The sequence below is a fragment of the Paenibacillus sonchi genome, from assembly GCF_016772475.1.
GTDB lineage: Bacteria > Bacillota > Bacilli > Paenibacillales > Paenibacillaceae > Paenibacillus_AQ > Paenibacillus_AQ sonchi.
In genome coordinates this window covers 3,112,659-3,170,329 of the sequence record NZ_CP068595.1, presented here as the reverse complement: position 1 = coordinate 3,170,329, position 57,671 = coordinate 3,112,659, and the positions used below count along the sequence as shown (strand labels likewise).

Below are 57,671 nucleotides of genomic sequence, written 5' to 3'. Positions count from 1 at the left end.
TGAATAGTATTAGTAGCCTTACTCTTCGATAGTAGGCGGTTCGCCAATCGTCGCTTCGGCGTCCAGCCGCCCGGAATCTTCGGTTAGCGCTTCTTCTTCCCCGGGTTCTACAATGCTTGCCCAATCCACAACCTCAGCCGGAATATCCTGTTCCGATAAGGCGTCACTCCAGTCATACCATCCCTTTTCCAATATCGCTCCTCCGCTTCGTTTCTGTGCTGCCGGGAATTCACGCAGTTTCCCCTTAACGCCCGGGCTTATTTTTTCCCAACCTGCGCAAAAAATGCATCAGGGTAGAAACAGCTCCGTCATCCCATACTAAGCGGAAAGAACTTTGGATCAGGAGGCGATCATCATGCATACCGTTTGGAAAGGGGCCATCAGCTTCGGGCTGGTCCATGTTCCGGTCAAAATGTTCTCCGCTACCGAGGACAAAGACATCTCGCTGCGCTACATCCACAAAGAATGCGGCAGCCCGCTGTCGTATGTGCGGAAATGTCCTGTCTGCGACAAGGAAGTGGCATGGGAGGAAATCGGCAAAGGCTACGAATATGATAAGGGTAAGTTTGTTCTCTTTGACAAAGAAGAACTGGAGCAGCTGACGGAGCAGAGCACCAAGAACATTGCGATTCTGGATTTTGTGGACCTGACGGAGATCGATCCGATTTATTTCCAAAAAACATATTATCTCTCCCCTGATCAGGCCGGGGCCAATGCTTACCGCCTGTTGATGGAAGCGATGCGCCAGACCGGCAAAATCGGCATCGCCAAAATTTCCATCCGTTCCAAAAGCAGCCTCGCCGCCATTCGGGTGCTGGCTGACTGCCTGGCCATTGAAACCATCTTTTACCCGGATGAGGTGCGGCCTGTGTCCCAGGTTCCAGGCCTGCCGGAGCCCGGCATCGTTAACGACAAGGAGCTGGATATGGCCAAGCTGCTGATCTCGCAGTTGTCCACACCGTTTGAGCCGGGCAAATACACCGATGACTACCGCCAGCGCATGCTTGATCTGATCACTCACAAAATTGCCGGTGAGGAATTTCATATCGCTCCTGCCCGCCAGGAGAGCAATGTAATTGACTTGATGGCTGCGCTTCAAGCCAGTATCGAAGCCGTGCAGCATATCCCTGCTGATCCCGGCCCATCTGCGGCTTCCGCCAAAACCAAAGGCGCGGCGTCCAGGAAGAAAACAGCCGCAGCCAAACCGGCCAAAACCGCTGACGGCGCAGCAGTCGTTAACGAGGCTACCGGACCGATTCCGGTCATTGCGCCCAAGCCGAAACGGCGCACAGCCAAGAGTAAGGAACCGGGGGCTTAATTTATGAAGCTGCAGCCCGTTGTTCCCTTCGAGCCTGTGCTGGCATCGCAGCTGCCTGAGGGCGATCAGTGGATTGCCCAAATTAAATGGGACGGCGTGCGCATGCTCTCTTACTGTGACGGGAGCGAAGCGGAACTGATTAACCGCCGCGGCAACCGGCGCACCCTGCAGTATCCCGAAATCGCTGACCCCAGAGCCTACTGCCGGGCCGGCTCGGTCATTTTGGATGGAGAAGTGATTGCGCTCAGCGGCGGCAAACCCTCCTTCCATGAAGTCATGCGCCGGGACAGCCTGAAGAATGCCGCGGCGATCAAGGCTGTGAGCCCGCAGGTTCCCGTGCTGTATATGGTATTTGACATTCTATACTGTAATGGCACATGGCTTCTGGACCAGCCGCTGTCCAGACGCCAGCAAATGTTAGGCGAAATGCTGCTACCGCATCCGCATGTGCAGGCGGTGCCCAGCTATACCAACCCGGCGGAGTTGTATGCCGCTGCGGTGCGCCAGGGACTGGAGGGCATTGTCTGCAAGGACAGCGGCAGTACCTATGCGCTTGGCGGCAAGGACAAGCGCTGGCTAAAGCGGAAGATCATCTTCGACGTAACGGCTGTGGCAGGCGGCGTCACCTTCCGGGACGGAACAGTCAATGCCGTGCTGCTCGGCCTCTACGATGACGAGGGCAAGCTGCATTATATCGGCCATGCCGGGGCTGGCCGGATGACCGTGCAGGACTGGCGTGACCTGACTGAGCAGGCGCACACTCTGGCTTCGGAGACTATGCCGTTTGCCGAACTGCCGGAGCGGAGCAAGGACGCATTCTGGATCAAGCCACAGCTTGTCTTCAAAGTTCATTATCTGGAATGGAATCCTTCAGGCACGCTGCGCCATCCCAGTATCCAAGCGAGAGTCGAACTGGCTCCGCAGCATTGCCTGCTGAGTCAGCGGGATGCCTCCTTCTTCAACTAAAAGCGTTCTCCCGATTGGCGGAAGAACGCTTTTGTCTGTTTATTTACGGGGTAATCAGGGTGGCGGCAACGGCTTCCAGATCTTCTTTGGCAAGGCTGCTGCCAACCGTCCACTTGTACTTCTTAAAGATTACTTTCTTGCGCGGATGGAATATCTCCGGTATGCAGATAATACCTTCAACCGCAGCTATCCAGAACAGAAAGGTGGTCCCCCTGATGCCGGCAGCCGTCAAAGGCTCCATCACCGTCGATGGGCAAGAGATTATCATCACCAATCCCGACAAGCCGTTATGGCCTGAAGTGGGCATTACCAAACGGATTTATCTGCAAAAGCTGGCCGCCCTCTCCCCCTATCTGCTGCGTTATTCCCGTGACCGGCTGTTGACCGTGATCCGCTATCCGCACGGCGTTCCCGGCATGTCCTTTTATCAGAAAAATGCGCCGGAGCCTTTGCCGGATTTTGTACGTACAGCAACTCACGACAACATTACCTATATTGTCCTGCAAGGGCTGCCGGAGCTGCTCTGGCTGGGAAATTTAGCCGCGCTGGAGTTTCACCCCTCACTGCATTATGTCGGCAGCAGTTTGCCCTGCGAATGGATGATTGACCTGGACCCGTCCCTTGAGGTCGAGCCGCGGATTATGGAAGCGGCGGCTGTTGTAGGGGAGGTACTGCAATCATTGGGGATTGCCTCAGTCCCCAAAACCTCCGGTGCAACCGGAGTGCAGATTATCGTTCCGATCCGGCCCGGAGTCACTTTCGATGGCCTGCGCCGGATCGGGCACTTTGTCGGCCGGTATGTAACTGAGAAACGCCCCGATCTGTTCACGCTGGAGCGGTTGAAGAAGAACCGGGGCGACAATATTTATTTTGATTACCTCCAGCATTACGGGGGCAAAACGCTCGCCGCTCCGTACACGCCCCGTGCCCGGCCGCTGGCTACAGTCTCCACTCCTCTTTTGTGGGAAGAGGTTCAGCACAATGTTTCGCCTGCCGATTTCCATCTGCTCAACATTGAGGAACGCCTGAGCATCATGGGCGATCTGATCTCCAAGGTGCCGCCGCAGCCGGTGGAAGCTCTGATCCCCAAGCTTCCTTGACCCGGAACAAGCAATAAGCCCGCAGATGCCTATCCGGGCTGCGGGCTTATCAGGCGTCCATGGTATGGACAGAAGGTATTATATATGAGAATACGGCGAAGCTGGATAAAGACGCCGATAAGGTTACTCTGATGTTCGTAAATATACCTTCCTTCGGTCAGTGCTCCCCTTGTTACGGGGGCTGCTAATGAATTGCTTTTTTCTTGAAACGGCCGCCCTTCACATCGTGGATATTGCCGATGGCAATAAATGCGTCGGAATCCCAATCCTCAACGATGGATTTAAGCTTCGCTTCTTCCAAACGGGTAATGACTACAAATATAACCTTCTTGTTATCTCCGGAGAAGCCGCCTTCCCCATCCAGATAAGTAACACCGCGTCCGAGACGCTCCGTCAGCGCTTCACCGATATCACGGAATTTATCGCTGATAATCCATACCGATTTCGATTGATCCAGACCCTCAAGCGTAACATCAATCACCTTAAAAGCAATATAGTACGCAATCAATGAGAACATCGCATTATTCCAGCCGAACACAAATCCTGCACCGGAAAGAATAAAAAGGTTGAAGAACATGACTACCTCACCTACGGAGAAGGGGAGCTTCTTCGAAACTAGAATCGCGACAATTTCTGTTCCATCCAGCGATCCTCCGTACCTCACCACAAGACCCACACCCACACCCAGAATAACGCCTCCAAATACTGCGGCCAGCAGCGGTTCGCCGGTCAGCGGGGCAACAGGATGCAGCAGCTGAGTGCCAATGGACATCAGGACTACAGCAAACAGAGTGGATAAGGCAAAGGTTTTACCAATCTGCTTATAGCCGATGACAAGGAACGGCAAGTTAAGCAGAGTCAATATAATCCCCAGGGGAATATGAAAAATATGGGATATCATAATGGAAATACCGGTAATTCCGCCGTCAATCAATTGATTGGGAACGAGGAAAATTTCCAGCGCTACAGACATCATCGCGGCTCCAAGCACCATCATTACGATCCGCTGGATCAGTCTGGCCCGCTTAAAGGCTTCTGATTTCTGAGGTTTTTTCTGCTCCTCATTCGAGAATATTTTCTGGCTTACAGTCATAGAACTCCCCCTATAAAAAGTATAATTAAATTCTTATACCTTTATTATATCATAAAAAAGGGACATTTACGGATGGAACATGTTAGAACCTTCGAAAACACAGGTTTATCTCACTTAATCTGTCATAAAAGCGGTGATAACAGCTGACAAAGACTTTCTATGAGCTTGACATGATTTCCTCTTCTCCGGAAGATTGCCGGCTCAATAAATTCGCTGTGCTGCAAATCCTGTTCAACACTGGCCGCCAGCCCGGCAATCACCTCCGGTCTAAATAGGACTGCTGTCAACTCAAAATTGGAGTAAAAGCTGCGCATATCCAGATTGGCACTGCCCACCGTCCCCAGCAGATCATCGATAATCATCACCTTGGCATGCATAAACCCTTTCTGATAGCGGTAAAATTTCACTCCGGCGTCCTGCAGATTTTCCAGGTATGACAGAGAAGCATAATACACCAGTCTGCTGTCCGGTATAGCCGGGATGATAATCCGCACATCCACACCGCTCAGCACTGCGTTTTTCAACGCCCGGCAGATCGTAGGATCGGGAATAAAATAAGGTGAGGTAATCCATATCCGCTGCTTGGCCGCCACAATTGATGCAAAATACATCTCCTGCGAGGCATCCAGCGCCCCGTCCGGTCCACTGGCAACCACCAGAACAGCCTCTTCCTCTGTGCATTCATGCGCCGGAAAAAACCGGGATGGTTCATCCCCTCACCCGTTGCCAGACGCCAGTCTTTCAGAAAAATATACTGCAGGCTGTAGACCGCATCCCCCTCCAGACGCAGATGGGTATCCCGCCAATATCCCAGCTTCGGATCTTTCCCCAGATAATCATCCCCTATGTTCAAGCCTCCGGTGAACCCTACACGCCCGTCGACCACAATGATTTTCCGGTGATTACGGAAGTTGAACCGGCGGTCCAGCAGGGAGATGAGCGGGGGCAGGAAGAAATGAACCTCCACTCCGGCATTTCTCAGCGTGCGGATAAATCTCCGGCCCAGCTTATGACTGCCGAGACCATCACAGAGCAGACGTACCCTCACCCCCTGGCGCGATTTGCGGATCATAACGTCCTGAAACCGTTCTCCGATCTCATCATCGCGGAAAATATAGAATTCCATATGGATGTTATCCCGTGCCGCTTCCATGGCATCCAGCATTGACTCGAAGGCTTCCCGCCCGTCGAACAGCACTTGGGACTTATTCCGGCCGGTGACCGGAATCTCGGACAGCCGGGAGAGCAGGTGCAGCAGTTCTTTGTAATCTGCAAAATGCGGATTTCCGCTATCTGCCGCATCTGCTACAAGCTTTATTTTACCGGACAGATGGGCGCGGATTTCCCGGAACAACGAAATACATCTTTTGTCCAGCTTGCGGCTCTGCCAGTAATCCCGGCCAAAAAAATAATAGAACAGCAGACCAAGCGGCGGACAGCAGAAAGCAATAAACAGCCAGGCCAAGGCTCTTTGCGGGCGGCGGAATTCAAGCAGAAGGATGACAGCAATCTGTAGAATAAAAAGACATAGAATTAACGCAAATATTTTCACTTCTTCACCCTCCCGGATATTTTTTATAGTAGGCCACCGCCCGTTGCATTCCGGCTTCCCCTTCGGAAAATCCATGCTTCCGCCTTTGAATTCAGGCCGATTCTAGTACAGCTTTTGCCTGAAGTCTCCTTCTTTATTCAAGCAAACCGTTGTCATGTTCCCTACAAAGATGGAATACATAGAGTAGTAGGACGATTCGGATAAGCCAGCGTAACAAAAGGCCTCAGTGAACACAAGGCGGCTGCACGAGCCGCAGGAAGGAGAAGCTATGAAGAAACAGCCCGATCATAACCGGATCACGCTGCTCGTTGTCCGCGAAGCCGGGCGTCCGGTAAGACAGCTTCAGCTATCCAAACCGCTCGCTCTGGTGCTGCCGGCCGCAGCGGCCCTTTCTCTCTCCAGTCTGGTCACCTCCATGCATTTTCATGCCTCCCGCTCCATATCCGAGCTGGAAGCGGAAGCTGCGGCACTGTCCCTGACCAATTTGCGGATGGAAATGAAGGTTGCCGATAAGGATAAAGCCCTATTGCAGCTCCGCAGTCAGGTAACCGAGCTATCGGAGGAAGCAGACCAGATCAAAGAGAAGCTGAAAAGTGTCAGCGAATTGGAGCAGCAGCTCCAGTCACTTATTGACAAAGACAGCAGTGCGGCCTCCGGCAGCAAGAAAGAAACCTCTGCCTCCAAGACCTCCGCCTCCGCAGGCAACCTGCATGAAGCCTCTGTGGCTACAGCTACAGCGGCACCATCCAGTCTGACAGGCTTACCCGGCAGTCCGCCTATTGCCGTCTCTCCCGCCTCTGCCTCTGCCGCTCCCGTGCTGTCTGCCGTGCAGTTCCGGCTGGAAGCGATGCCGGCTGCGCTTGACGGTACGGTCACTCCGCAGGTCGGCGGAGAATATATCGCGGTCTACCAGAATGATCCCCTGGCGCTGGTACGGGAGACGAAGGACGACTATGAGGAAATCCGCAGTATGCTGGATGAAATGATGAGCAGTATCACTTCAACCATTACAGAGGCCCAAAAGGCAAATACCGCCAAAGCCAACCTGCAGGCCAAACAGGCACGCGCCGAACAAGCCCGGCTGGCACCGGCGGTCCTATGGCCTACACAATCCAAGGTTATTACCTCCAGCTTCGGCTACCGTTCTGACCCTTTTAAGGGAGTATCGGCCTATCATTCCGGCATTGATATTGCCGGCAGCATCGGTGATCCTATTTATGCAGCAATGGACGGCGTGGTCACTGCCGCCGAGCAAATGGGCGCACGCGGCAAATATATTATTCTCCAGCATGACAACGGACTGGAGACCTGGTACATGCATTTGAACACAATGCTTGTTGCCCCGGGCACCAAGGTCAGCAAGGGCCAGAAGATCGCCCTGCTCGGCAATACCGGACGCAGCACAGGACCGCATCTTCATTTCCAGGTAGTCAAACAAAACAGGCCGGTCAATCCCTTGGGTTATGTACAGCCATAAGCCGGGAACTGGAATAAATTGAAGGAGGATGAGAGCATGTGGGGAAAAATAAACTGCAAATGCCAGCAAAGTCCACCGACTCCTTAATCGGGCACGGCGGAACTTTGGAGGGCAAATTGAACTGCGACACCAATTTACGGATCGAGGGCAATTTCAGCGGGGAAATCCACTGCCAGGGAACGGTTACTGTCGGTGAACAGGGAACTGTCCGTTCCAGTATCAGAGCACAGGATATCATTATTGCAGGCAAAGTCTACGGGGATGTGATTGCTGACCAGCGGCTGATGATGACAGACACCGGACAGCTGCATGGCAATATTCTGGCCGGCAGCTTAAGCATCATGGAGGGCAGTGTGCTCAACGGCTCCGTTGCCATGGCCGAAGAGCCCGCCACAGAAAAAGCAGGCGGACTTCAGAAAAAAGAGCAGGCGGACAAAGCCGGCAAACGCGGCTCCAAACAAGCAGAAACGGCTTAGCCGCGGGAACATGTCAATTGTTATATTGGCACAAAACGCCTTGAAGCAGGCTGATGCGGAATCAGCCCGGGCTACGCGGCAACGTCTCTTTTACGGAATACAATCCATGACACCAGCATGAATATCAGATAATAGACAGCGAGCACCACGAGAGCGAATCCCAGCGTGGACCCGCCTGGACCCTTGTCTGTCATCAAATAGCCATGCAGATCCATGTGGGTGAAGATCAGGTATTTGGCCCACTCGTAACGCTCAGGGCTGAAGATTACCGTGATAATATCCTTGGCGAACATAATGAACAGCGACAATCCGATGGCCAGCCCGCTTGCCCGGAACACACTGGAAACCATGAAGGCCAGCGCAGCGGTGATAAACAGCTCGGCATAGCTGCACAGGATGCCCAGGAACGTGTACTCTGCCGGACTCCAATCTGAGACGGAAGCTCCTCCAAGCCCGGAAGAAGACGAGAATATCAGCGCCGACACATATCCGAAAACGATCAGCACAGCAGTGCTCAGCAGGCTGAACAGGATCAGGGAAATATATTTGGACAGCAGTATTTTGGAACGGCTCCAAGGGCGGATCAGCAGCAGCTTAATCGTTCCCCAGGAAAATTCGCCCGCCACGGAGTCGGAAGCGATCACCACAGTAAAGATCGTATTCAGGAAGAAAGAAACACTCACGGTCGTCTGGAAGCTGTTCCACAGTTCTGTTGTGGAGGGATCGCTGCTGGTATAGTAGAACAATGCCGGAAACAGTGCGCTCATCACCGCCAGAATAATCAGCATAATCCATGTGCGTATACGACTGTAGATTTTGACGTTCTCATTATGTATGAGAGCCGCGAAATTACCCAATGCCTTCACCTCCGGTGATTTCCAGGAATTGATCCTCCAGTGAACGGGACAGCACCCGAATACCGTAGACCTTAATTCCGCCCGTTACCAGCTTCGCATTCAGCTCCGCGATCACTTCGCGGTCCGCTGCGACGGCAACTCCCCCATCCTTCAGCACCCCGGTCCCCATCAGGGCCAGCGCTGCTTCAGGATCACTAACCTCAAACAGCGTCTCGCCGCCAGGCAGTATTTCAGCCCCTACTGCTTTGAGCTGCTTCACGTCAATCAATTTGCCGTTCTGGATGATCGCCACCGAGTCACACATCAGCTCCATCTCGGACAACAGATGGCTGGAGACGAACACCGTAGTTCCCTCTTCCTGGCACAAACGGCGCAAATAATCACGCAGCTCGCGAATCCCCTGCGGATCAAGGCCGTTCGTCGGCTCATCCAGAATCAGGAGCTTCGGACGGTGCAGCAGCGCCTGGGCTACCCCCAGCCGCTGGCGCATTCCCAGCGAATAAGTTTTCACCTTGTCATGAATCCGCTGCCCCAGCCCGACCAGCTCTACAACCTCATGAATCCGCTTCTTATTCACACCGGGAACCATACGCGCGTATTGGCGCAGATTCTGGTATCCGGTCAGGAACTTGTACATCTCCGGATTCTCTACGATCGCTCCTATATTCGCCACAGCTTCTTCAAAATGATCTTTAATGCTGCGGCCGCAAATCAGAATATCCCCGCGGCTGATCGAGATCAGTCCGACCATCATGCGAATGGTGGTTGTTTTGCCGGCACCATTCGGCCCGAGGAATCCAAAGATTTGTCCGGGCGGGATATCAAGCGTCAAGTCGCTGACCAGCGTCTTGCTGCCGATTTTTTTGGTTACACCCATAAGACTCGCAACGGGCTTTACCACTTCTGCCGTGTTCGGCATGGTCTCACTTCCTTTCGTTGGTGTATATAAAATAATTGATAGTAGCGCAATTGAGGTGGTTGCCGTAACTGCGGTGAATGTTTGGACTTCCGGCCGCTGTTGTCTCCAGATGTTTTTGATTATATCGCTGTTAGCGGATAACATCCGGAGACAAAGGCGGTCGCTATCGCTCCTCCAGTTCCAAACTTCCCCTCCATTACTTACACCTCATTGTTGTTCATCAATCCATTTTATATGGGTTTTATTCTACCACAACTTCCCTTTTTCCTGAAAACCGGAAAAAAGTGCAGCAATAGTAAAAGGGACAACCTCCCTCCGGTTAAGGAGGGAATGTTGTCCCTTTAGATCAGCCAGCCAAGATAGCTGTTTGCATTACGGGGCGGTTAGCCGCCAACACGGGCAAGCTCGCGCATATTCGCTTCGAACGCAGCCATCAGGGCGGCTTCGCCGGTCAAGCCGGTCTGTTCCACCTTGCGGATCTGCTCCATCATCCGTTTGTAATCCTTCGGAATAACACGGACAAATTTCGGCAGGGCCTCATCCCATGCATCGAGGATGCGTTGTCCGGCATTGCTGCCGGTAAGCGCGGTATGACGCGTAATCAGACCCTGAAGCTCAGCAATTTCCTCTGGCTCCTCTACGCGCTCCAGAAGTACCATTTCCAGGTTGCAGCGCTTGATGAACGTATTGTCCAGATCGTATACGTAGGCGATGCCGCCCGACATGCCTGCCGCAAAGTTGCGTCCGGTCGCGCCAAGCACAACCACACGGCCGCCGGTCATGTATTCACAGCCATGGTCGCCTACACCTTCAACAACCACGTTTGCTCCGGAGTTGCGGACGGCGAAGCGTTCTCCGGCAATGCCGCTGATATATGCCTCACCACTGGTAGCCCCGTACAGCGCCGTGTTCCCGATGATGATATTGTCCTCAGCAGCAAAGGTCGCCTGGGCGGATGGCTTAATGATCAGCTTCCCGCCGGAAAGCCCTTTGCCGACATAGTCATTGGAGTCGCCTTCAACGGTGATGGTGATTCCCTTCGGCACAAATGCGCCCAGACTCTGTCCCGCCGAACCGGTGAAGTACAGACGGATTGTATCATCCGGGAGGCCAGCAGCACCGTATTTGCGTGTCAGCTCGCTGCCCAGGATCGTACCAACCGCACGGTTGACGTTCGTGATCGGCAGGGAAGCTTCAACCCCGGTGCCGGATTCCAGAGCCGGTACGGCCAGGTCCAGCAGCTTCGACACATCCAGTGTTTCCTCTAGGCCGTGATTCTGGCGCTTACTGTTGAAGCGCGTGCTTCCTTCCGGCATAGCCGGGGTGTGCAGCAGGCTGCTCAGGTCGACGCCTTTCTTCTTCCAATGACTGGAGGCCTTCACTGCATCCAGGCAATCGGTGCGGCCAACCATTTCTTCGATGGTGCGAAAACCAAGCTCCGCCATAATCTCGCGGAGATCCTGTGCCACAAAGGTCATGAAGTTCACGACATGCTGCGGATCACCGGTGAAGTTCTTGCGAAGCTCCGGATTCTGTGTGGCTACGCCAACCGGACAGGTATCCATTTGACATACCCGCATCATGATGCAGCCTACAGCTACAAGCGGAGCAGTGGCAAAACCGTATTCTTCAGCACCCAGCAGCACAGCGACAGCGAGGTCGCGTCCGCTGAGCATCTTGCCGTCTGTTTCGAGTACGACACGGTCGCGCAGATTGTTCAGCATCAATGTCTGATGGGTTTCGGCCAGACCCAGCTCCCAAGGCAGACCGGCATGGCGGATGGAGTTCATCGGCGATGCGCCGGTACCGCCATCGTAGCCGCTGATCAGGATAATATCGGCACGGCCTTTGGCTACCCCGGCGGCAATCGTTCCGACACCGACCTCAGACACGAGCTTAACATTAATGTTCGCACGGGGATTGGCATTCTTCAGATCGTAGATCAGCTCAGCCAGATCCTCAATGGAATAGATATCGTGATGCGGCGGCGGGAGATCAGACCTACACCCGCTGTGGAGCCGCGCACTTCGGCTACCCAAGGATATACCTTGCGGCCTGGAAGCTGTCCGCCTTCACCCGGCTTCGCGCCCTGCGCCATCTTGATTTGAATCTCGTCGGCGTTCACCAGATAATTCGAGGTCACCCCGAACCGTCCCGATGCAACCTGCTTGATTGCACTGCGGCGGGAATCGCCGTTGCTGTCCGGAGTAAAGCGGGCCGGATCTTCTCCGCCTTCACCGGTATTGCTCTTGCCCCCGATGCGGTTCATAGCAATCGCCAGCGTCTCATGCGCTTCCTTGCTGATCGAGCCGAAGGACATAGCGCCGGTCTTGAACCGTTTCATGATCGATTCTGCAGATTCAACCTCATCCAGCGGAACCGGTGCATTCACAGGCTTGAACTGGAGCATGGAACGCAGGGTCTGATGCTTCTCGCTTTCGCCTTGCACCAGTGCAGCATACTTCTTGTACAGCCCGTAATCGCCGCTTCGCACGGAATGCTGCAGCAGATGAATGGTCTGCGGGTTGAACAGATGCTCTTCCCCGTCGCTGCGCCACTGGTATTCACCGCCGGAATCGAGCACCTTGTCATTGCCGTCCTTGTCTGTGAAGGCCCGGTAATGATGCGCAAGCGACTCCGCTGCCACTTCTTCCAGGCCGATGCCGCCAATGCGGGAAGGCGTCCAGGTAAAGTAACGGTCCACGAATTCCGCATTCAGGCCTACAGCTTCAAAAATCTGTGCGCCGCGGTAGGATTGAATCGTCGAGATGCCCATTTTGGACAGTATTTTTACTACGCTTTTTGTCGCAGCTTTAATATAATTCTTCACAGCCTTCTCATGCGAGATTCCGCGCAGCAAGCCTTGGCCAATCATGTCGTCGAGACTCTCAAAAGCGAGATACGGGTTAACCGCACTTACCCCATAGCCAAGCAGCAGCGCATAATGATGTACTTCACGCGGTTCACCGGACTCCAGCAGGATGCTGACCTTGGTGCGCGTTCCCGAGCGGATCAGGTGGTGATGCAGGCTGGAAACGGCCAGCAGTGCGGGAATAGCAGCATTCTCACGGTCTACGCCGCGGTCGGACAGAATCAGAATGTTATGTCCTTTGGCCATTACGCGGTCAGCAGCTTCATTCATCCGCTCCAGAGCGATGCGCAGCCCTTCCGCTCCAAGCTCAGCCGGGAACAGAATCGGAATCGACATCGACTTGAACCCTGCACGGCGGACATGGCGGATTTTCGCAAAGTCCTCATTGGAGAGGATTGGTGAATCCAATGAAATCTGCCGGCAGCTTTCCGGTTCCGGCTTGAGCAGGTTGCGCTCAGGTCCGATGGTTGTAGCTGTGGAAGTAACCAGCTCTTCACGAATCGCATCGATCGGCGGATTGGTTACCTGGGCGAACATTTGTTTAAAATAGTTATAAAGACGCTGTGGCCGGTCCGACAGTACGGCCAATGGGGCATCATAGCCCATCGAGCCGACAGCCTCAGCACCGGTGGAAGCCATAGGCTCCAGAACCTTGCGCAGATCCTCAAAGGTATATCCGAAGGACTGCTGCAGCTGCTGCACATTGTCATGCTTCGGATTCGGCAGCTCCGGCGCATCAGGAAGCTCGTCGAGGCCGATCAGGTGCTCATCCAGCCACTGGCGGTATGGCTGCTCGGAAGCGATAGCGGCTTTGACCTCTTCGTCGGAAATGATCCGGCCTTCCTTCGTGTCCACCAGCAGCATGCGTCCTGGTCTCAAACGGTCTTTGTATAGTACGTCCTCAGCAGGGATATCAAGCACGCCTGCTTCCGAGGATAGAATAATCAGATCATCTTTGGTTACATAATAACGCGCCGGGCGCAGGCCGTTGCGGTCAAGGATCGCACCGATCTGAACGCCATCAGTGAAGCCCATTGCGGCCGGTCCATCCCACGGCTCCATCAGCGTGCTGTGGTATTCATAGAATGCCTTCTTCTTCTCGTCCATGCTGTCATGGTTGCTCCAAGGCTCAGGAACCATCATCATGGCCACATGCGGCAGGGAGCGTCCGCTGAGGTACAGGAACTCGAATGTGTTGTCGAACATGGCCGTATCGGAGCCGTCAGGATTCACTACCGGCTTGATCTTGCCCAGGTCTTCCCCGAACACTTCACTCTTGAACAGCGACTGGCGCGCATGCATCCAGTTCACGTTGCCGCGCAGAGTATTAATTTCGCCGTTGTGAATCATGAAACGGTAAGGATGCGCGCGTTCCCAGCTCGGGAACGTGTTGGTGCTGAACCGGGAGTGAACGAGGGCAATCGCCGATTCCAGCTTCTCATCCTGCAGATCCAGATAGAACTGTCCTACCTGTGCAGTAGTCAGCATGCCTTTGTATACGATCTTTCGACAGGACATGCTAGGCACATAGAAGGATTCACTCTCTTCTGCCCCGCCGTAGCGGATGGAGAGCTCGGCGCGTTTGCGGATGACATACAGCTTCCGTTCAAACGCCAGATCGTCCTTAATGCCTTCGGAGCGTCCGATAAATACCTGGCGCACATAAGGCTTGGCCGCCTTGGCCGTCTTGCCCAGCATCTCGTCAAAGGTAGGTACATCGCGGTAGCCGAGCACCTGCTGTCCTTCCTCAGCAATAATCCCGCTGAGGAGCGCTTCATGGCGGGCCCGGATCTCCTCGTTGTGAGACAAAAAGATCATTCCCACGCCATAATGCCCCGGCTCAGGCAGTTCAAAGCCAAGCTTGCTGGCTTCTCCGGCAAAGAAACGGTGCGGAATTTGCAGCATAATACCGGCTCCGTCACCTGAGTTTGGTTCTGCTCCCTGGCCTCCCCGATGCTCCATGTTGAAGAGCATAGTCAAAGCGTTACTTACAATATCGTGGGACGGCTTGCCTTTGATATGGGCGACAAACCCCATTCCGCAGGCATCCTTTTCGAATTGGGGATCGTACAGGCCCTGTTTGGCGGGCAGTTCAGTGTGTCTCATTGTACGCAACCTTTCTATTATAAAGTAGACGGATTTCAGGAAAAATTTTCAGTGGGAATTCTTAATAAATATTCAAGACAGATTGGTTATATCATTTTATCATCGACCTGACATGAGCGCAATTTAAACTTTTTTATGAGCTTGATTAACAAATGCTTTTGCGTTACAGCTTTAGTGAATAGAAGCGTAAAAAATCTTAGTTATGCATAAATATGCATCAACAACGAATAAGAACTTATTCGATGAAAACGCTGCATTCATTTTCCTGACACATTCATGGCACTTTTTAGCCTGTTTTGATCCTTGAATATACAGAAACATAAGGATAATTTATTTTCCCGCAGTATATAAATTATATTTTAAGAAAAACACTTCTATTAGTAGAGTCTGGGTGCTGATTCCCTAGTACATGAATCCTACGGCAACTCTTTAAGTGGAAAAAGGGACACTAATTTGCCGGAGTACCCATCCCTCGGGCAGATGAAGTGGAAAAAGGGACACTAATTCAGCTCATTTCACCATTGGACCAGAAATGTGGCCCGATTAGGTGTACTTTTTCCACTTCACTCTCAGGATTTCTTAATTTCCGTAAAAATAAGTTCCCTTTTTCCAACTAGTACCTGCGAAGAAGCCGGTAAAGATGGATCGCCCTATTCCTTTGCGATTGATCCGCAGCCGTTACGGACAGGAGAGCCGTTATGGATAGAAGATTCGGCTATTCCGCAGGACTACGGACTCAGATGCCTTTATTTGTCCCTCTCCCCTTGATTCCAGGCTCGATCGAACGATATAACGGCTCCTGAGTCCGTAACTGTAGATAAAGTAAGATTTTTAGCAAAATAAGGGCTCCTCTGTCCGCATCAGTCCGCGGATGGAGCCCTATCCTCCTGCATCGCGTATATTCCTGTGAGGCTTCCAAGATATCCACATTTTTTCACACTGTATTACAGTTAAAGGGGGAAGGCAGTTTCCCCAAAACATATAAATTCTTTGAACAAAAGAGCGCCCCGGAATGGAGCGCTCTTGTTTGTTTTTCTGTAGTTTGTTTTTCTGTAGTTTGTTTTTCCTGTAAACAGCTTGCTGTTATACAGTCAATACTTGTTCATTCTTCACGGCGACTTCACTATCCCGGTCACGGGTTATGAAGTAGGTGAAGGTAAAGGCCAGGAATACGACTCCGTAAATGGCCAGCAGGCCGGCGTCGCTCCACATTGCGCTGAAATCGCCGGTGGAAATTACAGCCTTGAAGCCTTTGACACTGTAGGTCATAGGCAGCAGCGGGTTGAAGAATTTCATCCAGGACGGAATCAGCTCAAGCGGGAAGGTTCCTGCGCTTGTGGTCAACTGGAAGATCAGTATAACAATAACAACGAACCGTCCAGGCTGATCCATCCAGGTAACAATGGCCTGGATCATCCACATAAAGGCGATGCTTGTAATGAAGGTAAAGGCAAAGAACAGCGGAACATTCTGTACATTCAGGCCCAGTCCATACAGAACAATAATGGCAGCCATCAAGGACTGGAGCACACTCATCATCGAGAAGGTAAGCGTGCGGCTGATGAAGCGGTTGAACCGGCTGGCGCCGATAACCTCAGAGTCGCGCATCGGAATGACCAGAGTGCAGATCAATGCGCCAACGAACAAACCTAGAGACAGGAAGTACGGGGCAAAGCCTGTGCCGTAGTTCGGCACCGCACTCACTTTTTGCTCTTCAATCTGTACCGGCTGGGCGAACATGGATACAAGCGCATCGCTTGAGTTCACTGAGCTGGTCTGCGCAGCGGCATCGCCGAGCTTCGTTGCCAGCTCGCCGGAGCCGCTCTTCAGGTCATCCAGTCCATCCTTAAGCTGTCCGGCTCCATCGCTGAGCTTCTTCGAGCCGTCTGCTACAGAGCTGAGGCCGCTGCTCAGCTGTCCGGCTCCGGCCAGCAGCTTCGTTGTTCCGGCTTCAAGCGTTTTGCTGCCGGCAGCCAGCTTGGCGCCGCCTGCTGCAGCTTCGTTCAGCTTCGCGCCGAACTGCTTCATGCCTGCGGCCAGCTTGCTGCCGCCGGTTTCCAGCGCTCCGGCTCCGGCCAGGAGCTGCTTTTGTCCATCCAGCAGCTGTGTGCTGCCGGCATTCAGTTGCTGCGCTCCGTCATGCAGCTGGGTCACACCGGCATCCAGCTGCTGCGAACCGGCGTGCAGTTGGTTTGCCCCTTGCACCAGCTGCTCCTGGCCGCTGTGCAGCGCAGTTGCGCCCTCAAGGAGCTGCTGCTGGCTCTGATCCAGCTGTGCGGTACCTTGGGCAACCGCGGCGCTTGCCGCCAGCAGCTTCTGCACATCCGGGCTTGCCGCCAGCTGCGGATTTGATTTGGCCAGCTGCTGCAGGCCATCCGCTACCGCTTTAGCGCCTGCGCTGGTCTTCGCGCTGCCATCCTTCGAAGCCTGAAGTCCGGCAGCCAGCTTCGCGCTGCCGTCCACGGAAGAGGTAAGTCCTGCGGCAAGCTTCGCACTGCCGTCGACAACAGACTGGGTACCGGCTTGAAGCTTAGCCGTTCCATCCACCGCAGACTTCGTGCCTGCTTGCAGCGCGGCTGCTCCGGCTGCCGTCTTCTGTAATCCGGCGTTCAGCTGTTTGCTGCCTGCTGCCGTCTGGGATACGCCGTCCTGGAGCTGCTTATGCGCTGCGGACAGCTGCTGAAGTCCGCCCGCAAGCGTGCTGCTGCCTGTATGTAATGCAGCAGCACCGGTGTTCAGATCCGCTACACCCTTTGTCAGCGGGGCTGCACCATCCAGCAGCTTGCCGGTACCTTCGGTCAGCACAACCAGATTATCTTTCAGCTTGAGCGCACCGTCATCCAGCTTGGAGGCACCGTCCGCAATCTTGGTGGCACCGTCTCCCGCTTCGCCAAGGCCGCTTCCGATATCTTTGATTTTGTCAAAAACAGAAGTGGTATAAGCTTCGGTAATTTTGGCGGATACTTTAGTCTTGATATCTTTTACAGCCGTACCGCCGATTTGACCGGCCAGGAAGTTGTAGCCTTCATTTGGCTCATAAATAATTTTGGCTGGCTTCGGATCTGCTTCCAGCAGGGTGGTGGCACTCTCGGAGAAATCTTCCGGAACCACAATAGCCATATAGTAGGTGTTATCCTTCAAACCGGACTCAGCCTGCGCCCGGGTTACAAAGTTCCATTTGAACCCGTCGGTCTTCTTCAGCTCTGTCACCAGGTCATTCCCTGCTGCAAGCTTCGTGCCTTCATAGTCGGCACCTTTATCTTCATTGACTACTGCGACAGGCAGCTCATTCATTTTGCCGTACGGGTCCCAGAATGCCTTCAGGAACAATCCGCTGTATAGCACCGGAATGAACAGGACGACAAACATAGGAATCAGCACCTTGGGTTTCTTGAGCGCTGCGCCCAGGTCCTTGGCAAATACGGATAAAGATTTCATTCTGGTTCTCTCCTTCTGATCATATGCTCTCTTTAAAATGCTATAAACTGTTTTAAGGATGCGGTTCTTTTGAAAACTTGCAGTAACACCGAATGACTGTTTTACCCAATTGGTCAATTGAGAGCAAATAAAAACTCCTACCGGAGTCGGTTGAAGCTGCCCGTTTCACAAGTGATGAAGCTACTCTGCAAGCCCCTCTGCCAGAAACAGATGAAAATAGGATTTGATCTGCTCCTTCGTTAAGGGGACATGTACACTGCTCAGTTCAGCTGTAAGCACAATATACAATCTGAACATCACCAGCGATACAATCTTGGGTTCACAGGGCTTGACTTCCCCCTGGGTTATCGCATGCTCCACCTCCCGCTCCAAGTATTCCAATACGACGTTCTCAATCTTGTCGAGTCCTTCATTAGCCTGTGGGGTTCCGAAATCACGGCTTTCCTGGGACAGCTTGATGAACAACTCATGTTCACTGCGGAATTCCAGCAGGGCATCCAGAACATGGTGCAGATTGTCAAAAAAAGACCGTTCCCGCTTGATTTCCCGCTCAGCGATCAACTTCATATCCATTATGACATCACGGAGAATCTCATCAAACAACTGTTCCTTGTTCGTAAAAAAGGTGTAGATGGTTCCTTTGCCGACATTGGCGATCTTAGCGACCTGGTCCATTGTAGTCGCCTTGTAGCCAAATAATGAAAAAGACTTGGTCGCTGCCTGGAGTACCTGCTGCCTTCGATCTACCACAGCCACCTGCGCACTTCCTCTCTTTCTGAATTTGTGCAGTCACCGCAATGTGACTGTTTTACCATTTCGGTCAATCGGTCAATACCCACTTTATCACTTTGTCTCCGCATTTGCAATACTTGGGCGCAATCTTTATTTTTTTATTTTTGCAGGGTTTTAACTTTCTATTTACGTCTTATTTGTATAATGTGAGAAAAGAAGCAATTTCCCTAGTATAATGTAAGAGAAGATTTATCCTACCCATGAAAGAAAGTAGCAGGTGAACTTATGCGAAAGAAAAGAGTACTGCTGTTTTCGGAAGGCTTCGGTACGGGCCATACAGGGGCAGCCTATGCTCTGGCCGAAGGATTAAAGCGGCTTAGCCCGGATGTGCAGTGCAGGGTGATTGAGCTTGGCAAATTCCTTAATCCTACGGTCGCTCCCTGGATTCTTTCAGCTTACCGCAAAACAGTCAGCAGCCAGCCGAAACTGGTCGGCATGATGTATAAGACCCAATATCATAAATCTCTGAACCGGTTGACCAAGCTGGCGCTTCACCGGATTTTTTATACACATGCCTCACAGGTCATTGAGCAGCTTAAGCCCGATCTGATTATTTGTACGCACCCTCTTCCAGCTGCGGTCATTTCCCGGTTGAAACGTCAGGGCCTGGATGTGCCTATGTATACGCTGATTACAGATTATGATGCACACGGAAGCTGGATTAATGACGAAGCGAACCGCTACCTGGTGTCCACTTCCCGGGTCAAGGCGATTCTCACCGGACGCGGCGTGTCCCCGGAGAAAGTAGCGGTTACCGGTATTCCCCTGCACCCCAAATTCTGGGAGCGTTCGAACAAAACACTGCTCCGCAAGGAACTGGGACTGGCCGATATCCCCACAGTACTGATTATGGGCGGCGGCTGGGGGCTCATGTTCGGGAAGGAAGTTATGAACTCGCTCACTGCGCGGATGGATGATATTCAACTGGTCTTCTGCATGGGCAGCAACGAAAAGCTCGTAGCCAAAATGCGGGCCAATCCGCTCCTGAATCATCCCAATGTAAAGATTCTGGGGTACACCAGCGAGATTAACAAGCTGATGGACGCCTCCGATCTGCTGATTACCAAACCCGGCGGAATGACTTGTACGGAAGGCCAGGCCAAGGGCATTCCGATGCTTTTTTACAGCGCCATTCCCGGCCAGGAGGAGAAGAATTGCCAATACTTCGTAGAACTGGGGCTGGCTGAAGAGCTGGATTCGGATGTGGTGGACAAATGGTTCTCACTGCTGCTGCGTGAATACGCAGGCCTGGAGGAGCTGCGCAGACGCCGGATCGCCCCGGACCGCCAGCAGCCAAGCCACTGCGCATCCACCGTACTGCAGCTGCTGGGCAAGCCAGGCGGAATGTCTCCGGAGCCTCGCGGCTCACTGGCGGCTGTAGCCGCAGCTGCCGCAGCCCAGCCGCGGAATGAAGAAGCGGTGTATATTACTCCTTAAGCGAAGAGACAACTTCTGCAGTCCAATCAAAAACGGTACCGGCCATCACAGGCCGGTACCGTTTTTGATTGGTAATACAGGCGGCTTAATTCCGCCTCCTTCTATACGCCTGCCTCATAGCCAGGTTAAGCTGCGCTTGACAGATACTTCTACAGAACCCTCCATAGGGTTTCTTCAAGGCCGCCGGGATGGCGGATATGCGCAGGTATAATGCTGCCACAAGCGCAGGTTTTTCCGTTATATAGGTGGCCGGCTTATGAAGCAGCCAGTCCATTTATTTATAAAAAGTATGATTGCCGATCGTTTTAGCATACTGTCTGGAGTGATGTACCGTAAGATCCTGGGCAAGCTTCAGCGACAGGAAGAAATACGTATCGTCCGTTACCGCTTTGATTCCGGAGAGTGCGGCGGTTACGGCTTTGATCGAGTCTGCGTTTGGCTTCACACGCTTAAGACGCCCGTTGGCCACAGGACTGAATTGACTCTTCTGATAGATCACATCATGTATGGTGTCGGGAAAATTGGCTGACCGCAGCCGGTTCAGAACAACGTTGGCGACTGCCACTTTGCCCTGGTACGGTTCGCCTTCTGCTTCTGCCATAACGATTTTTTGCAGCAGTAGCAGGTCTCCTTCGGATACCGCGTAGGTCCAGGTCGCTTGATCCCGCTGATCCTGGCTTAATAGCTTTGTCCGAGAGAAGAACAATTGTGTGGGGGGATGTTGCTGAATTGCCGTTTTTCTCGTAATTACGGTCTGGCTCCCCTTAGCCGCCGCCGTCTTGGCCGCTTGCTGCGCCACGGGCGGAGTTGACTTCACCACAACTGCCTTTTGCCGGAGAATATCAGTCTTGGCGGCTGCGCCTTGCGGCTTCAGTCTATCCAGACTGCTCCATTCTGCGGTTTGCCTGATCTTCTGGGTTTGGACCAGATAGGCGGCTGTGGTGTAGAGCATGGGTCCCGAGGAACTTTTGGTCCTCAGCGAAGCTGTCGAGGCTTGACTGGAGCTTGTCCGGTCAGATGCGTGAGCGTTCGGCTGCAACGGATTCATTTGTACTGTATCTTTGCCCTTGGCAGGACCTTCAAGGCCCATCAGGCTTATCGCAGAGAAACACACTAGAATAACGCCAACAAGCAGCGCAATACAGCGGTTTTGTTTGAAAATTACCATTATTTACCTCCTATTTTACGGCACACTCCTATTGTATGTAACCGAAAATGGAAGCTTTGAAAACTTTCTTGCCGATTTTCTATCAGAAAAATGTAAATTTTTCGATCATTTCATACATAGGAATGGCATGCATCCTGGTAGCATACACCACAAAACCGTCTACCGTCCAGTCCGCGATGTCAGTTTCTTCCTCTTCCAAGGCCTCCTCAGCCCGTAAAAGAGCAAGTTTTTCCAGACTGAAAGGCAGCTCATCCCGGTATTTGCGGGCCAAGGTAAGATGAGGTTTAAATTCTCTCGTTTCGGGTATAAAGCCAAGAGGACGGGTAACGGAAATCACACGCTTTTGAAGATCCTTCAGCTTTTGCGTTTCACCTGAAATCCCCGCCCAGAGCACCTTTGGCGACTCCGGACGCCCAAAAATCCCCCACTCCGAAAGCTGCAATTGAAAAGACGGGCAAGCTGCGGGAATCTCCTTCAAAGCTTCGAGCAGGCCGGGAATCGAACGTTTCGGGGTATCTCCGAGAAATTGCAGGGTAATGTGATAATCCTCAGAATGTGTCCATTTGGCAAAATTCAGTTTACCCGATAAAACTCTGCGTTCTTTTTCCAATTTTTCACACAGCACAAAAGGAAGCTTTAGCGCAATGAACAGCCGCTCCCTTTCGGCTTCAGACACCTTACGTTCCATTTCAATTTCACCTTTCAGGACAGATTTGTTATCCTTATTCTATACAGAATCAGCCAGCTCTATTAAATAGTATTACGGAGGGAATCCTATTGACGAAATCCATCGTTTGTTTGCAGAAACTATCACACCGGCAGCAGGACTTAATCCGTGACGCCGCCCCAGGCTATACACTGACCCTGGGTGACGGCAAGACGCCTGATCTTGCACAGCTCGCCGAAGCCGAAATTGTCATCGGCTGGGGCAAGGGGATTAGCGATACGCTGCTGAGCGCCGAATCTCCGCTGCGCTGGGTACAGACCTGGTCCGCTGGAGTGGAGAAGCTTCCTCTGGCAGCCATGGAGAACAAAGGAATTCTGTTAACCAACGCCAGCGGTGTGCACGCCGAACCGATTACGGCGGTAATCTTCGGCTTCATGCTGCTCTTCACCCGGAATCTGCATACAGCTGTGCGCAACCAGTTGAACCGCAAGTGGCACTCCGAAGGCAGCGAGAGCGAGCTGACCGGCAAAACCGCCGTCATTGCCGGTACCGGCTCCATCGGCAGCGAAACGGCCAGAATCGCCAAAGCCTTCCGGATGACAACCATAGGTGTAAGCCGCTCCGGCAAGCCGGCTGAAGGCTTCGATGAGGTCTATACCACTGACCGGCTTCAGGATGCTGTGAGCCAGGGGGATTTCCTGATCAACACCCTGCCGCTTACCGATGAGACGCGGCTTATGTTTGGCGCGGACATTTTTGCAGCCTGTAAGCAGAGCTCCTATTATATCAATATCGGCCGCGGGGCCACAACCGATACCCAAGCTCTGATGGATGCCTTGAACAGCGGACATTTGGCTGGTGCCGGGCTGGACGTGTTTGAGACGGAGCCGCTGCCGGGAGACCATCCGCTGTGGGGAATGGAGCAGGTCGTCATCACGCCGCACTGTGCGGGGGTCACTGACCGTTATGCCGACCGGGTAGTTGAGATTTTTACAGAAAATATGAAATCCTATTTGAAATCAGGAACTCCTTCACGTAATCTCGTAGACTACAGCCGCCAGTATTAAGCGGAGGAACGCTTGACCGCCAGTGCTTCAACAACGGCATTTCTGCCGTTGTTTCGGAGCAAACTGACCTAGAGCGGTTCAATAACGGCATTTCTGCCGTTACTTTAGAGCAAACTGACCTAGAGCGGTTCAATAACGGCATTTCTGCCGTTGTTTCGGAGCAAACTGACCGGCGGCGCTCCATCAACGGCATTTCTGCCGTTGTTTTCGTACAGATTCGTCTTGGGACGATCCAAACCATAACCACCTGTACTTCAAGTTTGCATGCTTATCGAAGATCATGAGCACACTTTTTCCATTCAGATATCCCATAAAACTCGGGACGCTCATTTTCAGTGGAATACTCACCAGCATATGAATATGATCGGGCATGAGGTACCCTTTGATAATCTCTACTCCTTTGCAGCCACAGAGCTGCTTAGGATATCTCGGATACTTTCTTTGTATTGATTGTAGATCACCTTTCTTCTATACTTTGGGGTGAATACGATAGGGTACTTGCACATCCATTTGGGTTGTGCCATGCCTTCTCTGGCTTGTGCCACAAAAACCACCTTCTCCTTTCGTTAGACATAGCAGCTTGAACACTCCTATTATAACGATCGCATCAGGTGGTTTTTGGCTATAAGCATCACTACACCACCCGCATAGCAGGTGGTTTTTTGTTTCGCACGCTTCGTGTACTCAGCTGGCTAATGCCAGAACAAAACAGCTACGCCGTCGTTGACAGGATAAAGTAACCGTTTTGGATTTCAGTTTAGCGCTGCCTGAAGGAACCCTGTATGGACCATCCGGCAATTCCAAGTGGAAAAAGGATCACTAATTTGCTCAATTATCCTATTCTCCACTTCAATCTCTCATTTGTAGATTTGGAGGAGAAATAAGTTCCCTTTCTCCAGCTAAATATTTGAACGGCCAGAAACTCGCATTCTATCCTGAAATAACGATGTCCGATTCTTACGACATTATTATGGAAGCCTCGAATTTTGCGAAGCCGAATTGAGTGACTTCTCCAAGATTTCATCGTCTTATGTGCCGCCATGGGGCGGCATGAATGTCTATTGCATTCTCTACAGCAGAATAACCCGTAAATCAGTCGAAAGGCTCCATCAATTGCACTCTGTACATTAGAATCCGCTGGAAAGGCTGTTTTGGGCTCGATATCCGAAAATCTGCTGCACTAAATACAGCAGAAGGCGGTTCAACACAGAACAATAAGAATTCTATTGCACGAAGTGCAGTCATGCAAAGAGTCCATTGTGGTTATTCCACGTGAAGACTACGGTTTACTAGTACAATCTCCATAGCCCTGCTTACCTGATAACTCTGCTTACCCGATAGCTCTGCTCACCTGATAACTCTGCTTACCCGATAGCCCTGCTTACCCGATAGCCCTGCTTACCCGATAGCACTGCCCACCTGCTTCTCCACCAGCGCCGGTCGGAAAAAGGCGGCCGAACCCGACTAATCTCCACCTCTTTGGGTGAATTCACTAAATTCACGTCGACTCATCCCCAACGTTGTACATATTCATATCTACAAAGAAGGGAAATCGTAATTTCCTAGACAACAAAAAACCCCCGTGCGGCCGCACGGGGTGTAATGTAGGCAAAAAGTTAAGAGGTAGTTTCAGTGTTTGAAAAACTTCAGGAATTGAAAAACAACAGCGCAAAAGCCTCGGTGATCAGACAAGCAGTTAACGAACGGGCGTGTAGCGGAGCACCACGACGCCGGAGCCAAAGGGTCTGGTCTCGGCCAGTTTCAGATTAAGTCGGTCACGAACTCCCCCAATAATTGGGGGCCACGTCCGGCAACGATTGGCTGTACCAGGAAGTGATACTCATCCACCAAGCCTAGCTGTGCCAGGGTGGAACCGAGGCCGGGACCGCCGTTAACGACTAGGTTCTTCCCTTCTGCCGTAAGCTGTGGCACCTCCTCGGAAACAGGCCCCTTCAACAAGAATGAGTTCTGCCACGACATGTGATCCAGCGTCCGCGAGAAGACGTACTTAGGTTTCTGATCGAGCTTGCGTGCGAAGTCGACCATGAATTGAGGTCCGTCGCCGCTGCTGGCAATGGCTGGCCAAGCACTTTCCATCAGCTGGTAGATTTTACGTCCGAAAAGCAGACCATCGGACGGGTCCATCAGGTCCACCGTATACTGGTGGAGCTCCTCATCCGCAATCACCTGCGTGTGGTCACAGCAACCGTCCAGTGTCACATTCATCATCAGGATTACATGTCCCATATGCAGCCTCCTTTTGTCTGCATTTTATCATCCACACGCAGGCCCGGTTTCTCATAGATTGCTAATGTGCACAGTCCGGGCCCTACCAAATACAACTTTATTTTTCAGTCTAGTCTAATACTTTATTTTGTTTTAACAGCTATTCCAAAATTACGTCGTCAATATATACTATAGCCGCACTGTCTGAAGAATAGATTTCCAAGCCTATGGCGCGAACCATAGTTTTATCGATCTTGACTTTTCCCGTCCAGTCAAAACCGTTCAGATCAAGCGGAATCCATTGATATTGATCGGTCAAAGTCACTTCCTCGGTATTGGCCCAATTCCAGTCCGCCCCGCTTTTCAGGAACACTTTGCCTTTGGCGGTTCCCGCAGTAACCCGGACATGGAGTTTCAGTGTGCTGCCGCTGCTCAGATCCTTATCGCCTACAAAATTCAGGTCAAAGACATTTGCGGCAGCTGCATCAAGCGGATAGTCCGCGCTCAGCACTCCCTTGCCGCCGTCAGTTGCCGGGCTTAATCCGCTTGCCCCCATAGTGTTCGCTCCGAATGTCCAGCCTTGCAGAGAACCTTCAAAATCAAACAGTGTCCCGGGAGCAGTACCCCCGCCGTCGCTTCCTCCCGGAACGGTTCCGGCACCGGGATCATTGACCGCCTTGATGTCGTCAAAGTACATCGAAGATGTGAGCTGCGTGCCGTCCGGCTTGGCATTGGTGTAGATCGAGAACTTTTGAACGTCCTTCAGATTGGTCTTGGTCAGCGTTCCTGTTGCGCCATTGGCCGGGACGAATTCACTAAACTTTGCAGTCACAAGTGCCGCCTGCTCAGTATTAGTGTCGGGATAGTACTCGTAAGTGCTCCCGCCTGCATTAATCTGTATTACCAGCTTCTGCCCCTTGGCATCCGGCTTATACCAGAACTGCAGTGCGTTGAAGCCGGACCAGTCTACATTAAGCGCCTTGGTCACGCCGGCATATCCGCTCGCGCCCAGTGTATAGGTATACTTCATGCCGTAGCTGCCGCCATGTTTGTTCGCATCAAGCGCCGTTTCCGTCGCATCGCCTCCCGCATGGACAAATTTCGTGTTCAATGCCTCGTCGCTGCCCAGATAGCTCTCGAAATCGTCGACCACAGCCGGGTCAGAGCCCGTTTCCACGTAAGTGCTGTATAATCCGATATTGTCGATATACACCGGAATGCTGCCGCTTGCCAGTCCGCTGCCCACAATGGATACTGCAATATCGTCGGCTGCCAGGAGAGCTGCCGCGTTAGTCATATCGATTGCCGGTGTAAGATGCACATACTCCACGCCGTCAATAGTTTCCTTCGGCAGATCGGCAAAAGAAATCTGAGTCGTTCCGATTCCATACTTGCCGTTCCAGTCCGGAGGCAGCTGCACGACAGCCTGCAGACTTGCATTTCCGTTCTCCGGCTGCGCAGTGACCGGCACCCATACATCAAGCTTCACGCGCGTCGCCTCTGTCAGGTAGACGCTGTCTATAACCGACTTCGCATTCTTAAGCTCCAGCTTCAGCTCCTGCCATGTATCGGCAGGGTTCATCCCGCTTGCATTGACTTTCAGCACGCCGCTGCCGTTGAACTGCCCCGGCTCGATGGAGTCCACTGCCGCTTGATAGCCGCCGTTGCTCTGGACGCCCTCAATGCCATTGTCGAACGTATAGGCTCCCAGCAGCACTTCGCTGATTTTTACAAAAACGGAGTTTGTCTGCTCTAATAATACAGTCCCGTCTTCACCGTATACCTTCACCGTTACCGCCGCAATTTTGCCGTTCAGCTTTGCATCCGGCGACCAGCCCGCCACATAAAATCCTGTTTCCGGGTCCAGCACGAGCGGCGTTTCCAGGGCCGATTCACCCACCGTGTACACCACTTTTGCCGGTGACCCGTTCAGGACGCGGACACGGATCAGGGTTGTGCCTTCCGTCACTGTAGCCTGATTGGCCGGAGAAGCGATATGCATGAAAGGCTGCTCCCCGGCAGTGTCAACAGCTTGTGTGTAAGCTCCGTTGATTTCTCCGCTGAACAGGGTATACGGATCGTCGAAGAAGGACTTAAAGTCAGCCATCATCTGATGCTCCTGCCCGGAAGCGAGCGGATAGGGAACATAAGAGTTCTCGCTTGGAGTAAAGTCGGCCCAGGTCAGCATGAAGGCCATTCTTTTGGCATCCGGATTGGATTTCAGTGCTGATGCAAGACGGGTGTAGAAGTCCGGAGTGGAGTTGCCCGCCACTTTCATGTTCTGATAACCAAATTCGGTCAGTGCCGCAATCTTGTGTTTTGCATCGGCAATCTTTGAGAGGGTTGCGGCTTCGGTTGCGACGCCGTCGAACCAGCTTTGCCCTTCCCCGTTGTAGTAACTGTCAAAGCCCAGAATATCTACATAATCATCGCCCGGATAGGTTTCAAGATACTGCTGCCCACTTGTACCAAATCCGCCGCCTGGAGAATACGCGTACAGGAAGTTGTGCACATTCTTAATATCCCGCAGGTATTCTACAGTGTACCGGAATAACTCTTTATACTGGTCTTCTGTTGTAAAAGCGCGCCCCCACCAGAACCAGCTGCCGCTCTGTTCATGGAACGGGCGGAATATAACCGGAATGGAACGGCCCCCTTCATCCTTCAGACTGTTCGCAAACAGCGCGATATTATCCAGAAAGGCGTTGAACTCGCCATGCTTGTCGCCGCCGGGCAGGATATGCGAGACGACAGAGCCCTTGAGATCATAGAAATCGCCGCCGGTCACAAAGTTAGGCATATGGGCGCTTAGTGTCAGCACACCGCCCGCTTCATAAGCATGTTTCATGCTGGCAGCGAGGTTATCAATACTGGCATACACATCTCCCGCCACACCTGGCTTTTCTTTGCCCTCCAGGCTGAGCGTATCCCAGCCGAACAGGGCCGGATGCGCACCGACGGCATTTTTCACATCGGATTCCGTCCCGTCACGCTTTGTAATCGATTGACCTTCGTCCGTTGCGTGCTGCTGCCCGAAAAGCGTGCCTCTGCCCCGGATATCGTCCAGATAGACGAACAGCGACCGCGTAGCAGACGACGCGTCAGCATCCGCGAGATTCACGACCCTCGGGGTCGGTTCAGTTCCTCCATTGCCACTGCTGGGAACAGGGGTCGCTGTTGGTTCTGTTCCTCCGTTACCGTTGCCGGGAGAAGGGGTAGCCGTCGGTTCCGTTCCTCCGCTGCCGCTGTCGGGCGCAGGTGTGGACGCCGGTTGGCTTGGAACCGGAGTGCTTCCAGCTGCAGTCCATGGCGATGCCGCTCCGCCTTTCACAATATAAGTTCCGGCCGCAAGAGGCTGGCCGTTCAGAACAACCGGTCCTGAACGGACATCCAGCCTGCTGATCGTACCCTTGCCCACAAAAGAGGTACCGGCGGCACCAGCACCGGTTACAACCTCGGAAATCACTGCATCCGCATCCGTTTCAATTATCGAAGCGCTTTCAATTTCCATCCGCTTTATAGCTGTAGCACCCTCGCCAGTAACCCGCACCTTACCTTCCGGGCGGTTGACAACAACGAGTGCAAGCTTGGCATCCTTCATATGAATGGAATGTTCCCCGCCTCCGGCAATATACACGTCACCCTGCACCGTTACCTTCTCTAGAGAGGCCTCGCCGCTGCCGATTCCAGGGGCCAAATACAAATTGCCCGATATTACGTTGTCTTTAAGAATAACTCCGGTATGGTTGACCAGTACGTTGCCCTGTACCGTTTCCCCGTCAGCAGTCCCGGCCGTGTGATAGTAGCGGCTGACCAGCCTGTCGATGATGCTGACTGTCTCCGCTCTGGTAACCGGACTGTCCGGGCGGAAGCTGCCATCCGGGTAACCCTGGAGCGTCCCCTGCAGCGCCTGGACGGCTTCCTTGGCATAGCTGCTGATAGCCGCATTGTCCGTGAATGAAGCCGAAGCCGCTCCCGCGCTTGGTTTAAGCGAAAAAACCGCTGCCAGCAAGGCGGCCGCATCCTGGCGGGTGACTTGTGTATCCGCTTTCGCTTTGTTGTCCGGGAAGCCTTTATAATAGCCGGCCTGCTTGGCAACCGACAGATCCTTGGCGTACCAGGCCCCGGCCGGCACATCTGCAAAAGACGTCTCCGCTGCAGCACTGAAGCCGAACAGTTTGTTCACCAGGCTGACCAGCTCCGCGCGTGTTACCTTGTTGCCGGGTCTGAACGAACCGTCAGGATAACCCTGAATCACTCCGTTCCCCTGCCACTTGGCAATGCTGTCCTTCGCCCAGTGCGTACCCAATCGATCATCTTGCCTGACGTAAGCAAGCGCAGGTGCCGCCGTCGAAACAAGCATGATGGTGGTCAGGAGCGTGGTGAGCCCTTTTTTGAACCGCTTCATCCAATCATCCTCCTCAGTAAGTGTAAGTGCTTTCAAATCCAAAGAAGCACAATAACTACATTGGCAATATTAGCATCATAACCGCAGATATACAATAACAAAAATATAATTATTATTAAATTTTTCATATTTCATTTATTGAACAGAATAAGCACTAACGCTGGATACTTGTATAAAACTCAGTAATCCCAAGAATCATCCTGTGCATTTTCTGTTAACAAAATTTCTTACCCCTTATGTACTATCCCTACAAATATAAATAACAAAACAATAACAAAATAGAGCAAATCAACACCAGAATTCCAAATTAAAGACCATAAATCATAAGACAGGACAATAAAAAGCCCTGCTACCGCTTGGCCTCTTCAAGATCGATCCGAAGCTGATGCGGGCAGGGGAGTCTTTATTCTTCAAGACCGATCCGCCAGCTGATGCGGACAGGAGAGCCTTTATTTTGCCGATTCAAGCGGTTCAGCAGGTTATGCGGACTGAGATGCCTCTATTTGTCCTTTCCCCCTTTATTCCAGGCTCAATCGAACGATTTAACGACTCCTGAGTCCGTACCCGCTGAAAAAACAAGATTTTTGGCAAAATAAAGTCCCCTCTGTCCGCTTCGGTCCGCTGATGGGAGCCCAATCCTCCTGCTTCGCTTGTATCCTCTGAGGCATCCAGGATCTCCGCCATTCCAGGCGCGGCTTACGATATCCTTCTAGTCCAGATCATATATTGAGCCGACCTTCAGGCCGTACAGCTCATTGTAAATTTTCTCGGCAAAAGCATCCGTCATCCCGGCGATATAATCAATCACCATATGCTCCCATGTCCAGATCGGCTTGACCTGCCGCTGATCCTTCTCAAAGCGCTGCAGCCAATCGCTGGGAATAATGGCCCGCGAGGTTTCCGGGTCGAGGAATGCCTCCCACAAACGGCGCAGAATCCACTCGCTGCGTTTCTGCAGCCGCTGCACCCGCAAATCACGGATCATCGTGACCCAGGCGAAGCTTTTGAGCACACTGACCGTCCGCAGCATATCCTCATCCTCCTGGCCGTCTTTAATGAAGGTAACTTTCTTCCAGTTCCCGTCCGCAATGACACCAAGGCTGGCCACAAAGGTGCTGACCCAATAAGCCTTAACCTCCCGGCGGGTGCGGGAATAATCGTTCTCGCAGGTAGGCATTTTCTCCATCCATACGCGCAGGAAGGAACTCAGCACCTCTTCAACCTTGATGTGTATGTCGGCTTTCTTCCATCCGGTCCAGAAAGCATCCTCCAGAGTGGTAATTTTCTCTACGATCAGCCGCTGGATATACGCATCATGCATGAAGTGCTCATGCACCTCGATTTTACCGGCCTTAATGCCGTCTTCCAGATCATGTGCGGAATACGCGATATCATCACAGAGATCCATCAGTTGGGCTTCCAGCGTTTTCTTCCCATCCGGTATCCCCCACTGGCTGCGGATGGCCGAAATGTAGTTCCATTCGTGCAGATACATCCCTTTTTTCAAAACCGTACCGGGAAACGGATACTTATTAATGCCCAGCAGCACCGCATCCGAGAGGTTCAGCCCGTCGATATTCTCGCGTTTCTCCAGGAACATGATCAGCCGGAAATTGTGGGCATTGCCTTCAAAATGCTCATACTTCCGCCTCATATTCTCGCGGATCGTCTGCTGCTGCACCGGGCCTGCGCCGGACTTCCGCACCGCCTCTGCCGTCTTCTTCACCACAAGCTGCTCCAGAATGCTGTCCAGCACTTCTTCTCCCTTGTGGCCGAACGGCGGGTGGCCGAAGTCATGGGCGATGGCTGCACATTCCACCACCTCCGGATCAATGACCAGCCCCGGATTCTCCGCTTGTCCCGTTTCAACCTCCGGGTAGGCGCGCAGCAGGCTTTTGGCCGCTTCACGGGCAATCTGCGCCACTTCCAATGAATGGGTCAGACGCGTCCGGTAATAATCGCCGGTGCCTGCGCCGAACACCTGGGATTTGCCTTGCAGCCGGCGAAAGGTCGGCGAATGGATCAGACGCGAATAATCGCGTTCATATGCGGCTCTCGAGGTTTCCAGTCGGGTGATCTCCGGATATTGCCGGTGTTCTCTTTTTTCAATAAGTGTCATATCCGCTGCCCCTATCCTTGATCTGTATTTAGTACTTCATTATAGTCATTTTCCCCGGAACTTTCACTCTAAAATAGAAATAAGCGGACACCTGCCAAAAATGAATATTTCATATAGCCGCTGACGCATTCTAAGCAGAGTAATCCAAATAACCTGTACCCCGATACAGCGCGGAATGGACCTGAAATCAATGAAATCCGTCTGGAGAACCGCTGCAGTTGCAGCAGCATTAGTATTTGGCATGGCAAGCCCCGCACTGGGCAGCCCCCATATCAAAGACCGCTATTATTACGAGCAAAGAGGCGAAATGATCTGGGAAGTGCCGACTGCCCAAAAGGTGATTGCGCTCACGTTCGACGACGGTCCCGATCCCTCTGAGACGGATCAGATTCTGGATGTGCTGCAGCAGTACAACGCCAAGTGCACCTTCTTCGCCATCGGCAAACGCATCGCCGCCTACCCCGAAGTAGCCCGGAGGGTGATCACGGAAGGACATGAACTGGCCAATCATACTTATAATCATGTCTATTTCAAAAAGCCGATCTCCGAACAGCAGATTCAAGAGGAGCTGGAGCTGACGGAGAAGGAAATTGTGAAAGTATCCGGCAGGCACAGCAGCCTGTTCAGACCGCCGGGAGGCATGTACGACGAGACCCTGGTCGATGTCTCCAACAGCATGGGACTCAAGCCTGTGCTATGGTCATGGCATCAGGATACACGCGACTGGAACCGCCCTGGCGTATACAGCATCTCCAGCCGTGTCATCCGGAATGCGCGGAACGGGGATATCGTGCTGTTCCATGACCATGTTCACGGCCAATCGCAAACCCGCGAGGCGCTCAAAATCATCCTGCCTGAGCTGCAGAAGCAGGGCTTCCGGTTCGTGACCGTTTCCGAATTGATCGGGCTCTCTGATGCGCAGCAGGCCAAGAATAGGAGAAACTTGGCTTTTTAGAGCGCTCTCCCGCTCTGCCTCCGGAGTTCTTTAATTGCGCAGCATCTTAAAATAGGTTAGTCTTGAGCTATCATAGCGTTATTTTGAGAACTGCCGCAGTTCATATCTTAGGAGGCTTTACCATGTCCGAGAATACTTCCTATACAACCGAAGAAATCGCCCGGTTATTAAAAATATCCAAACTTAAGGTATATGATCTGATTAAGAAAGGGGAACTGCCCTCCTACCGGGTAGGCAAGCAGATGCGCGTGGATCTTTCCGATCTGGAGGCCTACAAGCAGCATTCGCGCAGCGGCATCTCCGGGAGTATCGCGCCAGTCTCAGCGCCAGCAGAAAATCCCCTGTTCATCCCCCCATCCGCCCCGCATCCGCAGCATACGCAGCTGCCGGCCCAACCCGGCAAAGCCGCCACCGATAATGTGGTGATCACCGGTCAGGATATGTCGCTGGATTTACTGGCTACGCATCTGGAGCGAAGCGAGACTTCCTTCCGTCCGCTGCGGTCGTATGCCGGAAGTCTGGACAGCCTGATCGCGATGTACCACGGGGAATCCGACATTGTCAGCACCCATCTGCTGGACGGGGACAGCGGGGAGTACAACCTGCCCTATATCCGCAGACTGCTGGTTGGCTTTTCATATGTCGTAGTGCATATGCTGACGCGCAGTGCAGGCTTCTATGTGCAGAAGGGCAATCCGCAGGGAATCCGCAGCTGGTCCGACCTGAAGCAGAGCGGAATCCGGATAATCAACCGGGAACGCGGGGCGGGGGCACGGGTGCTGCTCGACGAGCAGTTGCGCCTGCATGGCATTCCTGCCTCACAAATCAGCGGGTATGCTGTCGAAGAGAACAGCCATTTGGCCATAGCCGGCAGAGTGGCCCGGGAGAAGCCGATGTGGGCATCGGCACAGAAAAAGCCGCCAAAATTATTGACGGCGTTGATTTCATCCCGCTCATTCAGGAACGGTACGATCTGGTGATGCTTAAGAAACCGGGGCACGAAACATTGATTAGGACAGTTCTTGATATTTTGCGCTCAGCAGCCTTTCAGAACGAGCTCAGCTCCATTCACGGCTATGACCTTAGCGAGACCGGCACGGTCATTTACGAGACTTGAGCTCTAACGCGGCCTAAGCCTCTTCCTGTGCCTTTTCTTCTCCGCTTACTCGGAATCCTCTTTTTTTGTTTTATAGCTGACCTTATAGCTTCCTTTCGCACCGGCTCCTACAACCTCCAGCTTGTAGGAGCCGGTTTGCTGTATCTCCACTTCTTCCTCGCCTTTCTTGTTCGTCTCCAGTTCCTTAAACAGCTTATGGTCAGGATCATACAGCTTCATCGACAGCTCGCCCTTCTCTACTTTGGAGGCATAGCTCAGATAAAGTGTATCTCCTTTTTTAAGCTTCAGCGTTTTCTTCTCGGTGCCGGACAGCAGCCAATAAGAAGCCTTCATTTGATGCGGTGTACTGGAACCGACGTACATCACTTGTTTCTCGCATCCCGCAAGCAGCAAAGATCCGACTATTAATGCCAGCAGAAGCCGTTTCCGCCATTGTTTATCCATCCCCGTTCACTCCCCAGCATGTATAATATGTCCGCAATGCGGGCATATTTGTGTGTGCATATCATTTGCAGCCGGAATCTTATGCCGCCGCCGGGCATAAAAATACAGCACAACCCCCATAAAATTAGGAATATAGAAGACAGCGGTCAACCACAGCCATGTGTTCATCTTTTTGCGCGAAGAATCCTTGTAAATGAACACTCCCAAAGTCACGTATAAACCCGTAAACAGCAGCACTGCCAGCGCCGTTATGGTAAACCAGACCCGGTCCTCGTTGAACATATCAGCCATATAAGGAATCATCCAGTAGCCTGCCACAGCCAGAAAAGTCAGCATGCCAGATGTAATGATCCAGAATACCAGCATGCCCAAGTATTTGAAGTTTCTCATTTCATCCCCCTTCCCCCTTTGCACACCTCTTCTCCACGTTCCGTTTAGCTTTGCGTACTTTCCGCTTCTCTGCCGGATATATACAGCACAACTACCCCTGCTGCAACAGCCGGAGCTGCACCACAGGAGAGCAGAAGCGTCAGCTTCCAGAGCAGGGGTATCGGGCCGCTCAGCAGACATCCCCACAACAGCAGCAGAACCAGTGCACTCAATACCGCCAGAGCCGCAGCCGTTTTGTTCATGTCCTCTTTCCTGCGAATCCGCCGCAAGGTTGCCGCCTGCAGTCCCGCTGGAGCCGGCATCAATTCGCTATAATACTCGCGCAGCAGCTTCTCCTGCTTATCTTCCCGTTCCGTTTCTTTCACCGGTACTCCTCCCTCCATGGCTCCACAGCCTTCTGCAGCAGCTTTTTGCCCTGATTCAGCCTCGATTTGACCGTCCCTATAGGAATATCCAGCATTTTTCCGATCTCCTCATAACTAAATTCCTCGTAATAGTAGAGCACCAGCGGGCCCAAATACCGCTTTGGCAGCTTGCGGAGTCCTTCTTCCAAGCGGGCATACCTTTCATTCCGCAGGATCTGCTCCTCCGTCAGCGGTGCCCCGTCCCGTAGCTCAAGAAGCGGAACACGGCAGGAGGCTTCTCCGGTAAGACGTTCATAGAGCTTTTTCCATTTCCGGTAGCTGTCCCGGTACATATTCAGGGTCACCTGAAACAGCCATGCCTTAATAGACCGCTCCGGATCGTAACGATCCAGCTTGCGGATTACCCGCACCCACACCTCCTGAAACAAATCCTCCGCTTCCAGGGCATTTAGGGTGAGGTGGCGGCAGAACCGGTACAAGTCATCCTTGTATCTCTCTACCAGTAGTTCGAGCATTTCCCGCCTGCCTGTCCGGTATCCTTCGATGAGCTGCTTATCAGTGACCATTTTCCTCTGCCCGCCCTTTCATATCACATTACGAAGGAAACCGGACCTTTGTTCGAAAATTCACAAAATCCGGCATGCATAGATAACACAGCAAAAAGCAGGACTCAGGTCTTCCAATGCCTGAGTCCTGCCCCTTATGCTGAAACGGATATATCCCAAATTAGTCCACAATCAGGAACGGCGGTTGACGAACATCAGCATGAGTGCAGAGATGCCGATAATTGAACACACCCACAGCCAGGCCAGCGTCATATTGCCGCCATCGACGGCCACGTAAATAGCGGTGGGGACGGTCTGCGTCCGGCCGGGAATATTGCCGGCCACCATAATAGTGGCTCCGAACTCCCCCAGCCCGCGGGCGAATCCGAGCACGTAACCGGCTGCCAGCGAACGGCCTGCCAGTGGAAGCGTTACATACGCAAGCACCTGAAGCTCGCTGGCCCCCTGTGCGCGTGCTGCATCCTCCAGATCCTTCTCCACACCTTCAAAGCCCGCCTTCACTGTGCGGTATACGAGGGGGAAAGCAACCACAACTGCAGCAATAACTGCCGCCCCCCAGGTGAACAGGATCGTATGCTCCGTAAATTGCTCGTACAGCTTCCCGATCCAGCTCCGCCGGCCCAGAATCACCAGCAGCACAAATCCGACCACGGTTGGCGGCAGTACCAGCGGGAGCAGCAGCACCGTTTCAACCAGGCTGTAGCCCGGAAACCTCCGGCCCGCCATCGCCTTGGCTGCCAGGGTCGCCAGCAGGAAAACAATGATGCTGGTTATGACTGAGATCTTGACCGAAAGCCAGACCGGGGCGAAAAAATCGGTCCAATTGATCTCCATCCCGGTTCACCCCGTTGATTTATTCAGCAAGCTTAAATCCATAGCTTGTAAAGATATCGCTTGCCGCCTTCGTTTGCACGTAGCTGTAAAAGGCTTTGGCCTCCGCCGTATGCTTGGAATCCTTCACAATCCCGACCGGATAATTGATTGCTTTGTGTACATGGGCACCCACAGTTAGCGCAATCTTTACTTTGCCGGAGGTAAGGGCATCTGTTTTGTAGACGAATCCGGCATCGGCATTCCCTGTTTCTACATAAGAGAGCACCTGGCGCACGTCCTTGGCAAATACCAGCTTGCTTTGCAGCTTATCCCATACCTTCTTCCCTGTCAATGACTGCTGCGCATATTGGCCGGCCGGAACCGATTCGGGCTGTCCGACAGCCACTTTCTTGAAGCCTTTATCCGTAAGCTGTGTAATGGCTGTAATGGAAGCTTTGGAGTCCGAAGGAACAACCAGCACCAGTTGATTCTTCAATAGCTCTTTATGGTCAGAAACAAGTCCTCCATTGACCAGAGCAGTCATTTGCTTGCCACCTGCCGAGAAGAACAGGTCAGCAGGTGCGCCTTGCTCAATCTGTTTCTGCAGAGTACCGGAAGCGCCGTAGTTGAAGACAAGATCAATATCAGGATGCTGCTTCTCATAGAGAACGGCAATCTTATCAAGACTGTCCTGCAGGCTCGCTGCGGCAGACACCATAATCTCCGTCTTGCTGGCCGCCTGCACCTGCTTCTCAGGCATTGCTGACAGACCCACTGCCAACAGCGCAGCCATGATAACCACTGCTAATTTCTTGAACATTCCCATTCCTCCCATTTATGTATCTTGTATATTCAGGTGATATTCTAGCATATCTTTTTTTGTTTTACTATACGTTTAGTTATGTTTGTTTATATTTAGTTATGTATAGTTAATATCCGATGTTAATATGCGATATGCTTAGATAAAAATGGGTGGCATGAATGTCTAATTTTCTATCTAACAAAAGAAAGTCCTTTAGGCATCACGCGAATGCCTAAAGGACTTTTCGGAACACCTTAATTCTTCATCCGTGGATCAAGCACATCCCGCAGGCCGTCTCCCATGAGGTTAAAACCCAGGACAGTCAGCATAATGGACAGCCCCGGGAACACCACTGTCCAAGGAGCCTTCTGAATAAACTGCCGTGAATCGGAGAGCATCTTGCCCCATTCCGGGTCCGGCGGCTGGGCACCGAGGCCAAGGAAGCCAAGTGCGGCTGCTTCAATTATGGCCGTGGCGATGCCGAGTGTACCCTGCACAATAATCGGCGTCAGGCTGTTCGGCAGGATATGGGTAAGCAGAATACGGGTGTTGGTCATCCCGATCGCTCTTGCCGCCGTAATGTACTCCTCCGACTTCAGGGAGAGCACCTTCGCCCGCACAAGCCGGCCGTACGTAGGGATGTTTACGATAGCAATGGCGTACAGCGCATTCTGCAGGGAGGGCCCCAGAATTGCCACGATAGCAATCGCCAGCAGAATACTCGGAAAAGCAAGCAGAATATCGAACAGGCGCGAAATCAGCATATCAATCCATTTGCCGTAGAATCCCGCCAGGATGCCGAGAAATGTACCTGCAATAATAGATCCAATGACGGCAAAGAAACCGACCCAGAGCGAGATGCGCGCTCCGTAAATGATACGGGTGAACATATCTCTTCCCAGATCATCCGTGCCGAACCAATGAGCCGCTGACGGCGCTTTCAGCCGGTTGACCAGCTCCTGCTCCTTGAATCCATAGGGGGCAATAAGCGGCGCCAGCAGAGCGATCAGCACAAAAAACACGATAATGCATAACCCGAGCATAGCCGTCTTGTTCCTGCGGAAGGCCTTCCACGCATCGAGCCAAGGTCCGGAAACCTTGTCGGCAGGTACACTCGGGGGCGTTACATGAATTGATGCCTGTCCCATAGGTTCACCCCTCACTTGTAATTGATGCGCGGATCGATAGCGGCGTAGAGCAGATCCACAAGCAGATTGATCACAACAAAAATAAAGGCAATGACCAGAATCCCCGTCTGAATCACCGGGTAGTCACGGGAACTGATCGCTTCATATATATATCTTCCTACGCCCGGCCAAGCAAAGATTGTCTCAGTCAGCACGGCTCCGCCAAGAAGAGCGCCTGTCTGCAAGCCCACTACCGTCAGCACAGGAATCAGCGCGTTCTTGAGCGCATGTTTGTACACGACCAGGAATTGCGGCATGCCTTTGGCTTTTGCCGTACGGATATAGTCGGAATTCATAACCTCCAGCATGCTGGAACGGGTCATCCGGGCAATAATCGCCATCGGGATGGTTCCGAGCGCGATGCTTGGCAGGATTAAATGCTTGATAACCGTCCACAATTGCCCCCACTGTCCAGCAATAATCGTATCAATCACATAGAGATTGGTAATGCTCTCCACCGGATTGCGCTGGTCCATCCTCCCTATGGATGGAAGCCAATGCAGCTTCAGCGCGAACAGCAGCTGCTCCATCAGCCCCAGCCAGAAGATCGGCATGGAGACGCCAACAAGAGCAATAATCATCGCCGTATAGTCGAACCATGAATTTTGCCGCCAAGCGCTCAGAATCCCCGCATTGACACCTACAAACGCTGCAAACAGCATAGCGGCGGCCGTCAGCTCCAGAGTCGCGGCAAGGTAAGGCATTATTTCTTTGGCAATCGGCGTTTTGGTGCGGATTGAGGTTCCCAGATCTCCTTGCAGCAAATCCCCCATATAATTGAAATACTGCTGCAGCCATGGCTTGTCCAGTCCAAGCTGCTCCCGCAGCGCCTGCTTGGACTGCTCTGTAGCTTTTTGGCCCAGAATCGTCTCCGCCGGATCACCCGGTATCGCATGAATAATGGAAAAAACAATCATTGTCATCCCGATCAGCACAGGGACCAATACCATGATGCGTTTTAATAGGTAGGAGTTCAAATTCAGCTCACCTACTGTTCGAAGTAAATTTCGCTATAATATTCCGTACCTGTCGGACCTGGAACATACCCTTTCAGGTTTGCTTTTGCAGCCAGCAGCGGAGTGGTGTGCACCAGTGGAATCCAAGGCGCGTCCGCTTTGATAATTTCCTGGGCTTGCTTGTACAGACCGGAACGCTTGGCCTGATCCGTTTCCTTCTGGGCATTGATCAGGAGGGTATGCAGTTCTTCATTTACGTAGAAGCTGCGGTTGTTTCCCGGAATAGCATCCTTATCCAGGAGGGTGTAGAGGAAGTTATCCGGATCTCCATTGTCGCCCGTCCAGCCGAGCATGTAGATATCATCTTTTTCTCCGGCTTTGGTATCATCGAGGTAAGTCGCCCATTCCGGCGATTCAATAACGGTTTTTACGCCGATTTTTTCCCAATCCGCTTGGATGGCTTCAGCAACCTTCTTGCCGTCAGGCATGTAAGGACGGGATACAGGCATGGCATACAGGGTTACCGGGTCGGGGAGGCCCTCGGGATATCCGGCTTCGGCCAGAAGTGCCTTGGCTTTATCCAGATCGTATTCATAATCCTTCACAGCATCGTTGTAGCCCCACAGTGATGGAGGCATCGGGTTTACAGCGGCAGTGGCCTGTCCCGAGAAGAAGGCATCGATAATAGCTTGTTTATTGACAGCATAGTTCAGCGCCTGTCTTACTTTTACATTGTCAAAAGGTTTCTGTTTGAAGTTGAACCCGAGGTAAGACACATTGAACGGCGGACGTTCAATCTTCTGCAGTCCAGTGTTGCCTTCAAGCGTGGACAGATCATCCGGGCTCAGATCCTCCATCAGATCAATCTCGCCGTTCTGCAAGGCGTTGAAGCGTGCCGAGTTATCCGGAATAGAGCGAACGATGATTTTGTTCAGCTTAGGAAGTCCTTCTTTCCAGTAGTTAGGATTCCTGTCCAGTGTAATGGAATCGTTGCGCTTCCATTCCTTGAACACATAAGGTCCGGTGCCCACAGGCTCATTCTTGAAGTTCTCCTTCTTTTCCTTAATGGCAGCAGGACTGGCAATCCCAAAGGAGGTCATCGCAATATTCTGCAGGAATGGCGCCTGCGGCTGGTTCAAAGTAAATTGTACGGTTGTGGCATCCACAGCCTTCACTTCCTTGATCACACGGCTGCCCTCCGGACCGAACATGGAATCATAATAATCAAAGGAGTCCCCTTCAAATTTGAATTCACTTGCCGGATCGCTCCAGCGGGTGAAGTTGAACACTACCGCTTCGGCGTTGAAATCCGTTCCATCATGGAACTTCACACCCGGATGCAGCTTGAAGGTATAGGTCAAACCGTCAGCAGAAACTTCCCAGCTGTCAGCAAGTGAAGCTTGTACTTCGGAGGTACCGGGTTTGTACTCCAGCAGAGAGTCGAACACTTGATGGCCAATCTTAAGCGATTCACCGTCGGTCACAATGGCCGGGTCCAGCGAGGCCGAGTCGCCGCCGCGTCCCAGGATCAAGGTATCCTGCTGTGCCGCCGCTTCAGGTGAGCTTTCCGGTGCGGCGGTTGCCGCTGCATTCGAACCCGTTGCTTCTGTACCGGCATTGTTGTTGTTGTCACCTCCGCAGCCGCTTAAGGTCAAAACGGCCCCCAGCGTTACTGCCAGTGCAAGACTGCTCCATTTCTTCATCTTTAGAAAAACTCCCTTCTTTCGTTAAAGTGTTAAAACTTCTATATGGAGTCGCGCCAAAGCGCTGCCATATACCAAGGCCATTGATTGCCTGCAGAATTAGTCTCATTGCATACTAAGCCAGATGGGTACGGTTCTCTTCGTCATACAAATGACATGCGGTTAGATGTCCGGCTCCGGTTTCCAGCAGCGGAGGTCTTGTACTGCGGCAGACATCCATCACCCGGGGGCAGCGGGTATTAAAAGCACAGCCTACCGGCGCATTCGCCGGACTCGGCACTTCCCCCTGCAGAATGACCCGCTCCTTGCGGATATCCGGATCAGGTTCAGGAACCGCTGACAGCAGCGCTTGAGTATAAGGATGGTGCGGCTGGTCATACAGCTTGTTCTTACCGGTAATCTCCACAATTCGCCCAAGGTACATCACGGCAACACGGTCGCAGATATGCTTCACTACACTAAGGTCATGGGCTATGAATATGTAAGTTAGTCCGAATTCTTTTTGTAAATCCTGCATCAGATTAATGACCTGGGACTGGATAGACACATCAAGGGCAGACACAGGCTCATCAGCGATAATCAGCTTCGGCTGGAGCGCCAGCGCTCTGGCAATCCCGATCCGCTGGCGCTGGCCGCCGGAGAATTGATGCGGGTACCGCTGAAGATGCGCCTTGGCCAGTCCCACTACATCGGCCAGCCGTTCAACAGCCGCCCGCCGCTCCTTCGCATTGCCTGCGCCATGCACAATCATCGGCTCTTCCAGGATACGCTGCACGGTATTCCGCGGGTCGAGGGAAGAGAACGGGTCCTGGAAAACAATCTGCATCTCCCGCCGTTGCCTGCGCATGTCCTCCATAGACAGCTTCGTGATATCCCGGCCTTCAAACCAGACTTCCCCCGCCGTAGGCTCGATCAGACGAAGCAATGAACGGCCGGTCGTTGATTTGCCGCAGCCGCTCTCTCCAACAAGCCCAAAGGTTTCACCCTTCCTGACTGAAAAGGATATGTCATCAACCGCTTTGATATAAGCTTGAGTTTTGTTGAAAAAACCTTTGTTAACCGGATAATATTTTTTGAGGTTCCTGACCTCCAGCAGGCTATCATTCATACCGCATCCTCCTGTTGACTATCATGCAGCCAGCATCTGCAGCTATGGTTATCCTCCTGCAGCTTCAGCTGCGGAAGGGATTGCCGGCAGAGCTCCATCACATGGGAGCAGCGCGGCGCGAACCGGCAGCCCTGCAATTGTGTGCTCAGGGCCGGCACACTGCCGGGAATAGAATACAGCCGCTCCCTGGTTTCACCCATTCTCGGCACCGACTGGATCAGCCCCCGGGTGTAAGGATGCAGCGGATTCTTGAAAATATCGCGCACACTGCCCTCCTCCACCACCTTGCCCGCATACATTACGGCAACCCGCTGGCACATTTCCGCCACCACCCCAAGATCATGGGTGATCAGCATAACGGCAGTTCCCTGCTCTTCGTTCAGCTTGCGGATCAGGTCAAGAATCTGCGCCTGGATCGTAACATCGAGCGCCGTTGTCGGCTCATCGGCAATGAGCAGCTCGGGGCTGCAGGAGACCGACATCGCAATCATCACCCGCTGCCGCATGCCTCCCGACAATTGATGCGGATACTCATCGATGATGGCCTCCGGCCGGGGAATGCCGACCTTGCGGAGCATGTCCACCGCATGGGTCCGGGCATCCTTCTTGGACAGGCCACGGTGCAGCCGGACGGTTTCTATGATTTGCTGGCCGACAGTAAACAGCGGATTCAGGGAAGTCATCGGCTCCTGAAAAATCATCGACACGGCATCGCCGCGGATGTTGCGCATTTCTTTTTCTTTCAGCGGTACGATATCCTGGCCTTTCAGCAAAATACGCCCGCTCACGATCTTGCCCGGCGGATTAGGAACGAGCTTCAGAATGGATAGCGAAGTGACGCTTTTGCCGCAGCCCGATTCGCCCACCACACCCAGAACTTCTCCCGGATTGATGTATAAATCCACTCCGTCCACTGCTGGCACTTCGCCGCGTTCAGTAAAAAAATGGGTGTGCAATTCCTCAACTTTCAGAATAGGCTGGACCACAATGAACCCTCTCTTCTATTAGAAATTGAACAAAGGTCAAATGAAAGAATAGTGAACTGCCTCATAAGAAGAAATAAAGAATAACTAATACCTTACATAAAGCGATAGAAAAAAGGGGATAAGTCTACATTATTGTTATTTAATGTATAACACTACTATATAAATCCTGGATAGACAAGATGTTTTTGTACACAAAACTAACACCAGTGTTTATATAGGAATAATTCAGTCAATAATAAAAGAAAAAACTGTGCTATTTATATAGCGACAGCCATTTCTCCAGCTGATGTCTCAACATCTCCCGGTAATATAGCGGCTCCATAATTTCAGCCTCTTCTTCAAAATTCAGAATCCAGCGGACAAAGCCGATGTCCTGTTCTATGGCTACTTTAAAATGCAGACACCTGGTCTGGAGGTCCACCTTGCTGGGTTTCACGAACATATCCTCGTATTTGATCCGGTCTATTATCTGCTCCGAAAACCTGATCTTGAACTCTACCTGCAGACTATCCCGGTCGAGCGACCACTTCTGCTCCATAAAGGCCTGCAAATCAAATTGCTCTTTGGAAAACCAAAGATTCGTCGGCTTCACATTCGAGAACCCATGAAGATGAAAAGTCCGGATAATCCCGAAACGATGACAAAATCCGATTAGATGATAACGATTCTCTAAGGGAACAAGGCAGTATGGATCAATCTGGATGTCTCTTTCAGCATAGGCATTCTCGCTGTAGTCGGCCAGAATGCTGTTTTGCTTCATAATGGCGTTCAATACCTCGGTCAAAAAGAGCGGCGGGTCATCCTGGTACCCGCTCCTTTCCATCCATAGCTGTCCAGCTTCTCTTTTGGCAGTTTCCATCGTTTCTTCCCTTTCCGCCTTCTGCTTGTAGGCTGCGGCCATTACTTTCTCATAGGCGCTCTCAAAGCCGGGAGGCAGTATGTTTTTGATGTCATTCATAATGCCCCGCAGCTGTGAAAATGCGGCCGATTCTTCTTCCGACCAATCCAGAGGATATAATGCAAAATTACCGATAAAGGCGTATCCTTTCCCATGTCCCAAATGGATGATAGGGATGTGCATGGCGCTTAGCGCATCCATATCCCGGTATATCGTTCTCTCGCTGTTGCCGCAGCGTTCCGCCAGTTCGCGGGCCAAAATTCCCGGTTTGGCTTGCACTAGCGTAATAATGCGCATTAGCCGGATTAATCGGTCTGTCATATTCAGTTCCCCTTGAGTTTATGGTAAAATAGACCCATTATTTTAAATAAATTAGTTATATATATCTATAACCATTGATGTAATAACCCAAATTAATAAAGATAATAGAACTATTTTACTACATTACCACACTTATAAATCGTTGATTGTTAACTAATCCCCGCAAAAGATTATGAATGAATATGCTTATGTATGTACTGGCAGGGTCGCGTACAATGCCCGCAGCCCCCCTATCTTGTTGCTGTCCTCCGCCAGACTTGACTCTTTGCGTCAAGCTGTTTATACACTGTTTCCGCTTCTTTCACAAGCTGCATATCTCCGGATCTGGCGGCCAGCAGCAGTAAATCGTCTGCCTGCCGGCGAAGATGCTCGAACTCCGTCTGGATGTTGCCTTTGGTGCGCTGCACCGCCACTTCTTCCAGCAGTTTTTCTGTCTTCAAGAGTTCCAGGTGTTTCTCGACATGGAAGCAGCACCGCTCGGACAGGACATCTGTATGATGTGTATATTCCAGGCTGAGCTTTTTGAGAGGCAGCTCCCGGATCCGTTCTACCGGAGGCTGTTTATACTGCCATTGCAGCCAGAGGGCTTCATGAATGCCTGCCGGTTTGGCCGCCATCGTGAATTCCAAAGCGATGTATTTCCGTGTTTTGGAATATAGTTTGCCAAGCTTAAGCAGGATAGAACGCCCCTCCCCGGCTTCTGCGTTGCAGCCATGACATCTGTTGAAGGTTACATGTGCTTCCAGCCAGACTCTAAGTTCAATCTCACGGGCCACCACCTTCCGGGTCCGCTTGCGGGATTCCTCAGGATTGGAGATTCCCTTCCACTCGATAAGCAGAACTACATTCTGCGCACCGGCTGCAAAAATCCGTTCCTGGCTCCACGTAAATGTGGGCTGAAAACTTGCTTGCATATTTCCACCTCTTTCTTTTTCTGGGTCTTCTATTAATGTACCAATATTGGCGGACAACTCCTTGTCATGGAATATATGTTCGGTCCTATAATATCGACAAAAAAAGAGGCACTCCCCTTTAAAAGGGGAACGCCTCTTTGCGAATGAACATTCTTTTGTCGAAACATGGCGATAAATACTCATTTTAGTAACTTGCAGAACTGCGTCTGCCCCGCTCTTCCTTGAAGAAAAATCCCAGCGCCCATTTTGCACACAACAGCGAGAATACCAAAAACAAAAGCGCCCAGACAATCGCAGGCAGCGGAGTAAGCCGTGCCAGATTCGCGGCATCTCCTGCACGTCCCGGGGTAACCGCCGCAGCCGAGACCAGAAACAGCGAACTCATGACAGATTCCTCAAGGGTGAGGAAGGCCAGAAATAAATAATAATATTTGCCGGCCTTTGGCCAGACGAACAGCATGACGACATTCAGCAGGATGAACCCGCCCAGCCACAGCATTCCGAAACCGCCCCGCACATACAGGACAAGCATCACCAATGCCACACCGGATGCCAGCAGCAGCCCCCATCTATACCACCCCCTGTTATACAAATAAAACAGCAGAAGTGAGAATAATGACGCCAGCGTATAACCCGCCAGTGAAACCAGAACCGCCTTCCCGCCCGCTTCTATAGCCGAGTAGGTTACTCCGCTATGATCTGCATACAATTCAATGCGCAGCACACTTCCCGAGAGCAGCAGTGTGACAAGCGCATGGCCAAATTCATGGAACATCGTATCCAGATTGCGGAACAGGGAGGAAAATGGAATCAGCCGGGTCAGTAAAGCGGAACCTGCAAGAAACAGCAGGGTTTTGAGCCATTTGTTCATAGCGTGCAGCCCCTTTCCGTACAAAGTATACGTGAATTCAGCCAGGAACGGTAGCAAAAAGAAACCTTGATGGCCTGAATCCGGAATTACCTGTAGATATGGTTATCCTCCTGGACTGCAGGGTAAAAACTTGTAAACTCTTGCCGGGGACAAAATATCGCCCAAACCGTCAAATTGCGCCACTTCCGCGGCACCAGATGCCGAGCCAAGCCAGTTCTGCTATGTTAAAATAAAAAGGAAGCCCAGTCTATACCAGGTGGTGATTACAGAAATGAAGCCAAAAGTAAAACATCCTTATGCAAAGCTGTTATGTTCAGTAATGCTGCTCCTGGGATTGTCAGCCATATTTCCCGCTCCTGCGGCAAAGGCTAATTATTTCAGTGACTTATATAATGGATTGCAGAATTTCTCGGAGCTTCCCGGCGAGGTCAACCAGTTGCAGGAGAGCTACAGGCAGACTACGGAGGAGCTGCAGCAGACCAAGGAACAGCTTGGGCAAACCCTGCAGCAGATGGCTGATTATCAGGCCCAGAACGCGGCCCTGCAGGAGCAGAACCGCCAGCTCAGCCAAGTGGTGGATGAACTGAAAAATGACCGTACAGCGAGGGAGAACTACTATAACCGGATTAAAATCACCGTCATTACCGGACTTGCACTGATACTCGGTTACTTCGTGCTGATCCGGCTGCTGCGGCTGGGCATGCGCCACAGATCCAGAAAAAGCGACCGCCTGCGTTAATGTGTACATGAGGGAGTGTAAACTATGAACATCGATGTCCAGGATGAAGGTGACAGCGGCAGCGGACAAGCCGTGGCCTTCACTGTTGACGTGAACGAAGAAATTCATGTGCTGCATCCGCAGCAAATTATCGCCTATCAGGGCCCTTCTTCAGGCCGCGCGGACAGGCTGATGGATGTCAAGGGAATGTACCGCAAACGGAAGCTGATCCGCTCGGATATGACCGGCCCTTGCCGCTTCGTTGCCGCCCTGCCTCCCGGCTACAGGGTCAAAACCTTCCAGCTGGACGGGAAAAGCGATCTGCTCTATGACTTCAGGCATCTGTTCTTCTACAGCAAAGGAATTACTATGCAGACCAGGGTCCTGAGCATGAAGAATATGCTTGTTACACGCGATGTGATCAAGGTTAAGTTCTCGGGGCCGGGCAGCATCGGCATTCTGACCGAGGGAACCGTATGTGAAGCCGAGCTGCACCCCTTTGATCCGCTGTATGTGGACGCTGGCAGTATCATTGCTTACCCCGAAAACGCCAAGCTGGAGCTGACCGTCTACGGCAATCACTTAGCCAGCCAGCATATGAGCTATCACTGGAAAATGACCGGCCACGGGCCGGTAATGTTTCAGGCCGGACGCCAGAGCCGCCGCTTCGAACGCGATAATAATGAGGACGGCATTATCAAGCGTTTTCTGCGTGAAGCCTTGCCCTTTGGCGGGGTCTTCATCAAGTAACCCCGATATCGGTTATTCGATTGTAAAAGAGCGCCGCGCGAATCTCTTCGCGCGGCGCTCTTTGTTGATGCTGCAGCTTGGATTTAAGCCAAGAATGCGTTCAGCATCCAGGCGGATTTCTCCACGCTGGTTCTTATTCCAGTCAGCAGGTCGGCAGTAGGCTGGTCGCCCAGTTCTTCCGCAGCCGAGATCGTGCTCTTCAATTCCCCGGTCACAACAGCAAAGTCCTTAACCAGCTGGGCTACCATTTCCTGTGCGGTTTCTCCTCCAGAAGCTTCTTTAAGATCGGAGAGAGCCAGATATTGTGTCATCGTTGAAGCCGGTTGGCCTCCGATGGCCAGAAGGCGCTCAGCCAGATCATCCACATATGTGGCAGCTTCTGTATACAGCTCTTCAAATTTAGCGTGGAGCGTGAAGAATTGCGGCCCGCTCACATACCAGTGGTAATGATGCAGCTTCACTCCCAGCAGCGTCCAATTTGCGGTCTGACGGTTTAAGGCAGTGTGCAGTTCAGTATGACTCTTGATTTGTGTACTCATTCGAATAACCTCCTATGGCTTATTTATTTGTTATTTGTATTTAGACTCATTCTAAATCTATATACAATTTAACATATTGCTTAGAGTATTGCAAGCTATCCTGAAATAACGGTGTCCGATTCATATGACATGGAACTGCTGCAAATTCTAGCACACTCCCCTTTCTGCACCTATTATTTCTATCACATTTAGCCAAATGCTGCCGAATTGACATAAATTACTCCATTGCGGCAGATAAGATTACATTATCGGCAGATTGGATTCTGCCACCTTTCCTTTACCGCTGCGGAAGAAGGCCCGCATCTCGTCACGCTTTGATTTTGGACTGAGCACATATACTGTGTCTCCCGGTTCGATGACTGTGTTCCCATGCGGGGTCACAATACTTTTATTACGGATGATGGCGGTGAAGAGAATATCCTCGGGAAGCCCTATCTGCGCGATTTGCATCCCGGCTATAGGCATATGCCTGTCAATGGCAATATGATTGAATTCAGAATCCGTCTTGCCGAGCGCCACCAGCTCCATAAGCGAAGGCTGGGCATCGTCTTTTCCGACAAGCCTTAACCGGGAGGCCAGCGGAGAAATGGTTGTCCCCTGAATGACCGCCGAGGTCAATACCACAAAAAATACAACATTAAAGAATAACCGCCCTTGCGGAAGTCCCGCCAGCAGCGGATAAGTCGCGAGTACAATCGGTACCGCGCCGCGCAGGCCCGCCCAGGAGATCAATGTTTTCTCCCGGAATGAGAATCTGGCAAACAGCAGGCTCAGGAATACTCCCGCCGGCCTTGCAATCAGCATAAGAATAACGGACAGCAGAAGGCCCTCCCAGGCAATGTCCGCCAGTTCATTCGGAAACACAAGCAGCCCCAGCAGTGTGAACATGGCAATTTGCATCATCCATGCGAAGCCGTGGTTAAAATTCATGATCGTCCGGTGATACATCAGCTCGGAATTTCCCAAAGTCAGGCCTATGACATATACCGCCAGCAGGCCGCTGCTATGGACCATGGCTGCAAGTCCATAGGCCAGCACGGCGAACCCAATCGCCATGACCGGATAGAGCCCGGTAGAATCGAGATTAATCCGGTTGATCAGATAAACGGCAAGCTTACCGACCGCTACTCCCATCACCAGTCCTATCCCCATCTCCCATACAAAAGACAGCAGGAGGCTCCAGATGGCGGTATCAGGATGCTGAATCCATTCAATCAGCGATACGGTCAGAAACACTGCCATGGGGTCGTTGCTGCCTGACTCCGCCTCAAGCGTAGACGTCAGGCGCTTGTCAATATTTTTGCCGCCGAGGACAGAGAATACCGCCGCCGCATCAGTGGAGCCCACAATGGCTCCGAACAACAGACTTTCCGCCCATGGCACATCCAGCACAAACCTTGCGAAAACTCCTACAATCGCTGTTGTAAGCAGCACGCCCACCGTCGCCAAAGAAAGTGCAGGGGCCATGATCGGCCGAATGTCCTTGATGCTGGTCTGCATCCCGCCCTCAAACAAAATGACAATCAGCGCAAAAATACCGGCAACCTGCGTGAGCGAGGCATTGTTGAAATACACAAAGCGGCTAAGCACCATTCCCGCGGCGATGAACAGCACTAGTGCGGGCATGCCAAAGCGCGTGGAGAATTTGGTAGAGAGCACACCGGCCAGCAGCAGCGCTGCCAGCAATAAAATAATATTGTCCGCAAGATGAGTCATATCTGAGGTACCGCCTTTCTTGTAAGTCACGCTCTTCACACCAGGCTGGTCTGATATGTACGTTATTACCCCATACCCGCTAGTCCCAAAGCAACGCTTGCCCTTATTTCAGCTTTCCCAATTCACAGTAAAAAACCCCAGTGGTCCATAAATCCACGGAGGTTATTCGGATGGGCTTATTCTCTTGAATAGACTTGCATTTCATGAATGGACCAGTAATTCCCTCCCGAGCCGGTCTGCACAATCCGGAGATACCTTGTTTTGACTGCGGGGAATTCGATTTTGGTCTTTTCAAACCTTCCTTTACCGGAAGCGATCTTGGTCCAGCTTGTTGCATCATCCGAAATATACAGCTCATATCCCCGGGGATAATCATAAGAAGATAAGGTATAGTCCAAATCTATCGCTTCCACCGAGTGCACACCCGCCAGATCAATCTGGATATATTCCCCAGAGGCCTGGTGTTTGCCGGTATCCCAGCGCGTCCGCCTGTCTCCGTCAATGGCATTTGCCGGACTTGAAGCCTGAGTGTTCACATTGGATGACACCTTCCACTCCGAACGGTCTAGGGGAACCAGTCCGGTAGCTGTGATCTGCGTTTTCTCCGACACTACACTTGAACCTGCTGTACGAACTGCATATGTGTACAATGTGCCCTCCTGCAGCCTGCCGTCCGTATATTCCGTTTGCTTGATGCCGGTGGCAATTACCTTCAAATCACTGCCGGAGCCGTCGGCCCGGAGCACTTCATAGCTTGCTCCGGGGGCCTCCAGCCAGTTCAGTTTAACAGAGGGTCCTTTGACTGCTGCTGCCTTTAAACCTTGGGGTGCAACATCCGCTACCTCGGAGGAGGGCTCCAGAATATACTGTACAGCCTCACCGGGAGCGAGTGTTTCGTTGAATTCAAGCGTCGGTCCAGCACTTTTACCCGAGACATAGCTGCGGGCTTCTTCATACGTATCCCCGCTGCCGAAACGTTCGCCCTCATACACTGTTTTCTTGGGCATCTTCACTTTTACAGTGACGGTTTGCGGTGTTTCCTCAAAGTTGACGAAGTTTACCAATACTTTGTTCGAGGTGGCTCCGGTTCCGGCCAAAGGCTCCAGAGTGGAGGTATCGACTGCACGGACATACACCAGCTTGTCGGCCAGAGCATCCTTATTGGTAATTTCGTAGCTTAACGGAGCGCCGTGCGTGGCATAAGCCAGATCCAGCCGTCTCATGATGCTGACACGTGAATCTTCGCCTTTCTTGGTATAATAAATCTCCGTTTTTACCGGATCATGGTCTTCCAGATTAAAGCCATACTTGAACAGACTGAAGTTTTTGAAAAAAGCGGCATGCTGGACAAACATATCCGCATAGCCGATATGCGCACGCATAATCCGGTCGAACACCGCGGCCGTCCGTTCGGAGGCCCCGTATTGGTAAGCATCCACATGAGCGTCGGAGGTCCCGAATTCGGTCGTCAGCATTTTTTTGCCAAGCCCGTCTGCGGCTCCGCCGAAGGTTTTCAGATTCTCGGTAAAGCTGCCTCCGTTGCTGAAAATATAAGAATCGCCGTAGGAATGCCCATTGGTCAGATCGGTCACTTCCTCCAGTTCGTCCCGCTGCTTCGGATCACGTTCCCAGCCGTCCGGGTCGCCGCACTGGCGCACCCTGCCCTTCTGATTGCCGCAGGAATCATCGCTGTAATCCGGCCAATAGGCCCAGCCTGGAGCCACGGTCTGCAGATGGGGGGCGATTGTCTTGCCTTTCTTGTTCAGCCAGTCGGCAATCGCCAGATTAACCGCCTTGGAGCGGTTAAACAGCCCCGGCTCATTGTCCACTTCATAATATTGGAAGTACGGGCTGTACTTCTCGAAATAATCCGTCAGCTTCTTCTCTGCTGTTTCCGGCAGTGAGCCGTCTTCATTAAGTTTGATATCGCCAGTGTACAGATACAAGGCTACAGCCTGCATATTGTAATCCTTCAGCACCTTGTAGTATTCTTCCATGTTCGAACAGGAGCGTCCGACATCGCTGGCACAGCTGGTACGCATAATATTGCCGCTGTACGCTACGCCGAGCCACTTCATGATATAGGGCAGATGCGTAACCGCACCTTCGTCAAAATAAAACTGCTTATTGTTGACCATAGTCCCGGTCAGTGTATAGCTGCCGTGAATCGGCTCCTTGATCGGCGTCTTGAGTGCCTCCAGACTAAGATTATCCCAGGTCCACCAGTTGTATTTATCCTCCATATCTGAGGAATACATTCCGCGTGTAGTCCGGAGCTTCAGTTCATTAATGCCGGCAACCAGCTGTTCTTTGGGAATATACAGCTCATAGGTTTTACGGAAATTGTATTTGCTGTCCGTTCCGGCGATACCGGCGATCTGTATAATTCCCGATAGCTGACGGTTGGAAAAGACGCTCATCTGCGGAACGGATTTGTAAGCATCAAGGATGCTTACGCGAAATAAGACCCCGTTCTCCGGGATCTCATCCAATTTATACTTAATCCGCAGTTCAGGGTTGGTATCGCCTCTGAGCCCAGAAGGAATGGATTGGAGTGCTGAAGCTTTCAAAGCCGGAGAAGCAATATTAATCGCTTCGTTTCCATCAGAGGTGCCGGTCTCTGCAAATTCCGCATCGGACCCGTCATGCCGTCCGAGCTGCCAGAGGGTCGTGCCCTCCGGCAGCTCGGGTCCCGCATCATTGGCGGCGGACAGTTCAGACATATCTACCTCCACTTTGCCTTTATTGGTCCCGTCCTCTCCGAAGACAGAGATGGATAACAGAAACAAGATGGCAAGTGCTGCGAATTTTAGTAAAAGATGAAGTGGTTTGCGTGTTTTTTTCTTAGTCCTAGCTCTCATTCCCATGTCCTCGCTTTCTTCCGGGGTGTGTGCCCAGGCTCTGTAAGCCTGATTTTGCTTCATTCATTAAGGAAGGGTAAGGGCGTTCTGGGGGATGGGCCCAGGCTTCTGGCTCGGACTCTTCCACATCAAGCGGATGCTTGCATCTCCGCGGTTCTCGTAATATTCTACTTTCAGGTTATACGAGGTTCCTGCTGTGAGCTTAATGCTCCCCACGCGGCTGACACCGCTTTGCTTCTTCCAGCTGTCGATAATCAGCTTGTCGCCGATCCATACACGGACGCCATCATCCGAGGAAGCGGTGAACGTATATTCCTCACTGTAGACCGCCTTCATTTTCCCGGTCCAGCGCACGGAGAAGGAATCCTTGTTCACACCTGCCGCCGGAGAATCTCCATGCCAGTTAAAGTCAATCTTCTTGTCATTACGGGTGAGCACAGGGTCTCCTGAGAGTTCGGCATTGTTGAAATACTGTCCTTTCAAGCCATTCTTCGGAATGATGCCTGATCCATTGTTCGTTTTGGCATTAAGCGCCTGAACGTAATCCTGTCTGGATACCGTATGCTGATTGGTCATAAAACTCCGGATTTTCTGGAGGTTGTTATTTTCGGTCAGCATTTTCCCCCATGTCATCGTATATACCCATTTACTTTGGGTTTGAGACAATATAGCAGGGTCTGGCAGTTCTCCGCTCTCTCCTATGCCAATAGGCTTTCCATTAGCCAATTCAAGCAGGCCTTCATAATAAGACTGCTTGTAATCATTATTGTAGATATCAGCTGCCAGTACATCCACCTTAGCCGCCCCAGGATAATAGGCACTGTAAGGCTCTGCCCACTTATTCGGAGCATTCGGATTCCATACCCACAGCAGATTATTCAATTTATGCTGGTTCACCAGCCGGTCGTACGTAATATCCCAAAGTCTGGAGAAGTTATCCTTCTGCCCCCACCAGAACCAGTTTCCGTTCATCTCGTGATACGGACGCCACAGCACAGGAACTCCTGCATCCCGCAGCTCCCCCAAATAGACGGCAATCTCGTCAAGTGAAGCAAGCAGGCTTTTGTATTGCGGCGTACCCGGTGTAACATAGGCATCGAACTTCTCCTGGCTCAGGCTCATATGCACGTTGGCCCACTCCGGAGTGGTTCCGGGCAGGTTCTGATGAAACGTCATCGCCACGATGCCTCCACCCTCATGCCATTTAATCGCGCTGGCCACAACAGCCTGGCGCTGCCGGGCAATAGTTCCTTTCGACTGGTTGTTAATCGCTCCAAGCTCATAGCCGTGCAGCACCGCGTAATCCCCTGCGGCATTCTTCAGCTTGTTGTTGAATTCGTCCGGGCTCTCCAGATAGTCATGCTGGCCGGAGATTATGCCCTTTCCTCCGAGATCAACCAGATAATCCAGCAGATCGGCAGCTTCCTGTGAAGCCGATGGATTCACCGGTGTGACCGCCTCCGGGGGAATGACCACATTCCGTTCAATAGAAAGACTGCGCGCCTCACTCCAGGGCAGCAAGGAAAGGATAAACATAATAGGCAGGATCGTAATAAAAAGCCGGTACTTGCGGTAAGTGTTCAATGTAATCTCCTCTCTCCAGCCGTAGGTGGCTTCCAATCCGCACACGGGTGAACTTAAAGTTCGACCAGTATGCAGCATAGAAGGACTATAGCTTAGTAGCCCTGCCGATAAGCAGGGCTATTGGACTTTTAGGATTAATATTGTAACGTCTTAACGAGTATCGGCGTTCGGGATGAATTCAGCAGTATTTCTTTAGGAAGCGGAAGGAAGGAAAAGGGCGCTGGCAGGAACCGTCTCTTTGACTTGGCTTGGACTTTCCCACATCAGCCGCGCTCTTGCATCCCCTTGGTTCTCGTAATACTCCACTTTGATATCATATAATTGCCCGGCTTGCAGGCTTATGCTTCCTGTGCGTTCGGTTCCGCTCTGCTTCATCCAGCTGTCAATCACAAGAGTGCCATTGACCCAAACGCGGACACCATCATCTGATGTTGTATAGATCTGATAGGTTTCGCTATACAGCGGTTTGATCTTGCCGCTCCACCGTACCGAGAAGAAATCGGTGCCGATTGCAGCATCCGGCGAACCCAGCCGCCAGTTGAAATCGAGCACAGCATCGGTGCGTACAACTGCCGGAGCACCAGACAGCTGCATGTTGCTGAAATATTCACCCTGCAGTCCGTTATCAGCAGGCGCTGCTGCTGGTGCCGCTGCTGGCGCTGGAGCCGACGCCGGTTCCGGCATCGGTGCCAGTGCAGGTTCCGGCGTTGCTGCCGGAGTCGCTACCGGCGTTGGCGCCGGAGTCGCTACCGGCGTTACTGCCGGGGTTGCTACCGGCGTTGCTGCCGGGGTTGGCGCCGGGGTTGCTGCCGGCGTTGGTGCCGGGGTTGCTACCGGTGTTGGTGCCGGGGTTGCTACCGGTGTTGGTGCAGCTGCCAGCAATGCTTGACTTGTGCTGGCTGAGGTCTTGACGTACAAAGCGCTTGTTGGAACTGTAGCTTTGGTCTGGCTGGTGCTCTGCCACATCAGACGAATGTTGGCATCGCCTGCATTTTCGTAATACTCGACTTTGATATCGTAGAGCTGCCCTGCCTTCAAGGTGATATTTCCGGTACGTTCAGTTCCGCTCTGCTTAGTCCAACTGTCGATTACAGCTGTACCGTCAATCCAGACGCGGATACCATCGTCTGAAGTCGTGGAAATCGTGTAAGTCTCGCTGTACGACGGTTTGATCAGCCCGGTCCAGCGGACCGAGAAATAATCCACACCCAGTGAAGATACCGGAGCGCTCAGGCGCCAGTTGAAGTTAACCGCAGCGTCGTTACGCACGAGTACAGGTGTACCCGATAGCGTCATATTCTTGAAATATTCTCCCTGAAGACCATTTAGACCGGGAAGAACCACCATACCATCATCCGGAGATAGTACCGGTGTGGCTATAGGCTTTGCCGTTGGTGCCGGTGTCGGCGTGGCCGTTGGTGCCGGCGTGGCCGTCGGCACTGGTGTCGGTGTAGCCGTCGGCACCGGTGTTGGCGTAGCCGTCGGAGTAGCTGGAGCCGCAGGTGACTCCACCAGCCCGGCTTTGTATTGATCCAGTGTGACGGTGTAACTGTCATTCATAAAGTTTTTGATGGTAGTGGTGCTGTTGTTTTCATAGAGCATCTTTCCCCAGTTCATCATATAGACCCATTGTCTCTGGGAGAGCTGCAGCTTGGCGGTGCTTGGCATTTCGCCATTTTCACCAATGGCAATGGGTTTGCCGTCCGCGAGGCTCAGCAGGCTATCATGATATCTGTTCATATAATCATTGTTATATATATCTGCTGCGAGAACGTCTACCTTGTCTGCTCCCGGATAGGTCAGTTCATAAGGATCGGACGAGGCATTTGGAGCATTGGGGTTCCACACCCACAGCAGGTTGTTTAATTGATGAACGTTTACGAAACGGTCATACATAATATTCCAAAGTTCCGCAAAATTATTTTTCTTCCCCCACCAGAACCAGTTGCCGTTCATTTCATGGTAGGGTCTCCATAGGACTGGAACACCAGCGTCCCGCAAGCTCTTAAGCGAAACGGCCACTTTGTCCAGATCGGCGATCAGGCTTTTGTATTGAGCCGTTCCCGGTGTTACATACTTGTTGAATTCCGCTTGACTAAGCGTCCTCTGCACATTCGCCCATTGGTACGAAGTGCCGGGCAGCTGCTCATGGAAGGTCATCGCGACGATGCCGCCATTTTTGTACCAGTTGATCGCACTGTTCACCACATTTCTGCGCTGTGCTGCTCCAGTGCTTTCCGACTGGCCGCTGATTAAGCCAAGCTCGTAGCCGTGAAGGGCCGCGTACTTTCCGCTCGTCCACTTCAGCCTGTTGCTGAATTCATCCGGGCTCTCCAGATAGTCATGCTGGCCGGTAATAATACCTTTTCCTGAAATAGCGTTTAGATCGTCAAGCAGCTTGACAGCAGCAGGTGATGCATTGGGATTAACCGGGGCTGAGGAACTCGAGGCAGCAGCTGCCGTCGATGGCGCGCTCCCCAGGCCAAACGGCACTGCAGTCAGAAACAGGGCAATAGTTAACATGATGGACACCAGACGCGACTTACGGTAAGTTGTCAAAATTCATCTTCCTTTCGGTAGCCAGGCTGCCACTCTTTCGGAGGCCCTATAGCTTTGCGTCCCTATCTTTCGATTAGGTTTGCCTTTGTCGTAGTGGAAGGATTTATCCCTCTTACCGTAAGTATCGTCTCTATTAAATTTTTAGTTTAGAGCATTAATGAACTTTCCTTAATAAATGGTTCTTAATACCTGTTTTGGAATTGTAACAATTGGGTAAATAGATTATTTAGCCCTAGCTTGAAACCTGAAATCGACATGACCCGGGAAGGTTTCGCCGGATTCGACAGCGCCTTCGGCGCATTTTTTTACGAAATAAACTGCTGCAGAGCGATGTCTTCCCACTCCAGTGTAATGCGGATATTGTCTTCTTCCACCAGCTCCGAGCCGGTCTGCACCTCAATGAACTCCACATCCGTCAGCGCCAGAATGGCATGTTTTGTCCCTTCCGGTATGCGGACTACATCCCCTGCCTTCACATTATGCATCTTCT

At 52.1% G+C, this 57,671-nt stretch carries 43 protein-coding genes, 4 pseudogenes and 1 riboswitch (1 of these 48 only partly in view); of the genes and pseudogenes, 11 read left to right on the top strand and 36 right to left on the bottom strand.

The window, feature by feature from the left end:
- Positions 1-18: 18 nt before the first annotated feature.
- Positions 19-192, bottom strand: a complete 174-nt coding sequence (locus tag JI735_RS14365; protein ID WP_157771363.1) for a hypothetical protein — start codon at positions 190-192, stop codon at positions 19-21.
- A gap of 163 nt (positions 193-355) precedes the next feature.
- On the opposite strand from JI735_RS14365, the gene ku reads away from it, so the two are divergent.
- Both ku and JI735_RS14355 read left to right on the top strand, forming a co-directional pair.
- On the top strand, positions 356-1,318 hold the full coding sequence (ku, locus tag JI735_RS14360) for a non-homologous end joining protein Ku (RefSeq protein ID WP_039835277.1): 963 nt from the start codon (positions 356-358) through the stop codon (positions 1,316-1,318).
- Positions 1,319-1,321: 3 nt separating this feature from the next.
- Positions 1,322-2,284, top strand: a complete 963-nt coding sequence (locus JI735_RS14355) for an ATP-dependent DNA ligase (protein WP_202677503.1) — start codon at positions 1,322-1,324, stop codon at positions 2,282-2,284.
- Between the two features lie 43 nt (positions 2,285-2,327).
- Here the strand turns inward: JI735_RS14355 and JI735_RS14350 are convergent, their stop codons facing one another.
- Positions 2,328-2,525 carry a hypothetical protein gene (locus JI735_RS14350; protein ID WP_202677502.1) on the bottom strand — a complete coding sequence of 66 codons (198 nt, stop codon included), beginning with the start codon at positions 2,523-2,525 and terminating at the stop codon, positions 2,328-2,330.
- Here JI735_RS14350 and ligD point away from each other — a divergent pair.
- Positions 2,500-3,384, top strand: coding sequence for a non-homologous end-joining DNA ligase (gene ligD / locus JI735_RS14345; protein ID WP_039835272.1), 885 nt, complete (start codon positions 2,500-2,502; stop codon positions 3,382-3,384). The genes JI735_RS14350 and ligD overlap by 26 nt on opposite strands.
- 184 nt (positions 3,385-3,568) lie before the next feature.
- On the opposite strand, the gene JI735_RS14340 is transcribed toward ligD, so the two are convergent.
- Both JI735_RS14340 and cls read right to left on the bottom strand, forming a co-directional pair.
- Positions 3,569-4,477, bottom strand: coding sequence for a YitT family protein (locus tag JI735_RS14340; RefSeq protein ID WP_039835271.1), 909 nt, complete (start codon positions 4,475-4,477; stop codon positions 3,569-3,571).
- A 122-nt stretch (positions 4,478-4,599) separates the two neighbouring features.
- A pseudogene (cls, locus tag JI735_RS14335) lies at positions 4,600-6,029 on the bottom strand (cardiolipin synthase).
- A 268-nt stretch (positions 6,030-6,297) separates the two neighbouring features.
- Here cls and JI735_RS37320 point away from each other — a divergent pair.
- Together JI735_RS37320 and JI735_RS14325 are read left to right on the top strand one after the other, a co-directional pair.
- Positions 6,298-7,506 (top strand): M23 family metallopeptidase, encoded by a 1,209-nt coding sequence (locus JI735_RS37320; RefSeq protein ID WP_202677501.1) that lies wholly within the window; start codon positions 6,298-6,300, stop codon positions 7,504-7,506.
- Between the two features lie 38 nt (positions 7,507-7,544).
- On the top strand, positions 7,545-7,982 hold the full coding sequence (locus tag JI735_RS14325; RefSeq protein WP_233476404.1) for a bactofilin family protein: 438 nt from the start codon (positions 7,545-7,547) through the stop codon (positions 7,980-7,982).
- A 71-nt stretch (positions 7,983-8,053) separates the two neighbouring features.
- On the opposite strand, the gene JI735_RS14320 is transcribed toward JI735_RS14325, so the two are convergent.
- The 6 genes and pseudogenes from JI735_RS14320 to JI735_RS14300 all read right to left on the bottom strand — a co-directional run bounded on the left by JI735_RS14320 (position 8,054) and on the right by JI735_RS14300 (position 18,930).
- On the bottom strand, positions 8,054-8,839 hold the full coding sequence (locus JI735_RS14320) for an ABC transporter permease (protein ID WP_039835268.1): 786 nt from the start codon (positions 8,837-8,839) through the stop codon (positions 8,054-8,056).
- Complete coding sequence (locus JI735_RS14315; RefSeq protein ID WP_039835267.1) at positions 8,832-9,758, bottom strand: ABC transporter ATP-binding protein; 927 nt, start codon at positions 9,756-9,758, stop codon at positions 8,832-8,834. Before JI735_RS14315 ends, JI735_RS14320 begins: the two co-directional genes overlap by 8 nt.
- Positions 9,759-10,141: 383 nt before the next feature.
- Positions 10,142-11,074 (bottom strand): GltB/FmdC/FwdC-like GXGXG domain-containing protein, encoded by a 933-nt coding sequence (locus JI735_RS37810; protein WP_411830122.1) that lies wholly within the window; start codon positions 11,072-11,074, stop codon positions 10,142-10,144.
- 171 nt (positions 11,075-11,245) lie between these two features.
- A pseudogene (gltB, locus tag JI735_RS14310) lies at positions 11,246-14,667 on the bottom strand (glutamate synthase large subunit); the annotation flags it as partial.
- A gap of 1,152 nt (positions 14,668-15,819) precedes the next feature.
- Positions 15,820-18,174, bottom strand: a complete 2,355-nt coding sequence (locus JI735_RS14305; RefSeq protein ID WP_202677500.1) for a YhgE/Pip domain-containing protein — start codon at positions 18,172-18,174, stop codon at positions 15,820-15,822.
- A gap of 180 nt (positions 18,175-18,354) precedes the next feature.
- Complete coding sequence (locus tag JI735_RS14300; protein ID WP_039789156.1) at positions 18,355-18,930, bottom strand: TetR/AcrR family transcriptional regulator; 576 nt, start codon at positions 18,928-18,930, stop codon at positions 18,355-18,357.
- A gap of 261 nt (positions 18,931-19,191) precedes the next feature.
- Here JI735_RS14300 and JI735_RS14295 point away from each other — a divergent pair, with 261 nt between their 5' ends.
- On the top strand, positions 19,192-20,403 hold the full coding sequence (locus tag JI735_RS14295) for an MGDG synthase family glycosyltransferase (RefSeq protein WP_202677499.1): 1,212 nt from the start codon (positions 19,192-19,194) through the stop codon (positions 20,401-20,403).
- A 274-nt stretch (positions 20,404-20,677) separates the two neighbouring features.
- Here the strand turns inward: JI735_RS14295 and JI735_RS14290 are convergent, their stop codons facing one another.
- Both JI735_RS14290 and thpR read right to left on the bottom strand, forming a co-directional pair.
- Positions 20,678-21,571 carry a cell wall hydrolase gene (locus tag JI735_RS14290; RefSeq protein ID WP_039835261.1) on the bottom strand — a complete coding sequence of 298 codons (894 nt, stop codon included), beginning with the start codon at positions 21,569-21,571 and terminating at the stop codon, positions 20,678-20,680.
- 82 nt (positions 21,572-21,653) lie between these two features.
- A complete protein-coding gene (gene thpR / locus JI735_RS14285; RefSeq protein ID WP_039835260.1) occupies positions 21,654-22,259 on the bottom strand; it encodes an RNA 2',3'-cyclic phosphodiesterase in 606 nt (201 codons plus the stop codon).
- Between the two features lie 89 nt (positions 22,260-22,348).
- Between thpR and JI735_RS14280 the strand changes: the two genes are divergently transcribed.
- Positions 22,349-23,305, top strand: coding sequence for a D-2-hydroxyacid dehydrogenase (locus tag JI735_RS14280; protein WP_202677498.1), 957 nt, complete (start codon positions 22,349-22,351; stop codon positions 23,303-23,305).
- A 183-nt stretch (positions 23,306-23,488) separates the two neighbouring features.
- On the opposite strand, the pseudogene tnpA reads toward JI735_RS14280, so the two are convergent.
- The 4 genes and pseudogenes from tnpA to JI735_RS14260 all read right to left on the bottom strand — a co-directional run bounded on the left by tnpA (position 23,489) and on the right by JI735_RS14260 (position 32,058).
- A pseudogene (gene tnpA / locus JI735_RS14275) lies at positions 23,489-23,811 on the bottom strand (IS200/IS605 family transposase).
- Between the two features lie 1,255 nt (positions 23,812-25,066).
- Positions 25,067-25,552, bottom strand: a complete 486-nt coding sequence (locus JI735_RS14270) for a dihydrofolate reductase family protein (RefSeq protein ID WP_233476403.1) — start codon at positions 25,550-25,552, stop codon at positions 25,067-25,069.
- Positions 25,553-25,691: 139 nt separating this feature from the next.
- On the bottom strand, positions 25,692-29,939 hold the full coding sequence (locus JI735_RS14265; RefSeq protein ID WP_202677497.1) for a glycosyl hydrolase: 4,248 nt from the start codon (positions 29,937-29,939) through the stop codon (positions 25,692-25,694).
- Between the two features lie 709 nt (positions 29,940-30,648).
- Positions 30,649-32,058 carry a deoxyguanosinetriphosphate triphosphohydrolase family protein gene (locus JI735_RS14260; protein ID WP_202677496.1) on the bottom strand — a complete coding sequence of 470 codons (1,410 nt, stop codon included), beginning with the start codon at positions 32,056-32,058 and terminating at the stop codon, positions 30,649-30,651.
- 241 nt (positions 32,059-32,299) lie between these two features.
- Here JI735_RS14260 and JI735_RS14255 point away from each other — a divergent pair, with 241 nt between their 5' ends.
- Together JI735_RS14255 and JI735_RS14250 are read left to right on the top strand one after the other, a co-directional pair.
- Positions 32,300-33,013: a polysaccharide deacetylase family protein gene (locus JI735_RS14255; protein WP_233476402.1), complete on the top strand. Its 714-nt coding sequence runs from the start codon at positions 32,300-32,302 to the stop codon at positions 33,011-33,013.
- Positions 33,014-33,135: 122 nt separating this feature from the next.
- Positions 33,136-34,130, top strand: a pseudogene (locus JI735_RS14250) (substrate-binding domain-containing protein).
- A gap of 45 nt (positions 34,131-34,175) precedes the next feature.
- On the opposite strand, the gene JI735_RS14245 reads toward JI735_RS14250, so the two are convergent.
- The 14 genes from JI735_RS14245 to JI735_RS14180 all read right to left on the bottom strand — a co-directional run bounded on the left by JI735_RS14245 (position 34,176) and on the right by JI735_RS14180 (position 46,454).
- Positions 34,176-34,574 (bottom strand): hypothetical protein, encoded by a 399-nt coding sequence (locus JI735_RS14245; protein WP_039833955.1) that lies wholly within the window; start codon positions 34,572-34,574, stop codon positions 34,176-34,178.
- A 6-nt stretch (positions 34,575-34,580) separates the two neighbouring features.
- Complete coding sequence (locus JI735_RS14240) at positions 34,581-34,964, bottom strand: hypothetical protein (RefSeq protein ID WP_039833954.1); 384 nt, start codon at positions 34,962-34,964, stop codon at positions 34,581-34,583.
- Positions 34,965-35,008: 44 nt separating this feature from the next.
- Complete coding sequence (locus JI735_RS14235) at positions 35,009-35,329, bottom strand: hypothetical protein (protein ID WP_039833953.1); 321 nt, start codon at positions 35,327-35,329, stop codon at positions 35,009-35,011.
- Positions 35,326-35,895: an RNA polymerase sigma factor gene (locus tag JI735_RS14230; protein ID WP_039833951.1), complete on the bottom strand. Its 570-nt coding sequence runs from the start codon at positions 35,893-35,895 to the stop codon at positions 35,326-35,328. Before JI735_RS14230 ends, JI735_RS14235 begins: the two co-directional genes overlap by 4 nt.
- Positions 35,896-36,066: 171 nt before the next feature.
- Positions 36,067-36,729 carry a molybdate ABC transporter permease subunit gene (modB, locus tag JI735_RS14225; protein WP_039833949.1) on the bottom strand — a complete coding sequence of 221 codons (663 nt, stop codon included), beginning with the start codon at positions 36,727-36,729 and terminating at the stop codon, positions 36,067-36,069.
- Positions 36,730-36,748: 19 nt separating this feature from the next.
- Complete coding sequence (gene modA / locus JI735_RS14220; protein ID WP_083886510.1) at positions 36,749-37,528, bottom strand: molybdate ABC transporter substrate-binding protein; 780 nt, start codon at positions 37,526-37,528, stop codon at positions 36,749-36,751.
- A gap of 236 nt (positions 37,529-37,764) precedes the next feature.
- Positions 37,765-38,658, bottom strand: a complete 894-nt coding sequence (gene nikC, locus JI735_RS14215) for a nickel transporter permease (RefSeq protein WP_051051611.1) — start codon at positions 38,656-38,658, stop codon at positions 37,765-37,767.
- Positions 38,659-38,669: 11 nt separating this feature from the next.
- The gene (locus tag JI735_RS14210) at positions 38,670-39,674 is read right to left on the bottom strand and encodes an ABC transporter permease (protein WP_039833947.1); all 1,005 of its coding nucleotides are present in this window, start codon (positions 39,672-39,674) and stop codon (positions 38,670-38,672) included.
- Between the two features lie 11 nt (positions 39,675-39,685).
- A complete protein-coding gene (locus JI735_RS14205; RefSeq protein ID WP_039833945.1) occupies positions 39,686-41,356 on the bottom strand; it encodes an ABC transporter substrate-binding protein in 1,671 nt (556 codons plus the stop codon).
- A 115-nt stretch (positions 41,357-41,471) separates the two neighbouring features.
- Positions 41,472-42,464, bottom strand: a complete 993-nt coding sequence (locus JI735_RS14200) for an ABC transporter ATP-binding protein (RefSeq protein ID WP_039833944.1) — start codon at positions 42,462-42,464, stop codon at positions 41,472-41,474.
- Positions 42,461-43,450: an ABC transporter ATP-binding protein gene (locus JI735_RS14195; protein ID WP_039833943.1), complete on the bottom strand. Its 990-nt coding sequence runs from the start codon at positions 43,448-43,450 to the stop codon at positions 42,461-42,463. The genes JI735_RS14200 and JI735_RS14195 overlap by 4 nt, the downstream gene beginning before the upstream one ends.
- A 253-nt stretch (positions 43,451-43,703) precedes the next feature.
- Positions 43,704-44,669, bottom strand: coding sequence for a helix-turn-helix transcriptional regulator (locus tag JI735_RS14190; RefSeq protein ID WP_039833941.1), 966 nt, complete (start codon positions 44,667-44,669; stop codon positions 43,704-43,706).
- A 230-nt stretch (positions 44,670-44,899) separates the two neighbouring features.
- Positions 44,900-45,583, bottom strand: coding sequence for a hypothetical protein (locus JI735_RS14185; RefSeq protein WP_039833940.1), 684 nt, complete (start codon positions 45,581-45,583; stop codon positions 44,900-44,902).
- A gap of 184 nt (positions 45,584-45,767) precedes the next feature.
- Positions 45,768-46,454 carry a M50 family metallopeptidase gene (locus tag JI735_RS14180; RefSeq protein ID WP_039833939.1) on the bottom strand — a complete coding sequence of 229 codons (687 nt, stop codon included), beginning with the start codon at positions 46,452-46,454 and terminating at the stop codon, positions 45,768-45,770.
- A gap of 271 nt (positions 46,455-46,725) precedes the next feature.
- Between JI735_RS14180 and JI735_RS14175 the strand changes: the two genes are divergently transcribed.
- Positions 46,726-47,193: a hypothetical protein gene (locus tag JI735_RS14175; protein WP_039833937.1), complete on the top strand. Its 468-nt coding sequence runs from the start codon at positions 46,726-46,728 to the stop codon at positions 47,191-47,193.
- A 24-nt stretch (positions 47,194-47,217) separates the two neighbouring features.
- Entirely contained in the window at positions 47,218-47,922 is a 705-nt protein-coding gene (locus JI735_RS14170) for an AIM24 family protein (protein WP_202677495.1), read from the top strand.
- Between the two features lie 83 nt (positions 47,923-48,005).
- On the opposite strand, the gene JI735_RS14165 is transcribed toward JI735_RS14170, so the two are convergent.
- The 6 genes from JI735_RS14165 to JI735_RS14140 all read right to left on the bottom strand — a co-directional run.
- A complete protein-coding gene (locus JI735_RS14165) occupies positions 48,006-48,461 on the bottom strand; it encodes a Dps family protein (protein WP_039838891.1) in 456 nt (151 codons plus the stop codon).
- A 240-nt stretch (positions 48,462-48,701) separates the two neighbouring features.
- The gene (locus tag JI735_RS14160; RefSeq protein WP_039838890.1) at positions 48,702-50,177 is read right to left on the bottom strand and encodes a potassium/proton antiporter; all 1,476 of its coding nucleotides are present in this window, start codon (positions 50,175-50,177) and stop codon (positions 48,702-48,704) included.
- Positions 50,178-50,353: 176 nt separating this feature from the next.
- Positions 50,354-52,900, bottom strand: a complete 2,547-nt coding sequence (locus JI735_RS14155; protein WP_039838893.1) for a discoidin domain-containing protein — start codon at positions 52,898-52,900, stop codon at positions 50,354-50,356.
- A 204-nt stretch (positions 52,901-53,104) separates the two neighbouring features.
- Complete coding sequence (locus JI735_RS14150) at positions 53,105-54,667, bottom strand: glycosyl hydrolase (RefSeq protein ID WP_233476401.1); 1,563 nt, start codon at positions 54,665-54,667, stop codon at positions 53,105-53,107.
- Positions 54,668-54,814: 147 nt separating this feature from the next.
- Positions 54,815-57,181 carry a PA14 domain-containing protein gene (locus tag JI735_RS14145; RefSeq protein ID WP_411830106.1) on the bottom strand — a complete coding sequence of 789 codons (2,367 nt, stop codon included), beginning with the start codon at positions 57,179-57,181 and terminating at the stop codon, positions 54,815-54,817.
- Between the two features lie 13 nt (positions 57,182-57,194).
- Positions 57,195-57,275: riboswitch (cyclic di-GMP riboswitch) on the bottom strand.
- A gap of 211 nt (positions 57,276-57,486) precedes the next feature.
- Positions 57,487-57,671 carry the 3' end of a sugar phosphate nucleotidyltransferase gene (locus tag JI735_RS14140; protein ID WP_039838888.1) on the bottom strand. Its footprint extends 1,189 nt past the window's final position, so only the last 185 of its 1,374 coding nucleotides appear in the window; its start codon lies beyond the right edge, outside the window; the stop codon is at positions 57,487-57,489.

What these genes read in the sequence shown, in the direction of transcription:
- ku (WP_039835277.1), top strand. Translation starts at nt 356, where the DNA reads ATGCATACCGTTTGGAAAGGGGCCATCAGCTTCGGGCTGGTCCATGTT.
- JI735_RS14355 (WP_202677503.1), top strand. Translation starts at nt 1,322, where the DNA reads ATGAAGCTGCAGCCCGTTGTTCCCTTCGAGCCTGTGCTGGCATCGCAG.
- ligD (WP_039835272.1), top strand. Translation starts at nt 2,500, where the DNA reads ATGCCGGCAGCCGTCAAAGGCTCCATCACCGTCGATGGGCAAGAGATT.
- JI735_RS14350 (WP_202677502.1), bottom strand. Translation starts at nt 2,525, where the DNA reads ATGGAGCCTTTGACGGCTGCCGGCATCAGGGGGACCACCTTTCTGTTC.
- JI735_RS14340 (WP_039835271.1), bottom strand. Translation starts at nt 4,477, where the DNA reads ATGACTGTAAGCCAGAAAATATTCTCGAATGAGGAGCAGAAAAAACCT.
- JI735_RS37320 (WP_202677501.1), top strand. Translation starts at nt 6,298, where the DNA reads ATGAAGAAACAGCCCGATCATAACCGGATCACGCTGCTCGTTGTCCGC.
- JI735_RS14315 (WP_039835267.1), bottom strand. Translation starts at nt 9,758, where the DNA reads ATGCCGAACACGGCAGAAGTGGTAAAGCCCGTTGCGAGTCTTATGGGT.
- JI735_RS37810 (WP_411830122.1), bottom strand. Translation starts at nt 11,074, where the DNA reads ATGCCGGAAGGAAGCACGCGCTTCAACAGTAAGCGCCAGAATCACGGC.
- JI735_RS14305 (WP_202677500.1), bottom strand. Translation starts at nt 18,174, where the DNA reads ATGAAATCTTTATCCGTATTTGCCAAGGACCTGGGCGCAGCGCTCAAG.
- JI735_RS14295 (WP_202677499.1), top strand. Translation starts at nt 19,192, where the DNA reads ATGCGAAAGAAAAGAGTACTGCTGTTTTCGGAAGGCTTCGGTACGGGC.
- JI735_RS14290 (WP_039835261.1), bottom strand. Translation starts at nt 21,571, where the DNA reads ATGGTAATTTTCAAACAAAACCGCTGTATTGCGCTGCTTGTTGGCGTT.
- thpR (WP_039835260.1), bottom strand. Translation starts at nt 22,259, where the DNA reads ATGGAACGTAAGGTGTCTGAAGCCGAAAGGGAGCGGCTGTTCATTGCG.
- JI735_RS14270 (WP_233476403.1), bottom strand. Translation starts at nt 25,552, where the DNA reads ATGGGACATGTAATCCTGATGATGAATGTGACACTGGACGGTTGCTGT.
- JI735_RS14265 (WP_202677497.1), bottom strand. Translation starts at nt 29,939, where the DNA reads ATGAAGCGGTTCAAAAAAGGGCTCACCACGCTCCTGACCACCATCATG.
- JI735_RS14260 (WP_202677496.1), bottom strand. Translation starts at nt 32,058, where the DNA reads ATGACACTTATTGAAAAAAGAGAACACCGGCAATATCCGGAGATCACC.
- JI735_RS14255 (WP_233476402.1), top strand. Translation starts at nt 32,300, where the DNA reads ATGGCAAGCCCCGCACTGGGCAGCCCCCATATCAAAGACCGCTATTAT.
- JI735_RS14245 (WP_039833955.1), bottom strand. Translation starts at nt 34,574, where the DNA reads ATGGATAAACAATGGCGGAAACGGCTTCTGCTGGCATTAATAGTCGGA.
- JI735_RS14240 (WP_039833954.1), bottom strand. Translation starts at nt 34,964, where the DNA reads ATGAGAAACTTCAAATACTTGGGCATGCTGGTATTCTGGATCATTACA.
- JI735_RS14230 (WP_039833951.1), bottom strand. Translation starts at nt 35,895, where the DNA reads ATGGTCACTGATAAGCAGCTCATCGAAGGATACCGGACAGGCAGGCGG.
- modB (WP_039833949.1), bottom strand. Translation starts at nt 36,729, where the DNA reads ATGGAGATCAATTGGACCGATTTTTTCGCCCCGGTCTGGCTTTCGGTC.
- modA (WP_083886510.1), bottom strand. Translation starts at nt 37,528, where the DNA reads ATGTTCAAGAAATTAGCAGTGGTTATCATGGCTGCGCTGTTGGCAGTG.
- nikC (WP_051051611.1), bottom strand. Translation starts at nt 38,658, where the DNA reads ATGGGACAGGCATCAATTCATGTAACGCCCCCGAGTGTACCTGCCGAC.
- JI735_RS14205 (WP_039833945.1), bottom strand. Translation starts at nt 41,356, where the DNA reads ATGAAGAAATGGAGCAGTCTTGCACTGGCAGTAACGCTGGGGGCCGTT.
- JI735_RS14200 (WP_039833944.1), bottom strand. Translation starts at nt 42,464, where the DNA reads ATGAATGATAGCCTGCTGGAGGTCAGGAACCTCAAAAAATATTATCCG.
- JI735_RS14190 (WP_039833941.1), bottom strand. Translation starts at nt 44,669, where the DNA reads ATGACAGACCGATTAATCCGGCTAATGCGCATTATTACGCTAGTGCAA.
- JI735_RS14185 (WP_039833940.1), bottom strand. Translation starts at nt 45,583, where the DNA reads ATGCAAGCAAGTTTTCAGCCCACATTTACGTGGAGCCAGGAACGGATT.
- JI735_RS14180 (WP_039833939.1), bottom strand. Translation starts at nt 46,454, where the DNA reads ATGAACAAATGGCTCAAAACCCTGCTGTTTCTTGCAGGTTCCGCTTTA.
- JI735_RS14175 (WP_039833937.1), top strand. Translation starts at nt 46,726, where the DNA reads ATGAAGCCAAAAGTAAAACATCCTTATGCAAAGCTGTTATGTTCAGTA.
- JI735_RS14170 (WP_202677495.1), top strand. Translation starts at nt 47,218, where the DNA reads ATGAACATCGATGTCCAGGATGAAGGTGACAGCGGCAGCGGACAAGCC.
- JI735_RS14165 (WP_039838891.1), bottom strand. Translation starts at nt 48,461, where the DNA reads ATGAGTACACAAATCAAGAGTCATACTGAACTGCACACTGCCTTAAAC.
- JI735_RS14160 (WP_039838890.1), bottom strand. Translation starts at nt 50,177, where the DNA reads ATGACTCATCTTGCGGACAATATTATTTTATTGCTGGCAGCGCTGCTG.
- JI735_RS14155 (WP_039838893.1), bottom strand. Translation starts at nt 52,900, where the DNA reads ATGTCTGAACTGTCCGCCGCCAATGATGCGGGACCCGAGCTGCCGGAG.